At 57.5% G+C, this 56,707-nt stretch carries 54 protein-coding genes and 1 pseudogene (1 of these 55 cut by a window edge); 27 read left to right on the plus strand and 28 right to left on the minus strand.

Annotated elements, in window-relative coordinates:
- Positions 1-124: 124 nt before the first annotated feature.
- The gene (locus tag R0J87_RS12790) at positions 125-586 is read right to left on the minus strand and encodes a flavodoxin family protein (protein ID WP_498886569.1); all 462 of its coding nucleotides are present in this window, start codon (positions 584-586) and stop codon (positions 125-127) included.
- Positions 587-718: 132 nt separating this feature from the next.
- Here R0J87_RS12790 and R0J87_RS12795 point away from each other — a divergent pair, with 132 nt between their 5' ends.
- The 10 genes from R0J87_RS12795 to R0J87_RS12840 all read left to right on the plus strand — a co-directional run bounded on the left by R0J87_RS12795 (position 719) and on the right by R0J87_RS12840 (position 9,322).
- The gene (locus tag R0J87_RS12795; RefSeq protein WP_498886571.1) at positions 719-1,324 is read left to right on the plus strand and encodes a hypothetical protein; all 606 of its coding nucleotides are present in this window, start codon (positions 719-721) and stop codon (positions 1,322-1,324) included.
- Between the two features lie 52 nt (positions 1,325-1,376).
- Positions 1,377-1,853, plus strand: a complete 477-nt coding sequence (locus tag R0J87_RS12800; RefSeq protein WP_498886573.1) for a YbhB/YbcL family Raf kinase inhibitor-like protein — start codon at positions 1,377-1,379, stop codon at positions 1,851-1,853.
- Positions 1,854-1,945: 92 nt separating this feature from the next.
- Positions 1,946-2,287 (plus strand): zinc ribbon domain-containing protein YjdM, encoded by a 342-nt coding sequence (locus tag R0J87_RS12805; RefSeq protein WP_404465858.1) that lies wholly within the window; start codon positions 1,946-1,948, stop codon positions 2,285-2,287.
- 241 nt (positions 2,288-2,528) lie between these two features.
- On the plus strand, positions 2,529-2,993 hold the full coding sequence (locus tag R0J87_RS12810) for an SUF system Fe-S cluster assembly regulator (RefSeq protein ID WP_083026063.1): 465 nt from the start codon (positions 2,529-2,531) through the stop codon (positions 2,991-2,993).
- A 70-nt stretch (positions 2,994-3,063) separates the two neighbouring features.
- Positions 3,064-4,506 (plus strand): Fe-S cluster assembly protein SufB, encoded by a 1,443-nt coding sequence (gene sufB / locus R0J87_RS12815; RefSeq protein WP_311065716.1) that lies wholly within the window; start codon positions 3,064-3,066, stop codon positions 4,504-4,506.
- Between the two features lie 70 nt (positions 4,507-4,576).
- Positions 4,577-5,326, plus strand: a complete 750-nt coding sequence (gene sufC, locus R0J87_RS12820) for a Fe-S cluster assembly ATPase SufC (protein ID WP_498886576.1) — start codon at positions 4,577-4,579, stop codon at positions 5,324-5,326.
- Positions 5,323-6,663 carry a Fe-S cluster assembly protein SufD gene (sufD, locus tag R0J87_RS12825; RefSeq protein WP_498886578.1) on the plus strand — a complete coding sequence of 447 codons (1,341 nt, stop codon included), beginning with the start codon at positions 5,323-5,325 and terminating at the stop codon, positions 6,661-6,663. Before sufC ends, sufD begins: the two co-directional genes overlap by 4 nt.
- A gap of 14 nt (positions 6,664-6,677) precedes the next feature.
- The gene (locus tag R0J87_RS12830; protein WP_498886580.1) at positions 6,678-7,943 is read left to right on the plus strand and encodes a SufS family cysteine desulfurase; all 1,266 of its coding nucleotides are present in this window, start codon (positions 6,678-6,680) and stop codon (positions 7,941-7,943) included.
- A gap of 8 nt (positions 7,944-7,951) precedes the next feature.
- Positions 7,952-8,521 (plus strand): putative Fe-S cluster assembly protein SufT, encoded by a 570-nt coding sequence (gene sufT, locus R0J87_RS12835; protein ID WP_404345369.1) that lies wholly within the window; start codon positions 7,952-7,954, stop codon positions 8,519-8,521.
- Positions 8,522-8,539: 18 nt separating this feature from the next.
- Complete coding sequence (locus R0J87_RS12840; protein ID WP_498886582.1) at positions 8,540-9,322, plus strand: SanA/YdcF family protein; 783 nt, start codon at positions 8,540-8,542, stop codon at positions 9,320-9,322.
- A gap of 16 nt (positions 9,323-9,338) precedes the next feature.
- Here R0J87_RS12840 and R0J87_RS12845 read toward each other — a convergent pair whose 3' ends face one another.
- The 4 genes from R0J87_RS12845 to R0J87_RS12860 form a co-directional block, all read right to left on the minus strand.
- Positions 9,339-9,785: a hypothetical protein gene (locus tag R0J87_RS12845; RefSeq protein WP_188640455.1), complete on the minus strand. Its 447-nt coding sequence runs from the start codon at positions 9,783-9,785 to the stop codon at positions 9,339-9,341.
- 88 nt (positions 9,786-9,873) lie between these two features.
- Positions 9,874-10,782, minus strand: coding sequence for a 30S ribosomal protein S6--L-glutamate ligase (rimK, locus tag R0J87_RS12850; RefSeq protein WP_311065710.1), 909 nt, complete (start codon positions 10,780-10,782; stop codon positions 9,874-9,876).
- Between the two features lie 40 nt (positions 10,783-10,822).
- The gene (locus tag R0J87_RS12855) at positions 10,823-11,263 is read right to left on the minus strand and encodes an ATP-dependent zinc protease family protein (protein ID WP_404345371.1); all 441 of its coding nucleotides are present in this window, start codon (positions 11,261-11,263) and stop codon (positions 10,823-10,825) included.
- Between the two features lie 52 nt (positions 11,264-11,315).
- Positions 11,316-12,368, minus strand: coding sequence for a DUF3549 family protein (locus R0J87_RS12860; protein ID WP_498886585.1), 1,053 nt, complete (start codon positions 12,366-12,368; stop codon positions 11,316-11,318).
- Between the two features lie 285 nt (positions 12,369-12,653).
- On the opposite strand from R0J87_RS12860, the gene R0J87_RS12865 reads away from it, so the two are divergent.
- Complete coding sequence (locus R0J87_RS12865) at positions 12,654-12,986, plus strand: YqcC family protein (RefSeq protein ID WP_404345373.1); 333 nt, start codon at positions 12,654-12,656, stop codon at positions 12,984-12,986.
- Between the two features lie 79 nt (positions 12,987-13,065).
- Here the strand turns inward: R0J87_RS12865 and R0J87_RS12870 are convergent, their stop codons facing one another.
- The 6 genes from R0J87_RS12870 to R0J87_RS12895 form a co-directional block, all read right to left on the minus strand.
- On the minus strand, positions 13,066-13,692 hold the full coding sequence (locus R0J87_RS12870) for an OmpW/AlkL family protein (RefSeq protein WP_404345374.1): 627 nt from the start codon (positions 13,690-13,692) through the stop codon (positions 13,066-13,068).
- Between the two features lie 208 nt (positions 13,693-13,900).
- Complete coding sequence (gene putP, locus R0J87_RS12875; protein ID WP_404345375.1) at positions 13,901-15,400, minus strand: sodium/proline symporter PutP; 1,500 nt, start codon at positions 15,398-15,400, stop codon at positions 13,901-13,903.
- Between the two features lie 345 nt (positions 15,401-15,745).
- Positions 15,746-18,937 (minus strand): bifunctional proline dehydrogenase/L-glutamate gamma-semialdehyde dehydrogenase PutA, encoded by a 3,192-nt coding sequence (gene putA / locus R0J87_RS12880; protein ID WP_498886589.1) that lies wholly within the window; start codon positions 18,935-18,937, stop codon positions 15,746-15,748.
- A 259-nt stretch (positions 18,938-19,196) separates the two neighbouring features.
- Complete coding sequence (locus tag R0J87_RS12885; RefSeq protein ID WP_498886590.1) at positions 19,197-20,060, minus strand: helix-turn-helix domain-containing protein; 864 nt, start codon at positions 20,058-20,060, stop codon at positions 19,197-19,199.
- A 27-nt stretch (positions 20,061-20,087) separates the two neighbouring features.
- On the minus strand, positions 20,088-20,447 hold the full coding sequence (locus R0J87_RS12890; RefSeq protein ID WP_498886592.1) for a hypothetical protein: 360 nt from the start codon (positions 20,445-20,447) through the stop codon (positions 20,088-20,090).
- Positions 20,448-20,736: 289 nt separating this feature from the next.
- Entirely contained in the window at positions 20,737-21,144 is a 408-nt protein-coding gene (locus R0J87_RS12895; protein ID WP_404345379.1) for a CBS domain-containing protein, read from the minus strand.
- A 144-nt stretch (positions 21,145-21,288) separates the two neighbouring features.
- On the opposite strand from R0J87_RS12895, the gene R0J87_RS12900 reads away from it, so the two are divergent.
- The 8 genes from R0J87_RS12900 (at position 21,289) to R0J87_RS12935 (ending at position 27,584) form a co-directional block, all read left to right on the plus strand.
- Entirely contained in the window at positions 21,289-21,837 is a 549-nt protein-coding gene (locus R0J87_RS12900; RefSeq protein WP_498886594.1) for a YqaE/Pmp3 family membrane protein, read from the plus strand.
- A gap of 86 nt (positions 21,838-21,923) precedes the next feature.
- Positions 21,924-22,793, plus strand: a complete 870-nt coding sequence (locus tag R0J87_RS12905; protein ID WP_404465874.1) for a carboxylate/amino acid/amine transporter — start codon at positions 21,924-21,926, stop codon at positions 22,791-22,793.
- A 112-nt stretch (positions 22,794-22,905) separates the two neighbouring features.
- Complete coding sequence (locus tag R0J87_RS12910; RefSeq protein ID WP_498886596.1) at positions 22,906-23,838, plus strand: NAD(+) kinase; 933 nt, start codon at positions 22,906-22,908, stop codon at positions 23,836-23,838.
- 1 nt (position 23,839) lies between these two features.
- Positions 23,840-24,826: a metallophosphoesterase gene (locus R0J87_RS12915; RefSeq protein WP_498886598.1), complete on the plus strand. Its 987-nt coding sequence runs from the start codon at positions 23,840-23,842 to the stop codon at positions 24,824-24,826.
- 215 nt (positions 24,827-25,041) lie between these two features.
- The gene (locus R0J87_RS12920) at positions 25,042-25,893 is read left to right on the plus strand and encodes a rhomboid family intramembrane serine protease (protein WP_498886600.1); all 852 of its coding nucleotides are present in this window, start codon (positions 25,042-25,044) and stop codon (positions 25,891-25,893) included.
- A 41-nt stretch (positions 25,894-25,934) separates the two neighbouring features.
- The gene (locus R0J87_RS12925) at positions 25,935-26,219 is read left to right on the plus strand and encodes a YeaC family protein (protein WP_404465879.1); all 285 of its coding nucleotides are present in this window, start codon (positions 25,935-25,937) and stop codon (positions 26,217-26,219) included.
- A complete protein-coding gene (locus R0J87_RS12930; RefSeq protein ID WP_498886602.1) occupies positions 26,203-27,066 on the plus strand; it encodes a DUF2797 domain-containing protein in 864 nt (287 codons plus the stop codon). Before R0J87_RS12925 ends, R0J87_RS12930 begins: the two co-directional genes overlap by 17 nt.
- 92 nt (positions 27,067-27,158) lie before the next feature.
- On the plus strand, positions 27,159-27,584 hold the full coding sequence (locus R0J87_RS12935) for a HemJ family protein (RefSeq protein ID WP_062360239.1): 426 nt from the start codon (positions 27,159-27,161) through the stop codon (positions 27,582-27,584).
- Positions 27,585-27,633: 49 nt separating this feature from the next.
- Here R0J87_RS12935 and R0J87_RS12940 read toward each other — a convergent pair whose 3' ends face one another.
- Complete coding sequence (locus tag R0J87_RS12940) at positions 27,634-28,092, minus strand: DUF2231 domain-containing protein (protein WP_404345388.1); 459 nt, start codon at positions 28,090-28,092, stop codon at positions 27,634-27,636.
- A 68-nt stretch (positions 28,093-28,160) separates the two neighbouring features.
- Between R0J87_RS12940 and coxB the strand changes: the two genes are divergently transcribed.
- From coxB to R0J87_RS12960, 4 genes are read left to right on the plus strand one after another with little or no spacing between them, the layout of a single operon-like run.
- Complete coding sequence (gene coxB, locus R0J87_RS12945) at positions 28,161-29,225, plus strand: cytochrome c oxidase subunit II (protein ID WP_498886605.1); 1,065 nt, start codon at positions 28,161-28,163, stop codon at positions 29,223-29,225.
- Positions 29,222-31,747: a cytochrome c oxidase subunit I gene (gene ctaD, locus R0J87_RS12950; RefSeq protein ID WP_498886607.1), complete on the plus strand. Its 2,526-nt coding sequence runs from the start codon at positions 29,222-29,224 to the stop codon at positions 31,745-31,747. The genes coxB and ctaD overlap by 4 nt, the downstream gene beginning before the upstream one ends.
- Before the next feature lie 4 nt (positions 31,748-31,751).
- Complete coding sequence (locus tag R0J87_RS12955; protein ID WP_404345391.1) at positions 31,752-32,096, plus strand: hypothetical protein; 345 nt, start codon at positions 31,752-31,754, stop codon at positions 32,094-32,096.
- Complete coding sequence (locus tag R0J87_RS12960) at positions 32,087-34,405, plus strand: heavy metal translocating P-type ATPase (protein ID WP_498886609.1); 2,319 nt, start codon at positions 32,087-32,089, stop codon at positions 34,403-34,405. The genes R0J87_RS12955 and R0J87_RS12960 overlap by 10 nt, the downstream gene beginning before the upstream one ends.
- On the opposite strand, the gene R0J87_RS12965 is transcribed toward R0J87_RS12960, so the two are convergent.
- Together R0J87_RS12965 and R0J87_RS12970 are read right to left on the minus strand one after the other, a co-directional pair.
- On the minus strand, positions 34,326-34,619 hold the full coding sequence (locus tag R0J87_RS12965) for a winged helix-turn-helix domain-containing protein (protein ID WP_062360247.1): 294 nt from the start codon (positions 34,617-34,619) through the stop codon (positions 34,326-34,328). The genes R0J87_RS12960 and R0J87_RS12965 overlap by 80 nt on opposite strands.
- 38 nt (positions 34,620-34,657) lie before the next feature.
- Positions 34,658-35,737, minus strand: a complete 1,080-nt coding sequence (locus tag R0J87_RS12970) for a PA0069 family radical SAM protein (RefSeq protein ID WP_498886611.1) — start codon at positions 35,735-35,737, stop codon at positions 34,658-34,660.
- Between the two features lie 157 nt (positions 35,738-35,894).
- On the opposite strand from R0J87_RS12970, the gene R0J87_RS12975 reads away from it, so the two are divergent.
- The gene (locus tag R0J87_RS12975; protein ID WP_498886613.1) at positions 35,895-36,458 is read left to right on the plus strand and encodes a cysteine hydrolase family protein; all 564 of its coding nucleotides are present in this window, start codon (positions 35,895-35,897) and stop codon (positions 36,456-36,458) included.
- Positions 36,459-36,464: 6 nt separating this feature from the next.
- Here the strand turns inward: R0J87_RS12975 and R0J87_RS12980 are convergent.
- The 6 genes and pseudogenes from R0J87_RS12980 to ptsP all read right to left on the minus strand — a co-directional run.
- A pseudogene (locus R0J87_RS12980) lies at positions 36,465-36,686 on the minus strand (gamma-glutamylcyclotransferase family protein); the annotation flags it as partial.
- Positions 36,687-36,704: 18 nt separating this feature from the next.
- Positions 36,705-36,845: a hypothetical protein gene (locus tag R0J87_RS12985; protein ID WP_498886615.1), complete on the minus strand. Its 141-nt coding sequence runs from the start codon at positions 36,843-36,845 to the stop codon at positions 36,705-36,707.
- 135 nt (positions 36,846-36,980) lie between these two features.
- Complete coding sequence (pgi, locus tag R0J87_RS12990; protein ID WP_062374568.1) at positions 36,981-38,648, minus strand: glucose-6-phosphate isomerase; 1,668 nt, start codon at positions 38,646-38,648, stop codon at positions 36,981-36,983.
- Between the two features lie 236 nt (positions 38,649-38,884).
- Positions 38,885-40,624: a PTS fructose-like transporter subunit IIB gene (locus R0J87_RS12995; RefSeq protein ID WP_498886617.1), complete on the minus strand. Its 1,740-nt coding sequence runs from the start codon at positions 40,622-40,624 to the stop codon at positions 38,885-38,887.
- Positions 40,621-41,592 (minus strand): 1-phosphofructokinase, encoded by a 972-nt coding sequence (gene pfkB, locus R0J87_RS13000; RefSeq protein ID WP_498886619.1) that lies wholly within the window; start codon positions 41,590-41,592, stop codon positions 40,621-40,623. Before pfkB ends, R0J87_RS12995 begins: the two co-directional genes overlap by 4 nt.
- A complete protein-coding gene (gene ptsP, locus R0J87_RS13005; protein WP_498886621.1) occupies positions 41,592-44,462 on the minus strand; it encodes a phosphoenolpyruvate--protein phosphotransferase in 2,871 nt (956 codons plus the stop codon). The genes pfkB and ptsP overlap by 1 nt, the downstream gene beginning before the upstream one ends.
- 237 nt (positions 44,463-44,699) lie before the next feature.
- On the opposite strand from ptsP, the gene cra reads away from it, so the two are divergent.
- Positions 44,700-45,674 carry a catabolite repressor/activator gene (cra, locus tag R0J87_RS13010; protein ID WP_404465902.1) on the plus strand — a complete coding sequence of 325 codons (975 nt, stop codon included), beginning with the start codon at positions 44,700-44,702 and terminating at the stop codon, positions 45,672-45,674.
- Between the two features lie 18 nt (positions 45,675-45,692).
- Here the strand turns inward: cra and R0J87_RS13015 are convergent, their stop codons facing one another.
- Both R0J87_RS13015 and pyk read right to left on the minus strand, forming a co-directional pair.
- Entirely contained in the window at positions 45,693-46,169 is a 477-nt protein-coding gene (locus R0J87_RS13015) for a methylglyoxal synthase (RefSeq protein WP_044629387.1), read from the minus strand.
- A 54-nt stretch (positions 46,170-46,223) separates the two neighbouring features.
- Positions 46,224-47,690, minus strand: coding sequence for a pyruvate kinase (gene pyk, locus R0J87_RS13020; RefSeq protein WP_498886623.1), 1,467 nt, complete (start codon positions 47,688-47,690; stop codon positions 46,224-46,226).
- 242 nt (positions 47,691-47,932) lie between these two features.
- Here pyk and gap point away from each other — a divergent pair, with 242 nt between their 5' ends.
- Positions 47,933-48,934 carry a type I glyceraldehyde-3-phosphate dehydrogenase gene (gene gap / locus R0J87_RS13025; RefSeq protein ID WP_404345400.1) on the plus strand — a complete coding sequence of 334 codons (1,002 nt, stop codon included), beginning with the start codon at positions 47,933-47,935 and terminating at the stop codon, positions 48,932-48,934.
- A gap of 27 nt (positions 48,935-48,961) precedes the next feature.
- Here the strand turns inward: gap and R0J87_RS13030 are convergent, their stop codons facing one another.
- From R0J87_RS13030 to R0J87_RS13055, 6 genes are all read right to left on the minus strand, one after another.
- Complete coding sequence (locus R0J87_RS13030) at positions 48,962-49,993, minus strand: LacI family DNA-binding transcriptional regulator (RefSeq protein ID WP_404466397.1); 1,032 nt, start codon at positions 49,991-49,993, stop codon at positions 48,962-48,964.
- 197 nt (positions 49,994-50,190) lie between these two features.
- Positions 50,191-51,297: an ABC transporter ATP-binding protein gene (locus R0J87_RS13035; protein WP_498886625.1), complete on the minus strand. Its 1,107-nt coding sequence runs from the start codon at positions 51,295-51,297 to the stop codon at positions 50,191-50,193.
- Positions 51,298-51,364: 67 nt separating this feature from the next.
- Entirely contained in the window at positions 51,365-52,981 is a 1,617-nt protein-coding gene (locus R0J87_RS13040) for an alpha-glucosidase family protein (protein WP_404345402.1), read from the minus strand.
- A 66-nt stretch (positions 52,982-53,047) separates the two neighbouring features.
- Positions 53,048-53,890: a carbohydrate ABC transporter permease gene (locus R0J87_RS13045; RefSeq protein ID WP_404345403.1), complete on the minus strand. Its 843-nt coding sequence runs from the start codon at positions 53,888-53,890 to the stop codon at positions 53,048-53,050.
- A complete protein-coding gene (locus R0J87_RS13050) occupies positions 53,890-54,882 on the minus strand; it encodes a carbohydrate ABC transporter permease (RefSeq protein WP_498886628.1) in 993 nt (330 codons plus the stop codon). Before R0J87_RS13050 ends, R0J87_RS13045 begins: the two co-directional genes overlap by 1 nt.
- A gap of 14 nt (positions 54,883-54,896) precedes the next feature.
- Positions 54,897-56,168, minus strand: coding sequence for an ABC transporter substrate-binding protein (locus R0J87_RS13055; RefSeq protein WP_404345405.1), 1,272 nt, complete (start codon positions 56,166-56,168; stop codon positions 54,897-54,899).
- Positions 56,169-56,637: 469 nt separating this feature from the next.
- Here R0J87_RS13055 and R0J87_RS13060 point away from each other — a divergent pair, with 469 nt between their 5' ends.
- A protein-coding gene (locus tag R0J87_RS13060) for a carbohydrate porin (protein WP_498886630.1) crosses the window boundary here: on the plus strand, positions 56,638-56,707 show its start. Its footprint extends 1,466 nt past the window's final position; the window shows 70 of its 1,536 coding nt (coding positions 1-70); the start codon lies at positions 56,638-56,640; its stop codon lies off the right edge, out of view.

Below are 56,707 nucleotides of genomic sequence, written 5' to 3' on the forward strand. Positions count from 1 at the left end.
CCCGCGTGCTGTCCGGGCACGACCACAGAAATATGCGGTGAGTAAAAAGCCAGTCAGGCTTAACTGACTGGCATTACACCCTCGTGGTGCCGTTTTTCGTTTTAAAGCACTTTAAAAAAGACCTTTAAAATAGCCCGTTATCCAGCCCGGCGGCCATGGTCATGCCCAGCTCTTCGGCTTGGCGGGTGAAGTCCTCCTGCCACTCACCGCGAAAAATAAGCGGGTCCTGCACCCAGCGCCAACGTAGCCCGGTGATGATGCTTTCCACCGCGCGTTGGGTGCCCGTGCCGTCATGACCCGCGCGAATATAAAGCGCGCAGGGCAGGCCCTGCTTCTCTTCTAATACGCTGTAGTAGCTACGGTCGAAAAAGTCTTTTAGCGCGCCGCTCATGTACCCAAGGTTTTCGGTCGTGCCCAGCACAACGCCATCGCAGGCGAGAATGTCCGCTGGCCCCGCCTCGTAAGGCGTTTTGACAATGCACTCCACCGCCTCGATGTCCTCGTGTTCAGCGCCATGGTGTACGGCACGGCACAATGCCTGGGTATTGACGGAGGGCGAGTGAGCGACGATTAATAAGCGTTTCATGAGGATATCTTCAGGCAATTGGCGGTGTGTTCAAGAGGTGCCACACTGTCAGCACTTAATGACACAGCCTAGTGGCCTTAGTGCAAACCAATCAAACGCTTTCAAACTGGGTATGGAATAGGGTGTTCCGTGTTGAACGATCAAAAAGGGAATCGCGTCATGCGTCAGCAGGCCAAAACGATAGGGATCGCCAGTCTTTGTTCATTAACGCTGTTATTGGCAGCGTGTGCGGGTCAAACAAGCGCACCTGCCCGTAACGACAGCCGTTCAGCTCCTACCGCGAGCAGTGAAGAGATAGCGACTGCTCCTGCTGCGGCTGCATTGAACCATCAACCCGTCAGAACGGCGCAGGCGGAAGATTGGACACCGCCGCTGCTGGTAAGCCCGGAAGAGGAAGCCGCATACTATGTAAGCCGGTTATCCGACCGCCGGTTTGTTAGCCAGTATGGCGGGCCCGATAACCCAAGGCCCTGGTACATCGCAGCCGAGCGCCTGGGTGAAATAGGTATGCCTGCCGTTCCACTGCTGTTTGCAAGGCTTAATACCGAAGACCAGTACGAACTCATGCTGGTGCTCTACGCACTGCAGCTAGCCACACAAGACCCGCTTGTGACCTTCCAAACCGGCGGCGAAGCCGTTCAACTGCCAACGGTACTGGACCCGAGCGCTAATGCGGAAAATCGCCGCATTGCTCAGCATTGGAGGGAGCGCCATGCGGCACAGTTGGAGTTGCGCTAACACATTCGCTACATTGAGGCCTGCCACTTATTTCGTCGATTAGGAGAGCTCTATGGCATTTGCACTATCTACCATGCAAGTCACCAGCACGGCCTTTGGCAACCATCAAGCGATTCCTGCCAAGCATACGGGCGAAGGCGACGATGTTTCCCCTGCGCTCGCTTGGCAAGGGGCTCCGGAAGGCACCAAAGGGTTTGCGGTGATCTGTCACGACCCTGATGCCCCGCTGGTGAAAGAGGGCAGCTACGGGTTTGTGCACTGGGTGCTCTACAACCTGCCGGGGGATATCACCTCGCTGGATGAAAACACCACGCTAGGCACGTTGGGTATGGCTGATTTTGGTAGACCTGGCTACGGCGGGCCCATGCCCCCAGAAGGCCACGGCAGCCACCTTTACTATTTCTGGGTGCTGGCGCTAGATGAACAAACAACGCTGCCGGAAGGGCTAACGCTGGCTGAACTATTGAACGCGGTTGAGCCTCACTTGTTAGGCATGAACCGTCTCGTCGGCACCTACGAGCGCGCCTGATTTACCGCCCCAGGCTGGAGCATTCTGCTCAAGCCGTGTAGGCTCCATCGCTTTCTACGCCCTGCGTATTTGTCTGCTGCGATGGAGCCTTTATGAGTGACCTGCCTAATTGTCCTGCCTGTGCCTCTGAGTTTACCTACGATGATGGCATTCAATACGTCTGCCCAGAGTGCGGTAATGAGTGGTCGAAGAGCGGTGAGTCTGGTGATGCAGAGGCGGAGTCAGGCATTCGCGATGCCAACGGCAATATGCTCGCTGATGGCGACACAGTGACGGTGATCAAAGACCTAAAAGTTAAAGGTAGCTCATCGGTCGTGAAGGTAGGCACCAAAGTGAAGAACATCCGCTTGGTGGATGGTGATCATGATATCGACTGCAAAGTCGACGGCATTGGCCCTATGAAGTTGAAATCGATATTCGTCAAAAAAGCTTAATCCAAAGCGCCTGCGATTCGTTCGCGGGCGTTTTTTTGCCTAGCGGCTAGCGTCATAGCTTTCCTAAATGATAATGATTGGCTTTTTTGATGTTATCAGCTGCGAACGTGCTAGGAAATTGAGCTATTTGATAAGGATTTTGCAGAAGGGCTTCACATCAAATTTATACAGGACTAAAATGGTACCCAATTAACGGGTAAGCCAACGGCTCACCCTAACGTGATGGAAAACGGGAGTGACTATGCTCAAGCTTTCTCGGCTGACAGATTATGCCGCTGTGGTGATGGCGCAAATTGCCCGTCACCACCAGGCGTCGCATACAACGGCTGATTTAGCGGAAGCGGTTCAATTGCCACATCCCACGGTGAGCAAAACGCTTAAAATGTTGGTGAAGGCGGGGCTTTTGGAATCTCAGCGTGGTGTGCAAGGCGGTTACCGTTTGGCTCGGCCGGCCTCCCAGATTACCGCCGCCGACATTATCAGTGCGATTGAAGGACCGGTAGCTATGACCGAGTGCAGTCAAGCGGAGGGCGAGTGTGAACTTGCCGCCACCTGTGGGGTGGCCGATAACTGGCAGCGTGTTTCGCTGGCCATTCGCACGCTGCTTGAAAGCGTGACGCTTGCTCACTTGGCGGACACCGCGCCCATCAAGCTACCCGTACAGTTACCGATTCAAAGTATTAGCCTGTCAGCGGCATCAGCTTAAGCCGCTAGGCCACATTAATTCTATTGACGGCGAGCTGACCTCGCCACCCAACTGCCCGGAGGGTATCACCATGGCAAGCGAAGAAATGGAACAGTTGGTTCGTCGCGAGTACAAAGATGGCTTTGTAACCGATATTGAAAGCGACACACTGCCACCTGGCCTGGATGAAAACACCATTGCCTTTATCTCGAAAAAGAAAGGCGAGCCGGAGTGGATGCTGGAGTGGCGTCTAGACGCTTACCGTCAGTGGTTAAAGATGGAAGAGCCGTCCTGGGCACACCTGAACTATCCGCCGATCAACTACCAAGAGATCTCCTACTACAGCGCGCCCAAACGCCCAGAAGATCGCCCCCAGAGCCTGGATGAAGTCGACCCCAAGCTGCTGGAAACCTACGAAAAACTGGGTATTCCGCTGCATGAGCGTGCCGCGCTCGCCGGTGTCGCCGTTGATGCGGTATTCGACTCCGTATCGGTTGCCACCACGTTCAAAAAAGAGCTGGCGGAGGCGGGCGTTATCTTCTGCTCCATCTCTGAGGCTATCCGCGATTACCCGGATCTAATTAAGCAGTACCTGGGCACGGTGGTTCCCGTTGCAGATAACTACTTCGCTGCGCTGAACTCTGCCGTGTTCACCGATGGCTCGTTCGTCTTCGTACCGGAAGGCGTAAAGTGCCCGATGGAGCTGTCGACTTACTTCCGCATCAACGCGGCGAACACCGGCCAGTTTGAGCGTACGCTGGTGATCTGTGAAGACCGCGCCCAGGTCTCTTACCTGGAAGGCTGCACCGCGCCTATGCGCGATGAGAACCAGCTGCACGCGGCGGTTGTCGAGCTGGTAGCGCTGGATGATGCCTACATCAAATACTCCACCGTTCAGAACTGGTACCCGGGTGACGAAGAGGGTAAAGGCGGTATCTACAACTTCGTGACCAAACGTGGCGACTGCCGCGGTGAGCGTTCACGCATCAGCTGGACACAGGTAGAAACCGGCTCTGCAATTACCTGGAAATACCCCTCTTGCGTGCTGCGCGGTAAAGACAGCATCGGTGAGTTCTACTCTGTCGCAGTGACGAACGGTCGCCAGCAGGCGGACACCGGCACCAAGATGATTCACATTGGTGAAGGCACGCGCTCCTATATCGTTGCCAAAGGTATTTCAGCGGGTAAGAGCGACCAGTCTTACCGTGGCTTGGTTAAAATTGGGCCGCGTGCCAAGGGCGCGCGTAACTTTACCCAGTGCGATTCGCTGCTGATTGGCGACAAGTGTGGTGCCCACACGTTCCCCTATCAGGAAATTGGCAACAGCACCGCGACCATTGAGCACGAAGCCACCACCTCTAAAATCGGTGAAGATCAGCTCTTCTACTGCCAGAGCCGCGGTATCTCAGAAGAAGATGCGGTCAGCATGATTGTGAATGGCTTCTGTAAAGATGTTTTCCAAGAACTGCCGATGGAATTCGCGGTGGAAGCGGAAGCACTGCTGAACGTTACTCTGGAAGGCGCGGTGGGCTAACCGCTCCGGCACCCAACTTATTTTTAGGGCGTCGCGCTCGCGACCCGCAAGTATTTAAAAGGCGATCACTATGTTGCAAGTTAACGATTTACACGTCACCGTCGAAGGCAAAGAGATTCTGAAAGGCCTGACGCTCACCATTAATGCCGGTGAAGTGCACGCCATCATGGGCCCCAACGGCGCGGGTAAATCCACTTTGTCAGCGGTTATCGCTGGTAAAGATGGTTATGAAGTGACTCAAGGCAGCATCACGTTTGAAGGTCAGGACGTGCTGGAAATGGAAATCGAAGAGCGCGCCCAAGCAGGCCTGTTGCTAGGTTTCCAGTACCCGGTAGAAATCCCCGGGGTGAAAAACATTTACCTGCTGAAGTCTGCGCTTAACGCTCAGCGCGTTGCGCGTGGTGAAGGCGAAATGCCCGCGCCGGAATTCATGAAGCTGGTCAAAGAGAAACTCGGCTTTATGAAAATGGATGCCAGCTTCCTGCAGCGTGCGGTGAACGAAGGCTTCTCCGGCGGTGAGAAAAAGCGTAACGAAATTCTGCAGATGCTGGTGCTACAGCCGAAGCTGGCCATGCTGGATGAGATCGACTCTGGCCTCGATATCGACGCCATGAAAGTCGTTGCCGATGGCGTAAACAGCCTGCGTGCGGAAGAGCGCGCCATTCTGTTGGTTACCCACTACCAGCGTCTGCTGGACTACATCGTGCCGGACAAAGTCCACGTTCTGGTCGATGGACGTATTGTCAAAACCGGCGATGCCGAGCTTGCCAAAGAGCTTGAGACCAATGGTTATGAAGGCATTGAGGAGTCTGTGGCATGAGCGATACGCAAACGTTTTTGGACACGCTAGCCACGCGTAGCCAACAGCGCGCTGGCGAGCCCACCTGGATTGCTGCCCGCCGCCAGGCGGGGGCCGCTCGTTTTGATGCGATGGGCTTTCCCACCCGCCGCGACGAAGAGTGGAAGTACACCGACGTACGCGCCATCGCCAAGGGTAATTTTGCCCTGGCCGATAACGCGGAGTTTTCCCAAGCCCAGGCGGCTGCTATCACGCTGCCGCTGGATGCTTACCGGCTGACGTTCGTGGATGGCGTTTTTTCTGCGGCGCTGTCTGATGTAGATGCCCTGCCGGATAGCGTGCAGGTGATGCCGCTCTCTAAAGCGCTGGCGGAGAACCATGAAGCCGTGGGCGGCCCGCTGGGGCGTTTAACCGGCGTCGATTTCTCCACGTTCGCTGCGTTAAACACCGTCTTTATGGAAGAGGGCGCTGTGGTACGCATTGCGCCGGGTACGGTGGTCGAAAAGCCCATCTTGCTGCAGTTCCTGTCCCGTGCGGGTACGCCGGTGATGAGCCATCCGCGCATTTTGGTTGAAGCCGCTGGGCGAAGCGAAGCTACCCTCATTGAGCACTACGTGGGTGAGGCGGATGCCGCCAACTTTACCAACGTCGTGGCAGAGCTGATGCTGGATCGTGGGGCTATTTTGAACCACTACAAGCTCCAGGAAGCACCGATTGGCGACCTGCACGTAGCAAGCATTCACGTCGAGCAGAACCGCGACAGCCGCTACACCTCGTACAACCTGAACCTGGGCGGCGCACTGGTGCGTAACGACCTGATCAGTGACTTGAACGGTCAGGGCGCTGAGACGAACTTCTACGGCCTGTTCTTTGGTCAGGGTCGCCAGCACGTGGATAACCACACTAAGGTGAACCACAACGCGCCGCTGACGTTCTCCAACGAGAACTACAAAGGCATTCTGGATGACCGCGCTCACGGTGTCTTCAACGGCAAAGTGTACGTGAAACGCGACAGTCAGAAGATTGAAGGCTTCCAAAGCAACCAGAACCTGCTGCTGTCGGATCGCGCGCAAATCGACGCGAAGCCAGAGCTTGAAATCTATGCCGACGACGTGAAGTGCTCCCACGGCACCACCACTGGGCAGCTGGATGCAGACGCGATCTATGCGCTGCGTACCCGGGGTATCGACGAAGCCACTGCCCGTGGCCTGTTGACCCTCGCCTTCGCCGGTGAAGTGCTTGAAAAAGTGGCGCTGGATGCCATTGCCGAGCGCGTTGAGTTGGCGGTAGCCGGTAAGCTGCCTGAACGTTTCAATCTCGCCGGACTGGTTGAAGCGGCGGCTGCGCTCAACGATTAATCAAGGAGTCATCGATGCCCCATAGCGTGATTGAGAAGCCTACCGAGCGCAGCGTTGCGGCCTATGACGTTGAAGCGCTGCGCCGCGACTTTCCGATTTTGAATCGTGAGGTTCACGGCAAGCCGCTGGTGTATTTGGATAATGCCGCCACCAGCCAAACGCCACAGCAGGTGATTGAGGTGTTTAGCGATTACTACTCGCGCTACAACGCCAATATTCACCGCGGCTTGCATACGCTCGCCGATGAAGCGACGGCAGCTTTTGAGGCTACGCGTCATCGTGTTAAAGCGTTTCTCAATGCCGAAGATGCCCGCCAAATCATCTTCACGCGGGGCACCACTGAAGCGATCAATTTAGTGGCCCAAAGTTGGGGCCGTAGCCAGCTGAACGCCGGGGACGAAGTGCTGATCTCGATGTTGGAGCACCACTCCAATATCGTGCCCTGGCAACTGCTGGCGGCGGAGCGCGGCTTCACCATCAGGATCATCCCAGTGGATGCGCACGGGGCGCTCGATATGCAGGCGTATCGAGAGCTCTTGAGTGAGCGCACGAAGCTAGTGGCGGTGAATCACGTCTCTAACGCGCTGGGTACGATCAACCCCGTGAAAGAGATGGCGGCGCTGGCGCATCAGCACGGCGCGCTCATCTTGGTGGATGGCGCCCAAGCCACACCGCATCAGCAGGTGGATGTTCAATCCATCGATGCAGATTTCTACGCGTTTTCAGGCCATAAAGTGTACGGCCCAACGGGTGTTGGCGTGCTGTATGGCAAGCAGGCGTTGCTAGAGGCCATGCCGCCTTGGCAGGGTGGCGGCGAGATGATCAAAACCGTCTCTTTTGATGTGGGCACCACCTTCGCGGGTATTCCGCATAAGTTTGAAGCGGGCACCCCTGCCATTGCCGAAGTGATTGCGCTTGGCCGTGCGCTTGAGTGGATGGAAGGCGTTGGTGTCGAGGCGATTGGTGCGTGGGAAGCCGTGCTGTTAAACCATGCGACTCAGGCGGTGAGTGACATCGAGGGCCTGCGGATACTGGGCACTGCGCCGCATAAAGCGGGCGTGCTCTCCTTCGTTGTTGAAGGCGCTCACTCGCAGGATATTGGCCTGCTGATTGACCAGCTGGGCGTGGCAATTCGTACCGGGCACCACTGCGCCCAGCCGCTGCTACATCACTTTGGCGTTGAGGCAACCTGTCGTGCATCGTTTGCTGCTTACAATACCCTCGATGAAGTAGACACGTTTGTGGCAGCGCTCAACCGTGTGATTGGAATGGTACGCTAAGGACATCTATGGATATCGAGCAAATTGCGAGTCTTGAGCGCGGTCAAAAGCTTCCGCTCCAGCGGGATGTAGAGGCCATCGCGATTCCGTTTGGCAAAACGGACACGTTGACGGAAGACAGTATTGTCAGCGTGATGCAAGCCAAGGGCAGCTCGGTGAGTGTCGGTTTTGAGGGGCGCTTATACCTGATTGAAGGGCGCAACCTTGATGCATTGGGGCTTGAATCCTTGCCGCGTCCGACACTGTCAGAAAGTGCCACCGATGACGAGATTGAGCAGTTTGTCTGGGATCAGCTACGCACCTGCTTTGACCCAGAAATTCCGGTGAATATCGTCGATTTAGGGCTGGTGTACGGTTGTCGGATCGAGCGCTTGATTAGTGGCGAGCGGATGGTCACTATCCGTATGACGCTGACCGCGCCAGGCTGCGGTATGGGCGATGTGATTGCGGCCGATGCGCGCAATAAGATTTTGGGAGCACCGCAAATCAACAAGGTGCATACCGAAATTGTCTTTAGCCCACCTTGGAGTCGTGACATGATGAGCGACGAAGCCAAGCTTGAGCTCGGCATGTTCTAACCCCCGCTGGGGAGCTGGATGCACAGCCTGTTATTACGTTGGACAAAGCGTTTTCTAATGTCGCTAGGAGCTTTGCTGCTGCTGGCGACATTGCTGTTTATAGCCGGTAATTTATGGGTGCTTGCGAGCACTTCGCGGCATATCGACGGTCATTGGGCGCAGTGTCGGCCGACCGATGTGGCGATCGTCTTTGGAACCTCTCACTGGACGCGCAGTGGCCTGCGAAACCCCCATTTCCATGCCCGTATGCGAACGTCTGCACGCCTAGTCGCCGACCAGCGTGTGCAGCACCTGCTCATCTCAGGCGATAATCGCACTCAAGCCTATAACGAGCCGCGTGCCATGTGGCGTGATCTTTATCGCCGAGGGGTGCCTGCGGAGCAGCTGACAATGGATTTCGCTGGCTTCAGCACCTATGACACGATGGTGCGGGCGCGGGATGTGTTTCAGCTGGATGAGGCGTTACTGGTGACCCAAAGCTGGCACTTGCCTCGGGCGATTTTTATTGGTCGGGCGCTGGGCATGGACGTGACAGGCTGTATTGCAGAAGAGCAGCCCGCGGCGGACGAGTGGCGTCTGAGGATGCGTGAATGGGTCGCGCGTATTGCCACGCTTGGGGATCTCTACCTATGGGGGAGGGAGCCTTACTTTCTTGGCCCCGCTGAGCCTATCAGGCTACATCGTCAGGAGAGTAATCGTACGGAGAGTAACGGTGAGAGCAGCGAAAGTACACTTGATACAACGGTGGATATCGACGCTGCTCTTTTGCTGCTGCCAATGCCGCAGCCGGATGTGGAGTAACCCCTAACACCCGACGTTAACGTCGGGGTTTACGCTTTTGCAGGCTATACAGCTCGCGAATCAGCTTGCGGCAGCCTTGCATGCACTCATCCACGACCGGCTCGATGGGGTCGGGCAATGGATGGGTAAACAGCGTCGATAGGGCCTGCATCAGTACACGCTCTTGTTCCAACAGCTCATTGATTAAAACTTGGCTATCGTTGCCAACAAAACTTTTTAAACGGCTCCAGAGCCATAAAAAGTCATCCCGCTCAACGTCAGCATCCCGAGGCAGCATTTTTAAATGTGCGCGGGCAAGCTCCTGAAGCTGACGCATCTGCTTTAATCGCTCAGTATAATGCGGCTTCAGTGCATCACGCAGCGAGGGGCGCAGGCGTTCGATATTGTCCTGGAAATAATCAATGCTATCGGCCAGCGCTTCCAGCACGCTGTCCATCGCCACTTGGCGATTGTCGAGAAACATGAGCGTCTACCTCCTTCGGTGACGCAGATTGTGGGGGTGGCGGCGTTGATTTGCCACCCCTAATGCGGATTATTTTTGCATTTACCCGTTAACCTTTAGGCTTGGGTGGCGCTTTGCGTGCCGGCACCGCGTTTTTTTCAATATGCTCAATGATCATGCCAGCGATATCTTTGCCCGTGGCGTTCTCAATGCCCTGCAAACCGGGCGATGAGTTGACTTCCATAATCACCGGGCCGTGGTTGGAGCGCAGCAAATCAACGCCCGCCACGCGTAGCCCCATGGCTTTCGCCGCGCGGATGGCTGTGGAGCGCTCTTCCGGCGTAATGCGGATCACGCTGGCAGTGCCGCCACGGTGAAGGTTGGAGCGGAACTCGCCGTCAGCAGCCTGACGCTTCATGGAGGCCACGACTTTATCGCCAATCACGAAGCAGCGAATATCTGCACCGCGCGCTTCTTTGATGTACTCCTGAACCATGATGTTGGCCTTCATGCCCATAAAGGCTTGAATCACAGACTCAGCGGCTTGGTTGGTTTCAGCCAATACCACGCCAATGCCCTGGGTGCCTTCCAGCAGTTTAATCACCAGCGGCGCGCCTTTCACCATGGTGATCAGGTCGGGAATATCGTCCGGCGAGTGAGCAAAGCCGGTAATCGGCAGGCCTAATCCCTTGCGCGACAGCAGCTGCAGCGAGCGCAGCTTATCCCGAGAGCGGGTAATCGCGACCGAGTCGTTAATCACGTAGGTGCCCATCATTTCAAACTGGCGCAGTACCGCACAGCCGTAGAAAGTCACCGATGCGCCAATACGCGGAATCACCGCATCAAACGGCTCAATCTCTGCGCCTTTATAGTGAATAGAAGGGTGGTGCGAGGCGATGCTCATGTAGCAGCGTAGCGTGTCGACTACGCGAGCGGTATGACCACGCTGTTCGGCGGCTTCTACCAGTCGGCGCGTCGAATAGAGGTTACGATTACGAGAAAGCAGGGCAATATGCATGCAGGGCTCCGGGCCAAAAAGGGTCGTTGTTTAAAAGTGTTTAAGGCTCGCCGTGCAAAAATGCAGCGCCGGGGGCTACCAGTAGGCGGCGCATAGCGCGCCTACCCAGCAGCATCGCGTGGCGCATATTGCTACGGTCGGTCAGGGTTAATTCAACCGGAAAGTTCAGTTCGCCCAGTTGCATGGGAGTTCGAATGACATAACGCCACTCGCTATGGCCGTTCGAGCTGGTAACGCGGCGACGGTCATGCAGGTGCAAACGGTAGCGGTGGGCAGGAGATTCCGGCCCGCCGCTGTGTGTCAAAAAGCTTACCCACAATTGCCCTTCAGCATCTTCATGGGTTTCAATCTCTTCGGCGTGCAGCGCCGATGTCCGCGCGCCTGTATCGGCTTTGCAGCAAAGGTGAAGCCCTAGCTCAGGTAACGTCACCATTTCACGGCGGCCGATGACAGCTTTGGCCTGATAGGGTAATTCCTTCACAGCGCACTCCTGACATTATAAGAGAAACAAGACATAGTGATGACGGTGTCCGCTAGCCGCGTTGATTGGGCTGCATAGACGACAAACGTGCTTGAATAGCCGAGCCAGCGGGAGCATCACGCAACGTGAGCATCACCGGTAAGCGTAGCCGGGGAATCAGTGCGATATCGCGTACTATAGCCGCAAAATGGCTGCGTTCATCTTCTGCTAAACGCTGTAAGAATAGCGGTAAGCGCTCGGCATCTTCCAGTAATGGCCAACCGCGACCGGCGATGGCGGCCATCAGGTCGGGGCCGCTGGCGGCACTATCGCTTAATAGGCTGGTATACCAGCGGCCAGCGATATCCGATGGCGAACTGCCCACGCTACGCACGCAGGCACACAGCGTTTCTAGGTCGCCGCTGCTGGCGGCCTGCTCGCCTTGGGTGCGCAAAGCTTCTACCAATGTCTCTGGGAGCTCTTGGTGCTCAAGGCAGTAGCAGAGCGAGTGAAGAACGCTGGTCGGCAGATCGGCAATACGCAGTGCCAGCGCATCGGCGGTTGGTGTGTCCAAACGCACGACGTAATCCGCGATGCCCTGCAATCCTAATGCTTGCCAGTCAATTGTCTGCTGGCCGCTTAGGAAGGCCTCTACAGGCTCTAGGTGCTGGCTGGCGGGTAGGGCGCTGGCATAGGTGGCGCGGGCGTTTAGCATAGCCTGAAAGGTGATATCAGGCGTAAAGGCCAGCGGATTATCCTTCATTAAATGGTCCACGTCTGCTGTTTCTGCAGCGTCGAGCACATTTGGGTCTGTCGCGGCGGCATTGCGACCCAGGGTTTCCAGAAGGCGGTTAATAAAGCCATCGCGCTGTGCAGGCGATAGCATGCCTTGCTCATCCAGTGGCAGCGCTAAAAACCAGATAGCAGGCTCCTCCATCGCCCCTAGGCGAAAGACGATCCCCAGGCGCGCTTGCCCTTGCCACGGTTCTGGCCAGGCCTGTTCGGCATTTTCAAACGCGCGCAGGGTTTCCCTGGAGCAGGCAGTTACTCTGCGTCCCATATGGTAAAGCGACACTTCAGCGCCACTGCGTGTAAAAAACTCATCAAGGGTGTTAATTGGCTGCATGACATCCTTCCGCATTTCAAGCCTGCACTCTACCTTGCTGCCTTGCCACTGTCAGCCGCAACCGCTGAATAATCCGCGCTTTATTGTCTAAGTGGTTAAAAATTGAGCAACTTTGCGTAAGCCACGTGAGACTAGCGGTGGCGACACCTTTCCATAGTTTATCCACAGCCTCTTGCAGGTTTTCTGTGAATCGGTGAATAACTCCGTTGAGCACGCCTGCGAGTGGCAAGTTACCCACAGAGTTGGGATAATGGTGGCTAAATATGACCAACCCATAAGGTGTTTATGAGCGTCCATCAACAGCTTCAAACCGCGCTTCTTGAGCTTGAAGCCGCCATGAAGGCCGCCGATCTGTGGCGTACGCCCACCCCGGATGCGGCTGCCTTTGCCAGCCAGCAGCCTTTTTGTATCGATACGATGTCGTTGCCCCAGTGGGTGCGCTACGTTTTTGTTGCCCGTATGAATGCGCTTATTGATGCGGACGCTGCTCTGCCCGCCAAATGTGACGTCGCCCCCGCGATGGCGGCATATTTGATGCAGCAGAAAGTGCGAGCAAGCGATCAGCTGCTGGTAGTGAGAGCAGTAGAGCGCGTGGACAAGCTGGTTACCGAGAACTAATCAGCAACGTTGAGGTAGGGCCATATAACAATGCCCAGGGCGCGAGCGCTGGGCATTGTTGCATGAGCGAGAGTAGAGGCTAGAAGCGGTAGCTCAAGCCTGCCATGACCACCATGGGGTCAATCGCTACGGTACCCGCACCTGCGCCATTAATAGAGGCGTCGGTGTCGATATCTAAGTACCAAGCAGCAGCGTTGAGTGCCCAGTGGTCATCAATGAGCAGATCGACGCCCACTTGAGCGGCCGCGCCCCAAGAATCATCTAGCTCAAGCTCGCCAATGGCGAGGCTCTCATCGGAAAAGCGCGTGTAATTAATACCGGCACCCAGGTAAGGCTGTACTTGAGAATCACTGCCGCCCAAGGGGTAATACTGTAGCGTCAGAGTGGGTGGTAGGTGTTTTGTTGATGCTAGGTTGTCACCGTTGAGTTCAATGTCGTGCTCGAAAGGGAGTGCAGCCAGCAGCTCTACCCCTACTTTGTCATGAAAGCGGTAGCCTAAGGTGAAAGCGAAGTCGGTTTTATCCTGAACGTCGACCGCGAAGGCACCGCCAGCTAGCGAGCCGTTGTCGCTTTTAGGTGCCACTTTGGCCACGCCCACGCGAGTAAAGAAATCGCCAGCGCCATAGGCAACGGCTTGGCTACTGGCTACCAAGGTGGCGGCGGCAACTCCAGTAATAAGTAGAGAAGGTAATGATAAAAGGCGCATAGCGTCGCTCCTGACCGATAAGTGATGGGGAAGGGTTGAGGTGAACAACCATGCGGTCAGTGTATCGAGCCCTAGAGCAGCCAGTATTGACCTGGGGCAAAAGGCGGTAACCTCTTGTTTAGGCGGTTAGCAATATGCATCTAGCCTCAGGCACAAAAAAGGGCTCAGCGGGTTTCCCCGCTGAGCCCTTCTTGGTCATGCCGCCGTATTACGCTTCTTTGCGGTCAATATGCTGATATTCACCGGCATCGGCAGTCATGTTGCTGACCACCAAAATAGCGATGAAGGACGCGAGGAACCCAGGAATGATCTCGTAAATGCCGGGACCACCCATGAACGAGCCGTTCCAACCCAGAGTGATCCACAGCATGACGGTCACAGCACCGACAATCATGCCCGCTAGTGCGCCAGCACCGTTGGTGCGCGGCCACATCAGCGCCAAGATAATCAGCGGGCCGAAGGCCGCACCAAAGCCTGCCCATGCGTTACTGACCAGCCCCAGGACTTGGGAGTTTTCGTCAGAGGCAATAATCGCAGCCACCACGCCGACCAGCACCACGCAAACACGACCAACCGCTACACACTGTTGCTCAGTGGCGTTTTTGTGCAGGAACAGACGATAGAAGTCTTCGGTAAGTGAGGAAGACGACACCAGCAGCTGGCTAGAAATGGTACTCATGATCGCCGCCAGCAGCGCCGCGTAGAGGAAGCCAGTAATCAGCGGGTGGAAAAGAAGGTTGGCTAGAATGATAAAGATCGTTTCCGGGTCTTGAACGTCCAGACCATTACGAACGGCGTAGGCACGACCTGCCAAGCCCAGCGAAACAGCGCCAATCAGTGAGATCAGCATCCAACCCATACCAATGTTACGGGCGGTAGGCACGTCTTTCTGAGAGCGAATCGCCATGAAGCGCACAATGATGTGCGGTTGGCCAAAGTAACCCAAGCCCCAGGTCACCGCAGAGAGCCAGCCGATGAAGGTTAACCCTTCGGTCCAAGACAGCAGCGTGGGGTCGACCTCATTGAGCGTCTGTGACGCCTGAGAGAAGCCACCGCCGCCTTCGCCAAACAGCACCACCGCGGGCATGATGATCAGTGCCAGCATCATAATGCAGCCCTGAACAAAGTCCGTCATGCTCACGGCCAGGAAGCCACCTACCACGGTGTAGATAAGCACCACGCCGAGGGTGATCATCACGCCCATGGCGTAGTTGCTCATATCGCCGAAGTTATAAACACCGGTGAAGGCGCTTTCAAACAGCTTGCCGCCTGCCACTAAGCCGGAGGCGGTATAGACGGCAAAGAAGATAACGATAACGATCGCGGATACCGTGCGCAGAGACAGTGCCCGGGTCGGAAAGCGGTTCGCCAGAAACGCAGGGATCGTGATTGCATTGCCATAGTGAATGGTTTGTTCACGCAGGCGCGGCGCAACTAAAATCCAGTTGAAGAGAGCGCCTACTAGCAGGCCAATCCCGATCCAGGCGGAGCCCAGGCCAGAGACAAACATCGCCCCCGGTAAGCCGAGCAGCAGCCAGCCGCTCATATCAGACGCACCCGCTGAAAGGGCGGCCACTTGTGGGCTGAGTGTACGGCCACCCAGCATGTAGTCTTCAGAGGAAGACGTTGATTTGCGCATAGCATAAACGCCAATGGCGATCATGAGCGCAAAGTAACCGAATAAGCTAATCCAAACACCTGTAGCCATGAAACTTCTCCAGTTTGTGAGTACGAGGCTACGCTGGGTACAAAAGTGTCTGCGGATGCTGACTCTTTTGTACACGGCGAGCGTCGACAGGTGCTGCGTTGGCCGAGCAGCAGCGGCCATAGTGCAGCCTTGTTGTTGTTAACCCTGAGTTTTCATTCCACTGCCTGTCATCGCGAATCCGCTAGACAAGGCATGAGAGAGTTGATGGGTACGTGTGTGCGCAATGTTCCCCGTGCCCGACAGGCGGCCCATACAGGCCGCGCACGTCAAGGCAATTGCTCTATTATTGTCAACCATGAGACGGTTCCTTTTCAGGAGTTCAGGTTAGTTGTGTTGATGAGCCGTTCACTCATCCCCTAGCGCCAGAAGCGACGCGTTGCCACCCAGAGCGGCGGTGTTGTTAGTAATCGTTTTTTCGGTCACAAAACGCTGCAGGTAGTGCGGCCCGCCTGCTTTAGGGCCGGTGCCTGATAAGCCTTGGCCACCAAACGGTTGAACACCAACAACAGCACCGATGATATTACGGTTGATATACACATTGCCTACCCGAATTTTCTGCGCTATTTCAGCGGCAAAGGATTCGTTACGGCTATGCACCCCAAAGGTCAGTCCATAACCCCGGCCGTTAATGTCATTGATGACCTTATCAAGCTCGCGTGCTTTGAAGCGCACAATGTGTAGTACCGGGCCAAACTGCTCGCGCGTCAGGGCGTCAATACTGTCAATGGTAAAGGCGACCGGCGGTACAAAAGTGCCGTGCTGGGTATGCTCGGCAGACATCGGTGTTTCAGCCACTAAGCGGTTCTCGCCCTTCAGCTTCTCGATGTGGGCCATCAACCCCTTGCGGGCATCTTCATCAATGACCGGGCCCACATCGGTACCCAGGTCGCGGGGGTCGCCAATACGCAGTTCGCTCATCGCACCCTTGAGGATTTCGATGACGCGGTCAGCAACGTCTTCCTGAAGGTAGAGCACCCGCAGGGCAGAGCAGCGCTGGCCAGCACTCTGAAAAGCAGATTGAATGACATCCACCACGACCTGCTCGGGCAGGGCAGTGGAGTCAACGATCATCGCGTTCATGCCGCCGGTTTCTGCGATCAGCGTGGGTAGCGGCGCGTTGTCACGGGCGGCGAGAGCGCGGTTAATAATTTGCGCTGTGTCGGTACCGCCGGTAAACACTACGCCGGTAATGCGCGGGTCAGAGGTCAGCACGCTGCCTACGGTAGGGCCGTCACCCGGCAGCAGCTGCACTACATCACGGGGCATGCCTGCTTCGTATAGCAGCTCGATAACGCGGTGGGCGACAATCGAGGTTTGCTCAGCGGGTTTCGCTAGTACCGTGTTACCTGCGACGGCGGCGGCAACAATTTGACCGCAGAAGATGGCGACCGGGAAGTTCCAGGGGCTAATGGCGGCAAAAACACCTTTACCACCCATCATCAAGCGGTTGGATTCACCGGTGGGACCAGGCAGCTCAATGGGCTCGCCAAACGACTCTTCAGCACGCATGGCGTAATAGCGGCAGAAGTCGACCGCTTCTTTGATTTCATCGACGCCATCGGTCAGCAGCTTGCCGCCTTCGCGGGAGCAGAGTGTCATCAGCTCCGCCATGTGCTCTTCCATCAGGTCGCCCAAGCGACGCAAAATTGCTGCGCGCTCGGCAACCGGGGTGGCGTCCCAGCGGGGGAAGGCTTCCCAGGCGGCGTCAAGGGCTTTAGCGGCCTGCTCTTTGCTCGTCCACTGCACGCTACCAACCGTTTGGCGGCGATCAAAAGGCGACGTCACGCTATGCGTGTTAGCGCTGTCGTCTGCCACATCAAAGGCCAGTAGCGGCTTGGTGGGGTACTGCTTGTCCATAAACCCGCCCATCTTTTCCATTAGCGGGTCGTAGTGGCTACGGATGTTTAAGTTAACCCCACGGGAGTTACGACGCTTCGCGCCATAAATGTCTTTAGGCAGAGGAATACGCTTGTTGTAGAACGTTTTCTGCTGGCGCAGGGTGTCGATAGGATGCTGACACAGCGACTCCACCGGCACATCTGGGTCGACAATCTGGTGAACAAACGACGAGTTAGCGCCGTTTTCCAGCAGGCGACGTACTAAGTAGGGCAGTAGGTCTTTATGCGCACCGACCGGTGCGTAAATACGGCAGTAGGTGCCTTTGGGGGCACGCTCAAGGGCCGCATCATATAGCGCTTCGCCCATGCCATGCAGGCGCTGGAATTCAAACGGGCGGCTGTCGTGGTTCGCTAGTTCCAAAATCGTCGTGACGGTATGGGCGTTGTGCGTCGCAAACTGAGGGAAAATGCGGCCACGGGTGTCGTCAGACAGCAGGAACTGCGCGCAGGCCAGGTAAGCCACATCGGTACACGCCTTGCGGGTATAAACCGGATAGCCATCGATACCCAGCTGCTGAGACTCTTTGATTTCGCTATCCCAATACGCACCTTTCACTAGGCGTAGCGGGATTTCATCGCCTTGTTCATCGGCCAAACGGTTGAGGTAGTGCAGTACTGGCAGCGCGCGCTTGGAGTAAGCCTGAACCACCAAGCCAAAGTGGCCCCAGCCCTTGACGGCGTCGCTTTGGTAAATCGCACGGAAGACTTCTAGAGAAAGCTCCAGGCGGTCAACTTCTTCCGCGTCGATGGTGACAGCCACATCCAGTGCGCGCGCTTTGGTGACCAGTTGAATAACGGTATCTACCAGTTCTGTCAGAACTTGTTCGCGGCGTCCAAACTCATAGCGGGGGTGCAGGGCAGAGAGCTTGATAGAGACTGACGGCGCAGGGGTTTTGTCGCCCAGCGATTTGCACGCTTTGCCCACTTGCTCAATGGCACGAGCGTAGTCGTCAAAGTAGCGTTTGGCATCGTCGCGGGTGCGTGCGGCTTCACCCAGCATATCGTAGGAGTAGGTGTAGCCTTTATTGAATAGCGGCTTAGAGCGTTTCAGGGCTTCGTTGATATCGCGGCCAAGCACGAACTGCTTGCCCATGATTTTCATCGCTTCCATCATCGCCCGGCGAATCACCGGCTCGCCCATGCGATTAACCATGCGGTTAATAAAGTGGGCGGGCTGGCCCTCTTTCGGGTGGTCCAGCTTCAGCACGCGGCCGGTCATTAACAGGCCCCAAGTAGAGGCGTTAACCATCCACGATTCGCTCTTGCCCACATGGGACTGCCAGTCGGCGGGGCCAAGCTTATCTTCGATCAGCGCATCTGCGGTGGCTTTATCCGGAATACGCAGCATCGCTTCTGCCAGGCACATCAGCATCAGGCCTTCATGGGTATCCAGGCTGTACTGTTGCAGCAGCTCGTCGATGGTATCAACCGCGGTATCCATGTTGCGTACGTCGCGCACCAGTGCTGCCGTGTTGGCCTCAATGCGAGAAAAATCGTCCTGGTCAGCGCCCAGTAGTTTGATCAGTTCGCTGACATAAGTGTCTTCATCGACGATGTAGTGTTCGCTAACACGCTTTAGCAGCGTATCAAGGTCGGTTTGCCAGGTGGCAGAGTCACGCATTTGTTTAGCATTGAGCATTGAGGCCCCCGTAAGACAGGTCTGAAACGAGCAACTTGAACGAATAGCTGGGTCAGCTACCGTTAAAAAAGTGATGGCAGGGCAAGTGCCCAGGCTGACGTTTGAATGTAGAGCTAGCTGTCGTTAGGTGTATGTCGTTTTCATGGCAAAACGTGTCAATTTCGCGGCAAGAAGTTGCTAATTACGACTTTAGTAGAGTTGAGAGAGCGCCGCTAGCAGCAAACAGGATGACATTTTGAGCGTCTTCGCGAGCAATGCATTAACGAGACGCGAGTACGCCTGCTCCCACGGGGGATGCCGCCGGGGAGAGCGCCGTTGAATGAGGCGTTGAACGATTGTTGGCATCGAGTGAGGGCGCGGCAAAGCCTTGGCGTAACTGACGTGGCGATGCGCCATAGCTGCGGCGAAACGCATGAGAGAGCGCGCTCTGGTTGGCAAACCCAGTTTGAATGGCGATATCGGTTAGCGGTAGGCGGCTCTGCATCACTAGTTGGCGCGCTGCGTGCAACCGCTGCCTGCGCACATACTGCCAGGGTGAGAGCCCGGTTTGCGCTCTAAAACGTTCAGAAAAGTGCGCTTCACTCAGGCATGCCAGTTTGGCTAGGTCTGCCACGCGCAGCTCATCGGCCAAATGTCGGCGGATGAAGCGGTCGATCTGATCAAGGTCGATGCGTCGTTGGGCAGCACATCCAGGCGCACCTAGGCGCGCTTTTAGTGAGCCGAGGAGGGTGGCTGCCAAACGGTCTTGTTGAAAAGAGGTCGTCGAGTTGTCAAATCCGCGGGCCAGTTCGCTTTCGACAAACGTTAAGTAGTGGCGTAACGGGCTGTCTAAAGCAAAGAAACGCGGCGCATCAAATAGCGCGACCAGCTCTCGGTGTTCGCCAGTGAGGGCGGGAGCATCCTCAGGAAGGTCTAAAATCAGCTGGCGATTATGGCCATTTCCAGAGTAGTAGTGCTCATGGTTGGCGGGCACAATACAGCCGGAAAACGCATTGACCCGGCCTCCAAGCCCCTCAATTTCAAACTCGGAAGAGCCACAGAGCGTAATCACGATTTGGTGAAAATCATGGGAGTGATGCTTGGTAGCGCTTTCCAGGGGAATTTGACGGATAGTGCTCGGCATTGAGGTCTCCTCGTCGCTGCTGCTCTATTAGCGCTGACGAAGCGCTGTGTGGGCCGCTAAATGATCACGTAATGCTTTTAGCTCTGCGTAACCCTCTTGGTTAAGTAGCGGCTTGCCCTGCGCAATCTGCCATCGCCGCCCGTGAGTATCCATAAGATGCGCGGCACGGCGGCGGACGTTGTCTAAATACTCATCATGACGAATAGGGTAGCCAATCAACGCGTTCCACTCGGTTTCACTGACCTTACTCTCTAGCGCTTTATCAAATAGCGAAATCAGATCTTTCGGCTCAGTGCGGTAGCGCGGCGTTCCTGCGCTCATTAGCACCAGCAGCACGGCTCCTATTACCAGCACACAGACGCCAAACACCAGTAGGTAAAGTGCCATGTCAAGCTCCCAGCCGCATCAGGTTAGGCGCCCGCTTCTGCGCCCATTGGAGAGTGGCTGTCTAGTATACGCTCGCGCCTGCCCAGACGAAAATTTTAACCTTTTGCGAACTTTTTCTCTGCAGAGTGTCTGAGTGTGTACAGGCAACATCGCGATGGCAGTCGCTAATAGTGTTGTTCTGGCTATTGTTTTCGATCCCTTGCTTCCGCTGCTTTTTCAAGCAGCGGTTTTTTTTGCCTGCTTGTTGAGGACTAGCGCAGTGTATAATGATAGTGGCTAATGGCAGTGGCTAATGTCGGCGAATCGTAAGGAGTGCCATCAGAATATCGCGCCGGGTGACGATGCCCACCAGACGCTGCTGCTCAACCACCGGATAAATTTTCGGTTTAGCGCCCAGCATTTCCTGTGCTAAATCGGTAATGCTTTTATTGGGCGAGGTAGTGAGTACATCCTGGCGCATTAACTCTCTGACGAGTGGCGCTTCATCGTCATGATAGATACTGTCCAGCACACGCCCCAAAACGTCCTGCTCGGAAATAAAGCCGATTAAGCGGTCAGCCATATCCACCACAGGCGCGCCCGGCAGGCGGTGGAGGGCGAGCCCTTGCGCCAGGGTAGTAATGGATGTTTCTCCTGAAACACGGTAGCAGTCGCGGGACATAATATCGCGTACGGTATCCGGGATTTTTTTATTCATTGGAGCACTCCTTTACGTGATCGACAGGCCACAGCCGATTCTCTTACTGTAGGTGATTTAACTCACCCTGCGCTGCCCCCATACTGACGTTATTCAACGCTTTGCCGCTTTTTAAATTGGCCTCAACCGCGAAGAGGAACCGTAATGGATGCTCGAGAATATTTAAATCGTAAAGGCGTAGGCCTGGATCGAGACCCTGAAAGGCCCAACACGCTGGAAGAGAAAGCCTGGGAGCGCGCCCGTGGTGCTGGCAGCCATCGTCCTAAGTCGGGCACGCCACACGATTGGGAGGATTGGGAGCGCCATCACGACGACCTGGCAGAAGGCGCAGAAACCCTGGAGCAAAAAATCGACAAAGAGGCTCACCGTAAGGCGCTTGAGCGCGAAAAAGCCCAGTCGGCCCAGGCGAATGCTGCTGTGGGGCACTATACGCCACCGCCCATAAAGGCTGACACAGCTGCGAAAGCGGACGATGAGAAGGCGCCGCCTTCCTCTTCAGGGGCAGCCCCCGATCTCCCGCCAGAGCCTGAGACGTTGACGCTGGCTTATCGCGCGTTGGCCGTGCTGCTGCCACCTTTAGCGGTGGGCTTGACCGAAGGCGGTGCCCAACGGGTACTCATCAGTGCTGTGTTAACGCTACTAGGCTGGCTACCCGGCGTTATTTACGCGTTCATTTGGCTGAAAAAACGCTAAAGGCCACCGGAGACGTTTGGCCCATTGGCAGAGGGTATGAAAGGCGTATAATCCCCGTCAACTATCTTCTTTTCTGAGGTTTACTGATGGGCTACTTGGTCGGTGTGACGGCGCTCTGGGCGTTCTCCTTCTCTTTGATTGGCGTCTATTTGGCGGGGCAGGTGGACAGTTACTTTGCCGTGCTGGTGCGCGTGACGTTAGCGATGCTGGTGTTTCTGCCTTTTCTACGCCCAAGCTTGCTGCGCGGAAAACAGCGCCTTGCGTTGATGGCGCTGGGGGCCATTCAGCTTGGCGTCATGTACACCTTCTTTTATCACTCGTTTTTGCTGCTCTCCGTGCCCGAAGTGCTGCTGTTCACCATCTTTACACCCGTGTATATCGCGCTGCTCGATGACCTAATGTTCAAGCGCTTCACTCCTATTTACCTCATTACCGCGATACTGGCCGTTATTGGTGCGGGCGTGATTCGCTATGACGGGATCGATAGCGGCTTCTGGCTGGGCTTTTTAGTCGTGCAGGGTGCGAACCTCTGCTTCGCTATTGGGCAAGTTGGCTATCGTCGTCTCGCGGCGGATCTGCCACCCACCCTGGCTTGGCATAATGTGTTTGGCTGGTTCTTTATTGGCGCGATGCTGGTGGCGCTGCCCGCCTTCTTGCTGTTTGGTAACAGCGCTGCGTTACCATCGACGTCGCTACAGTGGGGAGTTCTTGCGTGGCTGGGGCTGGTGGCTTCGGGCGTCGGCTATTTTGCCTGGAACCAAGGAGCGACCAAAGTAGACGCAGGCACCCTGGCGATTATGAACAATGCGCTTGTCCCTGCCGGGCTCATTGTTAACCTCGTGATTTGGAATCGCGATGCGGATATGGGCAAGTTGCTTTTGGGGGCGGCCATCATGGGCGCCTCACTGTGGCTCAACCACTGGTGGCTTCAGCGCCGCAAGGTTGCGGTTGCTTAAGCTAAGCCGCTGATTTTTCCCGGCGCGGTAGGCTCACCGCTACCGTGCCGAGTGATTTGCTCGATACCGCCTTCCTCTCCATAATGTGGGCTGATGCTAGCGAGAGCCGCCCATGTCTAACACCCCATCGTCAGATTCTACCTCCGGTGGCCTTCGTCACCCAGCGAAGCCGTTCAAGACGATTGGCTTGATTGGCCGCTTAGGCAGCGACAAGGTTGTCGACTCGCTTCAACGCTTGGTCCGTTACTTAACGGAACAGGACTATAAGGTACTCATCGAGGATCGCACCGCCACGGCGCTGCCCCAACACGGCTTACCTGAAGCCAGCCGCCGTATGCTGGGTGAGCTGTGTGACCTAGTGATAGTAGTGGGCGGAGACGGCAGCTTACTGGGAGCGGCACGTACACTGTGTCGCAGCGGTACGCTGATTTTGGGAGTTAACCGTGGGCGGCTGGGTTTTCTAACGGATATCTCTCCAGATGAATTAGAAACTCGGGTAGGCGAAGTGCTGGAAGGGGAGTTTGAGGTTGAAGAACGCTTCCTGCTGGATGCGGTGCTTTACCGCAATGGCGTCGCGGTGGGCAGTGGCGATGCGCTGAACGAAGTCGTTGTGCATCCTGGTAAAGCGGTGCGCATGATTGAGTTTGAACTGTTTATTGATGGGCAGTTTGTGTACAGCCAGCGCAGCGACGGACTTATCGTGGCCACACCGACCGGCTCTACCGCCTATGCGCTCTCAGGTGGCGGGCCGATTATGCATCCGAAGCTGGATGTGGTGACCCTGGTGCCCATGTTTCCCCATACGCTCTCCAGTCGGCCCATTGTGATTGATGCGGCCAGTGAAATTCGTATTCATATCGGCGAAACCAATCAGACCTACCCCCATATTAGCTGTGATGGGCAAACTCGGGCGGTGGCCAAGCCAGATGATGTGTTGGTTATCACCCGTAAGCCGGAGCGCGTTCAGCTCGTGCACCCTATTGGGCACAATTTCTACGATGTGCTGCGCAGTAAACTCGGCTGGAGCCATCGGCTAGGGGATTGATATGGAGGGTTACGATTTAATCGGTGATATCCACGGCTGCGGCGCTACGCTAGCGGCTTTGTTGGAGAAGCTGGGTTACCACCAGCGCGGCGGCGTGTACCGCCACCCTCGGCGTAAAGTGATTTTTTTGGGCGACCTGATTGATCGCGGGCCGCGTATTCGCCTAGCGGTCACGATTGCACGGCGCATGGTAGAGGCGGGTGAAGCACATATTGTGATGGGCAATCACGAGTATAATGCGCTGGCCTATACTCAGCCTGCGCCCGCTGGCAGCGGTAAGCGTTGGCTGCGAGAGCATACCCCGCGCCACAACCGCATCATTCAAGATACTCTCGACCAGTACCGCGACCACACCAACGAGTGGGAAGATACGCTGGCTTGGTTTAAGACTATCCCGCTCTTTTTAGAGCTGGACGGCATTCGCGTGGTACACGCCTGCTGGGATGATGCGCTGATTGAAGAGCTAAAACAGCGTGCACCCAAGGCGCAGATGGATAACCAGTTCCTGGTGGAATCCACCGACCCCACCTCTCAAGCGTATCGAATTCTAGATCGGCTCACTCGCGGCCCCCATATACCGTTACCTCAAGGCGTTGCCATCCACTCAGGCGATGGCTTTACTCGGCAAAGCTTCCGCGCCCATTTTTGGGCAGCAAACCCTCAGCAGTGGGGTGATGTGGTCTTTCAGCCGGATAACTTACCTGGCGATTTAGAAACCCGTGCGCTTACCGAGACTGAGCGACAGCGGCTCAGTTATTACGGCCCAGAACAGCCGCCGCTGTTTATCGGCCACTACTGGTGCGAAGGAATTCCTGCGTTGCCAGCGGTCAATATTGCTTGTTTAGATTACAGCGCCGTTAAGTTTGGCCGCTTAGTGGCTTATCGCTGGAGTGGTGAAACTCAGCTAAACGCCGATCATTTCGTTTGGATTCAAGTGCCTAAAGAGGAACGCGCGCTGCCAAAGCCGTGGGAAATTGATTTTGATTAAGCGCGTTTCATCGTCATTACATATGGTTACATAATTTTTGCAAAACTGCTGAACTAACCCCGTTGCCGGTTATCAGAGTAAGTGTTCCCTTGAATGATCCCTTGCTTTTATCCGGCGGCCCCCTCCGCCGGATTTTTTTTGTTTATCCGTTGGCAAAAGAACGCTAAGGCGCATTTAAACTTGATGCACCACAACCAGGATAAAAGGGAGATGCCATGCATCCAGTCATGCTCTTGCCCTCGGGCGCAGATACACAGGCACTGCGCAAAGCATTATGGCATTACCGCATTGGCCATCGGATTACTGACGAAACAGACGGCCAGTTGCTCTGGGTTGCCGACCCCCGCCAGCATGATGAACTGCGCGCATTAGTTGGCCGCTGGGAGCGCGGCGAGGCTCTCATTTTGGACGACGCGCGGCCACAACGGCCACGCGCTGCTCTCAGTATGGCTGCCAACCTCCGCCAAGTGCCCGTTACCGCGCTGATGATAGTGGTGAGCTTGGCGGTGTTCGCGTTAACCGGCGTTTTCGGTGATCTGTTAATCGTGGCTCTCACCATCGTGCCGGTAGGTATTTCTGGCGGGCAGTTGGTGTATGGGTCGCTGGCAGACACCGTGATGGGGGGGCAGGTATGGCGGCTTTTATCGCCGGCATTTCTGCATTTTGGCTGGATGCATCTGATCTTTAATCTGATGTGGGTGTGGTACTTCGGTCGGCAAATTGAGCTGCGCCAAGGCAGTAAAATGATGCTGCTGCTGCTCATTGTGGCAGGCATTGGCGCCAACGTTGCTCAGTATGTCACCGGGACAGTTCTGTTTGGGGGAATGTCAGGCGTGGTGTATGCGCTCCTTGCTCACGTATGGCTAATGTCCCGCCGTGCTCCGAAAAGTGGCTTCTTTGTGCCGCAAATGCTGGTGGTATTTATGCTCGGCTGGATGGTGTTCACCATGACCGATATTGCAGGCACCGTCGGCTTTGGTAACGTCGCCAACGAAGCCCACTTAGGCGGGCTCCTCGTGGGGCTCGCCACAGGCTGGTATTATTCCTCCAAATGCAGCAAAGCTTAACGCCGCCAATTTAAAAGCAGCCAACACGTGAGGTGCTGACCGTGAGCGATATGACCTTCGATAAAATGATCAACCAGATGACGCCTGCGATTTATGAGAGCTTGAAGCAGGCGGTCTCACTGCGAAAATGGCCCGATGGCCGCCGGTTGACGCCGGAGCAGACCGAGCTGTGTTTAGAGGCGGTTATGCGCTTTGAAGCCGAAAACAACGTGCCGGAAGAGAGCCGCGTAGGATATCTAGAGCGGCGTACCTGTGGTGCCGGTGCTACCGGCGCAGGCGTTAGCCCCGAAATGGCGGGCCTTGGCCGGGATGCCACGCGTGACTGATTTTTTAATCCCAGAGGTTTCTCCCGTTAAAGGGTGTCTGCAAAAAATGGCGGCGGCGCTGCCTAGCCGCCAAGACGAACAGGTGGTTTACCAACTGCGCGCAGGTGAGCATCGGGTGGCGTTGAATGAGCGTATCGGTTCACCGATGCGCCTTTCATGGAGCGGGGCTATTGCCTGCACCCACTGCGGCCGGGCAACCAAAAAAAGTTTTGCACAAGGCTACTGCTACCCATGCTTTAAGCGATTGGCACAGTGCGATACCTGCATCATGAAGCCAGAAACCTGCCACTACTACCAAGGCACCTGCCGCGAGCCGGAGTGGGGTGAGGCGCACTGCTTTCAGCCCCACATCGTCTATCTGGCTAACTCTTCCGGTTTGAAGGTGGGGATTACCCGCAAAACCCAAATGCCCACCCGCTGGTTGGATCAAGGCGCTATTCAGGCACTGCCGATTCTTGAAGTGAATACCCGCCAGCAGTCCGGGTTTGTCGAGATGCTGTTTAAAGAGCAGGTGGCCGACCGCACTAACTGGCGTGCCATGTTAAAAGGTGAGGTAGAACCACTCGATCTGCGCGCTGAGCGTGACCGATTGTTGAACACACTGGCAGACGGCTTAAGCCAGCTACGCAGTGTTCACGGCGAGGACGCCATCCGCACGTTGGATGAGGCTCCTCTGCAGTTCGACTATCCCGTTGCTGCCTTTCCTCGCAAGGTGGTCTCTCATAATTTTGATAAGCAGCCGCTGGTTGAAGGCATTCTTCAGGGCGTGAAAGGGCAGTACCTCATGTTCGACACGGGTGTGATAAATCTACGTAAATTCACAGGTTATGAAATTTCGGTGGAGTAAAACTTGGCGTTTTGCCTAGCCAGCATGGTATCGGTTGACTAAGGTTATCAGGGACACAATAGACTCTGCTCTCGTCACGCAAGGAAGCCCTGATGCCATGGCTAAAACTGCTGCACATCGCCGCGCTGGTTATTTGGTGCGGCGCTCTTCTTTATTTGCCAGCGCTGCTACTGCAAGCGCTGCAGCTACGTAAAGACGCTGGCTTTGCCCAGGGTACGCCGCCTATGCCGCGGTTTTTCTATAATTCCATCGCCACGCCAGCGGCCCTTGCGGCGATTGCATCAGGCACGCTGCTATTTCTGTTGCATGGCCTGTTAGGGGGCTGGCTAATACTCAAGCTAGGGGCCGTGGTGTTAATGGTGGCCGCTCATGGCTGCTTTGGCTGGCTTATCCTGCGCTTGGAAATGGGCATTTTTAAAGGGGTGAAGACAGCCAGCCTGTGTGCGCTGCTGCTGGCGCTGGTGGGCATATTTGGCGTGCTAGGGTTTGTGCTCTCTAAACCGCTGGAGTGGAGCTAGCTCAATGGCCAATGTCCTATTACGGGCTGCCACTGAGCCGCTCGGGTTACTATTCTACTTCAACGCCCACCGCGTGCTCGTACACCAGCTGGCCACCGAGCCAGCCAGCCAAAGCAATCAAACCGGCCGTTACCAGCGAAATTGCCAACCCCCATGGCAGCACCGCATCGGGCTCAGTGAAACGCAGCAGCCAGTTCAGCGACGCCAGAGAGAGCATGACGACAGCGACTATCGCGTGACTCCAGCCCGTGATCAAACGGCGAATCCGTGCTACCGACACCAAGTCAATGATGCCTGCCACCGACGCAATCCAGCCGCCAAACGCGCCGACACCTGCCAGCCAAAGCCCGCCGCGCAACCAAAACGTATCTTGGGTATACCAGTAGGCGATATCGCAGGCGACCAGTGCCATCAGGGCCGCCACCGGGAAGTGAATCATCACCGGGTGGAGCGGGTGCCCCGCCAGCGACGCGCGGCTTTTGATCGAGCGTTGGGGAGTAGGTGTCATCGTCACTTCCTGTGGTTAGACAAAGCGAAAAAATGGGACAGATCAACTGCATTTCAGGGAAAACGCTAATGAGGGAACGCGATAGCGCTACGTCCGCCATCATGTCGTGTTTAACATCGCGGCGAGCCCGTCAAGCTGCCTGCTGGCTTGGGCTCAGCCTGCTGCTCAGTGTCGCGGGCTGTACTGGCGACAGATCTATCTTAGACCCTGCAGGGCCCGCCGCGCGAGACGTTCGGTTAATTTGGTGGGTAATGCTGGGCTTTGCCACTATCGTGCTGGTCGGTGTCACCGTGGTTTGGCTGTATGCCTTCAAACCGCGCAACGTAGAGCGCACGCCTGCCCAAGAACGACGCATTGCCCGCCGCTGGATTATTGGTGGAGGCCTTGTGTTGCCGATCACCAGTGTGACTGCACTGCTGATGTTCGGGGTGCCCGCTGGGCAACGCATGCTGCCGCTCCCGCTAGGCGAGCCGCCTGAAGTGATTGAAGTGATCGGCCATCAGTGGTGGTGGGAAGTGCGCTACCCAGGCGCCGAAGGCGGCGAAGTCGTCACCGCTAACCAGCTCGTCATGCCCGCAGGGGAGCCGGTGGATTTTCATGTGAGCGGCGCGGATGTCATTCACGCGTTTTGGGTGCCGCGCCTGGGCGGCAAAATCGACATGCTGCCAGGAAGGGTGAATAAAATCCGTTTGGAAGCTGATGAGCCCGCCGTATTTGGTGCCCAGTGTGCCGAGCTGTGCGGGGTGGGCCATGCGCATATGCATTTGTACGTCGAAGCCGTGCCTCGTGAAGCATTCGATGCATGGCTAGCGGCTCGACAGGACGCTGAGCTAAGCGAATTAGCGACCCAAGATTCAGCCCACGATAGCGCAAGAGAGGCCTTTGCGATCCACTGCGCGAGCTGCCATCAAGTGGCTGGCGTCAGCCAGGGCGATGTAGGGCCGAACCTCTCGGATGTAGGTAGCCGTTCGATGCTGGGTGCCGGTGTGATGGCCATGGAAGAGGGCGCGGTGAGCCAGTGGCTGCAGCAGCACCAAACGCTGAAGCCGGGCAATAAAATGCCTGCCCACGATGATATTGATACGGACACCTTGGATGCCCTGGGTGCTTGGCTGGAGACCTTGACCCCATGAAGAGCGTGAATCAAGAGGCGGTAGAGCAAGACCCGCAGCAGTTACACGAAGACCTACATGACATTTGGGGTAACCCGAAAGGGCTAAAGGCCCTCACCATCGTGAACCATACAACGCTAGGTCTGCGTTTTATGATCACCGGGATGGTGTTTTTCCTGATTGGCGGCATTCTCGCCATGCTGGTGCGTACCCAGCTAGCGATGCCCGACCAGGACTTTATGTCGCCGGAGATCTATAACCAGGTCACCACCATGCACGGCACGGTGATGATGTTTCTGTTCGCCATCCCTATGCTGGAGGGGCTGGCGATTTACCTGATCCCTAAAATGATTGGTGCCCGTGACTTGGTGTGCCCACGGCTAACGTCGCTGGGTTATTTCTGCTACCTGTTTGGCGGGATTATCCTCACTTCCAGCCTAATTATTGAGATGGCGCCTTCAAGCGGCTGGTTTATGTACACGCCGCTGAGCAGTAAAGAGTTTGCCCCGGATTTGGGCTCCGATTTTTGGCTGCTGGGCATCACCTTTGTGGAGATATCAGCGCTCTCGGCGGGGGTGGAGCTGGTGGTGTCTATCTTACGCACCCGCACCCAGGGCATGGCGCTGCATAAGATGCCGCTGTTTGCGTGGTATATCCTCGCCATGGCGCTAATGATCGTGGTGGGCTTCCCCCCGCTGATACTCGGCAGCGTGCTGCTGGAGCTTGAGCGGGCGGTAGGCATGCCGTTTTTCCAAATTGCGGGCGGCGGCGACCCGGTACTCTGGCAGCACCTGTTCTGGCTGTTTGGCCATCCGGAGGTGTACATCATCTTCCTGCCTGCCGCTGGTATTGTCTCCACCTTGATTCCGGTGTTTGCCGGGCGGCCCATTGTGGGGTACGGCTGGGTAGTGGCAGCGATCACCATCATGGGCTTTATCAGCTTTGGGCTGTGGGTTCACCACATGTTCACCATTGGCATTCCGCAGCTGGCTCAGGCGTTTTTCTCGGCGGCCAGTATGCTGGTGGCCGTGCCCACGGCGATTCAGGTGTTTGTCTGGATAGCCACGCTCTGGCTTGGCAAACCCAAAATGAAGCTGCCCATGCTGTGGGTGATGGGCTTTTTAATTATCTTTGTGTGCGGCGGGTTAACCGGCGTCATGCTGGCGCTGGTGCCGTTTAACTGGCAGGTGCACGACACCCACTTTGTGGTGGCGCACATGCACTATGTGCTGGTGGGCGGCATGTTCTTCCCGCTGATCGCCGGGCTTTATTACTGGCTGCCGCTCTTTTCTGGACGAATGCCCTCCGAAAACCTGGGGCGCTGGGGGTTTTGGCTTACCTTCCTGGGCTTTAACGGCACCTTCTTAATCATGCACTGGACCGGGCTGCTTGGCATGCCCCGGCGGATTTACACCTATGAAGCGGGGTCGGGCTGGGAGATTTTTAACCTGCTCTCGTCGATCAGTAGCTTTGTGCTCTCGGCAGGGATTGCCATGGTGCTGCTGGATATCGCGCTGCACTTCCGGTTTGGCAAGCCCGCCAAGCATAACCCCTGGAATGCCGATACGCTGGAGTGGGCCAACACCATGCCGCCCAGCGCCTATAACTTTGTGAGCCTCCCCAGTGTGGAAACTCGGCACCCGCTGTGGGATGACCCGAACCTGCCGCATACCATGGCCGAGGGTAAGCACTCGCTGGCGGTGGCCTCCCACGGCAGGCGAGAGATGTGGGGCACCGATCCAATTTCAGGCAAGGTGCGCGAGATTATACACCTGCCCGGTAACTCCTGGTGGCCGCTGTTTGCCGCTGCCGCGCTGGCGGTGGTGTGCCTGAGCCTGCTGACCAAGGTGTACCCGTTGGCAGGCGTGTTCGTGATAATTGCCGGTATCTTCCTGCTGCGCTGGTCCTGGGAGAACGGGGCGCATCCTAAAGCGGCACCGGATGCGGGCGTAAAACCAGGCGACCCACCGCTCCATTCGCGCACGATGGACGGCCCGGGCCTTTGGGCGATGGGTGTTTTTCTTATCGCCAACGGATCGTTTTATCTCTCTTATCTATTTGGCTGGTTCTATCTCTGGACCGTTTCACCGCAATGGCAGATGCCGGAGACGCCGCCGCTATCGCTCATGCTTATGTTGGCAGCGGGCGTGGCGGTGTTGGCCGGATGTGTGGTGATGGAGCGGCTGGTGCGCGGGCTGCGCCAGCAGCGTGATGCCGGGCTAGGCGTAGGCTTCTATTTAGCCGCTGTGTTAGGTGCACTGCAAGTGGGGCTAACGGGCTGGGCGCTGTGGCAAGCCGAACTTGCTCCCACACAAACCTCCCACGATGCGGTGATGCTGGTCGGCCTTGTCTACGCCCTGTTCCACGGCGGTTTAGCGGTCGTCTTGACCGTGCTTCAAGGGCTTCGTGTGGGCTATGGCTATGTGGGCGCTCATGCTCCCTTCGAGCCGGGCGTAGTAGCCTTGCTTTGGCGCTATAACGTGGTCACCTTTGGGCTGCTCATAGGGGCGCTGGCGGTGTTGCCCCGCGTGTTAGGAGGGTAGGGCGATGGAACGACTTAACTTTACCCACCCTATCCATTTGATAGTGGGGCTAACGCTCTGGAGCGTTTGGTTTGTGGCAGTGTATAGCGGCCTATCGGTGGCCTGTGCGGTGTCTCCACCGCCGCCGGAGGCCAGATCACTCACTCTGCTCAACGCAGGCTTGGGCGGTTTTACCCTTCTCTGTGCTGCTGGGCTTGTGCTGTTGGCCTGGGGGTGCTGCCGCACAGCCAAGCAGCATCAGGGGCGTCAGCGCTTTCATGCCGTGGTATCCGGTTGGCTCTACTTGTTTTCTGCCTTTGGCGTGGCGTTTGCGGGGCTACCCATCATTGGCGTGCCGCCTTGTCTGTAACCGTGAACAGTGACTCGCCTGCTAATGACGACGCACCGCTCTATACGCTTCATGGCATGTGGTGCACCAGCTGTGCGCTGGCGGTAGAGGGCGCGCTAGCCCGCTTGCCGGGGGTCGCTCAGGCCAGCGTTCATTACCCTACCGCAACGGTGTGGGTAAACGGCGCTCCCGCAGCAACCCAGTTGGCGGTGCTAGCCCCCGTGGTGAAGCGGCTGGGCTATCGGCTGAGCGAGCTAGAGCCAGTGCAAGATGCCCAGCAGCGCTTAGCCCAAGAGAGCCGATACCTCACGCTGCGCCTGATTGTAGGCGCAGTGTTGGGTATGTGGACCATGCTGGCGTCGCTGCTGATCTACGTGGGCGCGCTGCCCAATGCCACCATAGAGCTGGTCGTTGCGTGGGTGGCCGGTGCCTTTTCACTGCCCGTCGTGCTCTATTCCGGCTTTCCGTTTTACCGAGCGGGGTGGCGCACGCTATTGGCCCGACGCCCCGGCATGGATGTATTGGTAAGCCTGGGTGTGCTTGGCGCCATGGCGGTATCGGTAGGGCTGCTGCTGCGCGGCTCTTCAGAGGTCTATTTTGATACTGCGGTGATGCTGATTGTGCTACTTCTGGTGGGCCGGCTGGTCGAAACCCTGTGCAGGCAGCGGGGGCTTAAGGCCTTTGATGCACTGCGGCTGCCGGAGGCTGATGTCGTAGTTTGCCAAGGCGGGCAGCGCGACACGCAGCCCGTTGGGGAAGTCTCCATGGGAGCCGTGATTGAAGTGCCCCCCGGTGAGCAGGTGCCCTTGGATGGCCTGCTGGAAACGCCCGGCTGGCTGGATACCGCCACGCTCACTGGGGAAAGCGTGCCCCGTTACCTGCATGCTGGGCAGCGTGTATACGCGGGCTGCCGCTATGCGGCGGGGCTAAACGCAGCGCCTTTGAAGGTGACTGTGACGGCCACCGTCGGCCAGCGGCGGGTGGATAAACTGTGCGAGCAAATGCGCCGCGCCCAGGCAAAAAAGGGCGAGTTGCACAAGCTGGCCGACCGCTTTGCCTCATGGCTAAGCCCCGTAGCGCTGCTGCTGGCTGTGCTGACACTCCCACTCGGGCTGCTATTGGGCCTTGGGCTGGAAGACGCTGCTGTGCGTGCGCTGTCTGTTTTGGTGGTAGCTTGCCCCTGCGCGGCGGGGCTGGCGGTTCCGCTGGCAAGCCTTGCCGGTAGCAGCCAAGCGTTACAGCAGGGCATTGCGCTTCGCGACCCTGCCGCTTTTGAAACCCTGGCGAAAGTACGCGGCATTGCCTTCGATAAAACCGGTACGCTCACCCGTGGGCAGCATCAGGTAGTGCACGCCGCGCTGCGCCAGGGCGAAGACCTCGCGATGTTTCAGGCGATGCTGCACAGCGCCGTCAGCCAAAGCGAACACCCGCTAGCCAGCGGTTTGCTGGACTGGGCGAACAAGGCTGAAACAGCAGCGCCGCCCAAGGCACTTCATAAAGTACTTCATAACGTACTTCATCTTGAGGAGCATCCCGGCAAAGGCCAGCAAGTAACGTTTCAAAACGGAGAGCAGTGGTGGTTAGGTAGCGCTGCATGGATAGAGCAGCAGCTTGGCGCGCCCTTGCCAGATAACGCCCAACACCCTGACTACGCCTTTGCTTCACAGGTGGTAGTGGCCAACAGCCGCGGTTGGCTCGCCACGCTCTACTGTGCCGACCAGCCGGTAAGCGATGCGAAAGCGAGCCTTGCTGAACTACAGCGCTCAGGGTACATCGTGGCGCTGATCAGCGGCGACCGCCAGGGGCCGGTGGGCTGGCTTGGCCAGCAGGTGGGGTTAGCAAAAAACGCGTGCTACGCCCAGCGTTCGCCGGAAGCCAAAGCGGCACTTCTCAAAGGGTTGCCGTCGCCCACGCTCTATGTGGGCGACGGGGTGAACGATACCTTGAGCCTTGCCGAAGCCGGGGTAGGTGTCGCCCCCATGCAAGCCAGCGAAGCCGCCCGCGACGGAGCCGCCGCACAGCTGCTTTGGCCTGGGGTGAGCGGTATCGTGAGGCTATTGGCACTGGCTAAGCGCACCCGCCGAGTGATGGTGCAAAACCTAGTGTTTTCGGCACTCTATAACACGCTGGCGCTTGGGCTGGTGATCATGATGGCGGTACCGCCCTTGGCCGCCGTGCTGGCGATGGCAGCAAGCTCGCTCAGCGTGATGTTAAACACAGCGCGCCTTGCGTGGGAAGAGCCTGACGAGGCTAGCGATAGCCCAATGCCTGCCCCAGCCGCTCAGCGTTCGATGCCACCCACTGAGGGTCAATCGCGCCCCACTGCTTAATGGTGTAGTGGCCAATGTTGTGGCGCTCGCCGTCGCCTTTTTCAAACACGCACTCAATATCCAATTCCCCCAGGGACGTAATGGTGTCTTGGGCGGTGCGCCTCGGCATGCCGGTGGCTTCCATCAGCGCGGGTACGCTGGCCACGCCTTGCTCAATCAAGTGGGCCACGTAAAGGCGGCGGTAAAAGCTGGATTTTGTTTTGCTGAGCGACATGGAGAGGGCGTCTTCTTAGTGATGGGTATTCCTGCAGTCTAATCAAATAAATCCCCCTGTGCCCGGGGCGGGCGAAAATCACGGGTATTCAGCCCCTGCTCGGTGCGTGGCTGCATGTTCCACTGGCGGCTAGCACGCTGAAACCGCTGGGCGATTAAGTCAGCGAATACCCCCTCGCCGCGAAAGCGCTTACCAAAGGCCGCATCGTAGGTTTTACCGCCCCGACACTGACGCATCAAGCTCATCACCTTGGCAGCGCGCTCGGGGTAGTGAGCCTCTAGCCACGCTTCAAACAGCGGCGCGACCTCGTGGGGCAGCCGCAGCAGCATCCAGGTGGCGGTGCGCGCCCCGGCGCGGCTGGCGGCTTCCAGAATGCGCTCAATTTCGTGGTCGGTCAGGCCTGGAATAATCGGCGATACCAGCGTGCCCACCGGTATTCCCGCCGTGTTTAGCTCGCGGATCACTTTCAGGCGTGCCTGCGGCGATGCCGCACGGGGTTCCAGCGTGCGCTTTAGGTTAGCGTCTAGGCTGGTCAAGCTCACGAACACCCGCACCAAGCGATGCTCCGCCATTTCTGCTAGTAGATCGATATCCCGCAAAATCAGCGTGCTTTTCGTCACTAGCGTCACCGGGTGGCGGCAAGCCAACAGCAATTCCAGTAAGCGGCGAGTGGTTTGGTAGGTGGCCTCTAGCGGCTGGTAACAGTCGGTATTACCGGAGAGGTTAATGGGGCGGCAAACATAGTGGGGGTGGCAAAGCTCCTCTTTTAAATGCTCCACCAGCCCGTGGCGGGCGATCAGCTTGGTTTCAAAATCCAGCCCCGGTGATAAATCCCAATAGGCGTGGGAGGGACGCGCATAGCAGTAGACACAGCCATGCTCACAGCCGCGATACGGGTTAAGCGAACGATCAAAAGGTAAATCTGGCGAGTTGTTCCAAGAAAGTGCGCTTTTACTGGCTTCCTCGCGCACTTCTGTTGCCAGTGAGATAGAGGCTTCTTCCTGCCACCATCCGTCATCCTCTGCCACGCTGCGGGTAGGGGCAAAGCGGTTATGTGGGTCGTAGGTTGCACCGCGCCCTTTATGCACGGTAGCGCGAGAGAGATCCAGTGATGTCATCTGCCACCTCATACGTAGTATCAATATATATGTTTATAAATACAGTGTATGGGGTTTGCCCAGCACCGCAACCAAGCGGGCAGTACAGCCACGACAGCGCTAATGGTATTTTGGGGAAAGAGGGACGTCTTACTTGGATGATTGCAGGAGGGAAAGCATGTACGCGACGAAGAATCAGCGCGTAGCGCTGATCATTATCGACATGCAGCAAGGCATGGCGACTGAAAAAGCGGGAGAGCGCAATAACCCGCAAGCCGAAGCCAACATTCAGCGTCTACTGACCGATTGGCGGTGCCAAGGCGGGCCTATCGTGCATGTACGCCATCTTTCCCGCACGCCCAGCTCACCGTTTTGGCCTGGGCAGAGCGGCGTGCTGTTCCAGCCTGCGTTTGAGCCACTCGCTACCGAGCATATCGTCGATAAAAACGTGCCCGATGCGTTCACGCACTCTGGGTTAGAGCGCTGGCTACGTGCCTGCGGCATCCATAAGTTGGTCATTGTAGGCGTCAGTACCAGTAATTCGGTCGAAGCCACGGTACGTTCGGCGGGGAATTTAGGCTTCGATGCTTACGTGGTGAGCGATGCCACCTTCACGTTCGCAAAGCAAGATTACGCCGGCACCTATCGCACTGCCGAAGAGGTGCATGCGATGTCGCTGGCGAATTTAGACGGGGAGTATGCGGAGATTGTGAGTACGGAAGAGGCGTTGGCCTTACTGTAAATCGTTTTACCACTCTCCGCTCTTGATCTGCGACGTTGCCTCAACCGGTGGATTGTAGATATAGCACCAGGCATCGCCATGTTGGGTTGCCAACATCCTTCGGTCGTACATCCCCTTGTCGGGAGAGTTATGCAGGTAATCTTCTAGCTCATCCAGCCGCGCTAGCTGTTCAGCGTTAATGGCATACACCTCCACCGCAACGCCTGTGGATGGCGTGAGCTTAGCGCTTGGGTAGGGGCCAAGGTCCTAAAGCGTAATCTCTGTTAAACGGTCTTGGCCCAGCATGTCAGCGCCGTTTAACCAGTGATGATTGCGATGGCCGTGCTTTAACGTGCCGTATACCGCTACTCGTGGGCAGTGCTGGATGGCTTGGTGAAGATGCCGCATGACGTTCACCTTTTCACAATGTTCAATAAGCCACGGCTACACGCCGATTTACGACGGTTGAGAGCCACTCAATAGGCGTTGACCCAAAAGCGCCCTGGCAGTCTGCCAAGGCGCTGTGCTTACCTACCTTTTAACCTAACGCTTCTTCCGCACCGGTTTTTTATCACTGCTTGCTGGCTCGGCGCTATCGGCTTTGCGTGCGCTGCTCGGAAAGTGGGCGCGCACCAGCTCAAGCAGCCCCTGCGTAGAAGCGTCGAAGTCGGCGGCGTTGGCGTCGATGCGCTCGCTGATTTCACCCGCAATGCGCTTGCCTAGCTGTACGCCCCACTGGTCGAACGAGTTGATGTTCCAAATCACGCCCTGCACGAACACCTTGTGTTCGTAGAGCGCAATCAGCGCGCCCAGGTTTTTCGGCGTTAGCTCGTCGAGCAGCAGAGTGCTGGAGGGGCGGTTGCCGGGGCAGCTGTAGGGGTCGAGCTGGCTAAGCTCTTTGCTGTCGCCTTGGCTGCCTTCCATAAAGGCGTTGGCTTGGGCCAGCATGTTGGTCAGCAGGGCGAAGTGGTGGTCTTCCACGCCCGGTTCCGGCTTGAGCGAAGCGATAAAGTCGATGGGCACATAGCGCGTGCCCTGGTGCAGCAGCTGGAAGAAGGCGTGCTGGCCGTTGGAGCCGGTTTGGCCCCATACAATCGGGCCGGTTTTGTAGTTCACCGGGTGGCCGAAAATATCTACCGACTTACCGTTAGACTCCATATCCAACTGCTGCAGGAAGGAGGGCAGTTGGTTCAGCGCTTGGTCGTAGGGCACGATGGCCTGAGTTTCCGCGCCGATAAAGTTGATGTACCAGATGCCGATCAGCGCCATCAGTACCGGCATGTTCTGAGCGAAAGGCGCTTCGATAAAGTGCCGGTCCATCTCATGGGCGCCTTCCAGCAGCTCGATAAAGCCTTCAAAGCCAATCGAGAGCGCAATGGGCAAGCCGATGGAAGACCACATGGAGTAGCGGCCGCCCACCCAGGCCCAAAACTCAAACACGTTCTCTTCGCGAATACCGAACTCCATCGCCGCTTTGCGGTTGGTGGAAGCGGCAATAAAGTGCGCGCCCACATCGGCGTCTTCGCCAGCGTTTTCCAGGAACCAGCGTCGTGCCGTCTTGGCGTTGAGCAGGGTTTCCTGGGTGGAGAAGGTTTTGGTAGAGACGATAAACAGCGTGGTGGCGGGGTCTAGCCGCGACAGCACTTTCTGAATATGGGTGCCGTCCACGTTGGAAACGAAGTGGAAGTGCAGTTCCGGATGGCGATACTTCAACAGCGCACGCACCGCCATGTTGGGGCCGAGGTCCGAGCCGCCAATACCGATATTGACCACGTCTTTAATGCGCTGGCCGTTATAGCCTTTCCACTCGCCGCTACGCACCGCTTCCGAGAACAGCTTGATCTGCTCGCGGGTGCGGGTGATTTCTGGCATCACGTCTTCGCCGTCCACATACACCGGCTCATCGCCCAAATGGCGTAGGGCGGTGTGGAGTACCGGACGGTTCTCGGTCACGTTGATAATGTCGCCAGAGAACATCTGGGCGCGGCGCTGTACCAGGGCGGAGTGGTCGGCTAGCTCAATCAGTTTAGCCAGCACTTCATCCGATACCTGATGCTTGGAGTAATCTAGAAAGAGGCCGCCGACGCGCAGGCTCATTTTTTCAAAGCGCTGCGGATCATTCGTAAAGTAGTCACGAATGCGGTCATTGGCGGTTTTATCGCGCAGGCGCTCTAGGGCCTGCCAAGTAACGCTGCGAGTGAGTTGAAACATAACGGGCGGTCCTGTTGTTTTTGCATCTGTTTTACATCGTTATCGCTAACGGGGCGTGTCCGACGCCCTGGCGTCGCTGTTATTTATGTAAAAATACTACATATTGCGCGTTTGAGAACAACAGTTAGCGATAAATGGTAAGAAAAATGGTTAATAAAACAGCGGGGTGGTGGACGTCTTGAACGGCTGACTAAACAGCAAAAGGGCGAGGTTGCCTCGCCCTTAGTGTGCCGCCTTTAGCTGGCAACGGCGACTTGGGCAGCATCACGCTTGATAAACGCGTAGCCCAGGCCGGTAATCAAAGAGCCTACCACAATGGCTCCCAGGTAAAGCAGAGCGGGAGTAATGGCGTTAGGAATCAGCAGCACGAAGATACCGCCATGGGGGGCCATCAGCTTGGCACCCACCAGCATGGAGAGTGCACCCGTGACCGCGCCACCGGCGATACAGGCTGGAATCACGCGCAGCGGGTCTTTCGCCGCAAACGGAATCGCGCCTTCACTGATAAAGCACAGGCCCAGCACGAACGAGGCTTTACCCGCTTCGCGCTCGGGGGCAGAGAACTTGTTACGCGCCACGAAGCTGGCAATACCCATACCAATTGCGGGCACCATGCCGGCGGCCATGATCGCGGCCATTGGGCCGTAGGTTTCAGAGGCCAGCAGGCCGACGCCAAAGGTGTAGGCCGCTTTGTTGACCGGGCCGCCTAGGTCAAAGCACATCATGGCTCCGAGCAGAATGCCCAGTAGCACGGCATTGGTCGAGCCCATGGATTCCAGGAAGTTGGTGAGCGCGCTCAGCACGGCAGCCACCGGCTCGCCAATCACGTAGATCATTGTGAGGCCGGTGACCAAGCTTGCAATCAGCGGGATGATCAGAATCGGTTTGAGCGACTCAACGCTGGAGGGCAGTTTCACGTAGCGCGTGACGGCGAGGGCCACGTAGCCCGCCAGGAAACCGGCCAGAATACCGCCGATAAACCCTGAACCAATCTCAGCGGCCAACATGCCGCCAATCATGCCGGGGGCAATACCAGGGCGGTCGGCGATGGAGTAGGCGATGTAACCTGCCAGAACGGGAATCATCAGCGCGAAGGCCGTGCCGCCACCAATCTGCATCAGCGCGGCGGCCAGGGTGCCTTCTTCCTGGAACGCTTCGATACCGAACACGAACGAGAGGGCTATTAACAAGCCACCCGCCACCACCATGGGCAGCATAAAGGAAACACCGGTCAGCAGGTGTTTATAGACGCCTTTCTCTTTCATGCCTTTTTTGGCGGTGGCGCTGCTGCTGGCGGCGCTGGTGCCGTCCTCAACGGCGGCATCGGTGAAAGCGGCTTCAAGGGTCGGGCGCGGCTTTTTCAGCGCGTTACTGGTAGACGTGCGATAAATACGCTTACCTGCAAAGCGTGAAGGATCCACTTCGATATCGCAGGCCAATACGACCACGTCAGCGTCGGCGATTTCCGCTTCCGTGAGTTTGTTTTGCGCGCCCACTGAGCCTTGGGTTTCCACGCGAATCTGGTGGCCCATGACCTTACCCGCTTCGGCCAGCGCTTCGGCGGCCATAAAGGTGTGAGCAACGCCGGTGGGGCAGGCGGTGACGGCAACGATTTTTTTGCCATTCCCGCTGCTGGCCGGGGCCGCAGCAGTGGCTGCCGGGGCACTGTAAATCGGTGCTTCCCGCTTGGCCTGGCTTAAAAAGGCGCTGGGGTCGGGCAGGGCGCTGGCAATAGGAGCCTGGAATAGCCGCTTGCCTTCAAAACGTTCCGGAGCGGGTACATGGTCGGCGGCCACGACGATCAAATCGGCGTTAGCAATCTGCTCGGCGCTGGCGGCTTGCAGTGGCGCAATCTCGCCGTGCATCTCTACATGAACGTTCCAGCCCAGCCGCGTGGCGGCTTGCTCTAGGCGCTTGGCGGCCAGGAAAGTGGTCGCCATGCCGCTGGGGCAGGCGGTAATCAGGATTAGGTTCATCGCGTGGCTCCCTCGGTGTGGGTGTCGTCAAGACGCCGTACCCGGGTCTGTTGTTGGAGTGAGTCAAAATCATCGGCGTGGGAAGTGCCCACACCGACATGGCGTACCGCTTCGGCAGAAAGCGCCGTGGCGAAACGAAGCGTATCGTTGGGCGAGTGCTGGCTCAGCAGCCCGTGGAGCATGCCGGCCACAAAGGTGTCGCCCGCGCAAACGGTATTGGTGGCGGTGACGGTCGGCGGCGTGGATTGCCAGGTGCCGTGCTGGCTCACCCATAGAACGCCTTCGGCACCTGCTGAAATCAGCGCGTGCTCGATTCCACTGGCGTGCAGCCGCTCGGCGGCGGCTTGGCGCTGTTGGTCGCTATCAAGGGCGCTACCGGCCCAGTCGGCCAGCTCGGTTTCGTTAGGCTTTACTGCGGCAGGCTGCGCGGCAATCGCCGTGAGCAGCGCCGGACCGCTGGTATCCACCCACAGCGGCACCCCGAAACCTTTCAGGAAGGCAAGCAGCTCGCCAAACGCGGGCTGGTCGATGCCGGGGGGCAGGCTGCCCGCGACCACCACGGCCTCAGGCGGCGCGCTACTTTCAAACAGGCCGCTTAGCGTGGTGCGTAAAGCCTCCAGATGGGCGGCTTCGATGGGCATGCCGGGGCCGTTGATGTCGGTCACACGGCCGCTCTGCTCGGCGAGTTTTGCGTTGATGCGCGTGTTGCCCGGCACCCGCACGAAGGCATCTTCGACGCCGTAACGGGGGAAGGCGAGGCTGAAAGGGGCGTCGTTCTCTTCGCCCAAGAAGCCACTGACAATCACTTCGTGGCCCAGGCTTGCCAATACCCGCGCGACGTTCACCCCTTTACCTGCGGCTTCCAGCTGCGCGCCGGTGGGGCGGTTGACATGCCCCAGCGTCAGCGCATCCAGGTTGAAGGCGAGATCCAGCGCCGGGTTCAGCGTAATACAGACAACTCGTGCCATTAGCTGGCCTCCAAGGCGTCGCGGACTTCGTCGCTGGTGGCTTTGCTCAGCGCTAACTGGGCGCTGGCCTGGGCTTGGGCAAGGTCAAACTCGCGCAGGCGGGCTTTGACCAGCGGGATTTGGCGTGCGCTCACCGAGAGTTCATCGACACCTAAGCCCACCAGAACCGGCACGGCCATGGCATCAGAAGCCAGTTCACCACACACGCCGACCCATTTGCCTTGTGCATGGGCGGCCTCAACGGTCATTTGAATCAATCGCAGTACCGCCGGGTGCAGGCCATCGGCTTGGGCAGAAAGCTCTGGGTGGCCACGGTCAATCGCGAGGGTGTACTGCGTTAAGTCGTTGGTACCCACTGAGAAGAAGTCGACTTCGGCGGCCAACGTGGGTGCTAACAAGGCGCTGGAGGGCACCTCAATCATCACGCCAAGCTGTACGTCGGTGGCGCGCTGCTGGGGTGCGATCTCTTTGAGAAGTCGGTCATAAATCGCCTTCGCCGCGCGGAACTCGGCTACGTCTTTAACCATCGGCAGCATGATGCGTAGCGGTTTGCCGACGGCGGCCATCAGCAGTGCGCGAATCTGAGTTTCCAGCACGTCTGGTTGGGTCAGCGCTAAGCGAATACCGCGCAGGCCGAGGAAGGGGTTGTCTTCCTGAGGCACTGGCCAGTAGGGCAGCGGCTTGTCACCGCCGACGTCCAGGGTGCGGGCGACGAGCGGGCGGCCATTAAGCGCATCGGTGGCTTCACGGTATTCGGCGATTTGCGTAGCGAGATCCGGAGCGCTGGAGTAGGCCATGAACAAGAACTCGGTGCGCAGCAGGCCGACCCCTTCCGCACCGCGCTCTACCGCATCGGCGGCGTGGGCGGTGTTGCCGAGGTTGGCAGCCACTTCCACCTTGTGGCCGTCGCGGGTTTGCGCTTGCTCAAAGCGCAGCTCCCAGGCGTCCGCTTCTCGCTGCTGCTGGTCGAGCAACTGCTGCTCGGCGCGGCGCAGGCGCTCTTCAGACGGCTGCGAAGTTACGCGACCGCGCTCGCCATCCAGAATCATCATGCCGCCGTTGTGTAGCGCCATGACCGCTTCACCGGCACCGACTACCGCAGGAATGCCAAGGGCGCGAGCCAGAATAGCGCTGTGCGCCGTGGCGCCGCCGCGAACGGTCAGCAGGCCACGCACGCGGGATGTATCTAAGCGGGCTACATCGGAGGGGCCGATATCGTCCATCACCAAAATATAGGGGTGGTCGGGTGGCTCGGGCAGGGTAACGTCGCAAAGCACGCCGAGCACGCGGCGGCCTACATCGCGCAGGTCGGCGGCGCGTTCGGCCAGCAGCCGGTCTGCCAGCATCTCTTGGGCGTGGGCGGCGGTGTCGATAGCTTCCCACCAGCCCGCTTCCGCCGAGCGGCCTTCGCGGATGGCGTCAATCGCCGCCTGGTGCAATTCGGGGTCGTCGAGCATCTCTTCGTGCATAGAGAGAATGTCGGCCACTTCGCCGCCAGGGGCGTTGTGTACCAGCGCCTGCAGCTGGGCAGCGCCCTCTTTGAGAGCGGCCTCTAAGCGTGCGATCTCTTGGGTGGGGTCGCTGGCATGCTCAGGGTAATCAAACTGCATCGGGCGAATAACAAATACCGGGGCAATCGCTAACCCTGGGGAGGCTGCCACGCCGGTGTGCGGCTTGTCGGCGGCCAGCGGCTCCACGGCAGGCTTGCTGGCGTTGGCAGCCGGCGTGGCATCGCGGCCCCCGTCGAACGGCGTGACTTTTTCACCCAAGCCCTCTTCGACAGCGGCGGCAATGGCATCTAACGCGGCGCTTGCCTGTTCGCCCTCGGCAGAGAAGATTAGCCATTGGCCACGGCGCGCACCCAAACCAATCACTTTGGTCAAGCTGGAAGCAGATACCGTGGTGGCGCTGCCCTCTTCCAGGCGCACGTTGATGGGCATGGGCTGGGCGCGGGCGATTTGTACCAGCTGTTTAGCCGGGCGAGCGTGCAGGCCGTGGGGGTTCAGAACTCGCACGCGGCGGGTTTGGGTGCTGGCGGTTTCACCGGCCAGCGCTGCCAGCAGTTGGGCGCTATTTTTGCCCACAAAGCTGTCGCTTTCGCCGTTCTCTAGTACCGCCATCAGCTGCTCGAGCAGCGGCCGGTGGGCATCGCCGCTGGCGGCCAGGCAGAACAGCGCATGAACCGGATGACCGCCGTGCTCGATGGTGCTATCGGCGGGGGTCGCCACGCCTAGGGCGGGCTGGTTCACTCCTTGAGCGTGGCTTGAAAGCCATAAGCCTTTGCCCAGCCACTGGGGTTGGGCGCTCGCCACGGCACTAATAAAGCCGTTATCCACGCAGCCGCTTTGACGCAGCCGCGCTGCCGCCGCCAGGGCCAGTTCCTGCGGGTCGCGGGCGGGGAAGTTGATGCACAGCGTATCGGCATCCAGGCGCGGTGCTAATGACGGCTTCGAGAGCAGGCGCGCAACATCGGCGGCGGAGCTGGCGCGGGCCAACTCGGTTGCTACACCGTCGCGGTCGAGTACGTGGGTAAGCTGGCGCAGAATATCTAGGTGCTCGTCGTTTTGTGCCGCAATGGTGACCAGCACATGTACGGTGTTGCCGTCGTGCCACTGTACACCCTGAGGGAACTGCAGCACCCGCACGCCGGTACGTTTGACGTGATGGCGGCTTTCCGGAGTGCCGTGGGGAATGGCAATTGCGTTGCCTAGGTACGTTGAGGACTGCGCTTCGCGGGCGTGGAGGCCATCGCGGTACTCGGCCGCAACCAAGCCAGCCTCTGCCAGGGCGTTGGCGGCGCTGTCGAGCGCAGCTTGCCAGTTGTCCGCGTGGCGGTCGAGCAAGATGTCATCGGGGCCGAGTGTCAACATAGGGGTCTCCTGTAAACGCGGTCAGGCAACGGCAACGTCTGCGATTGGCGGCGAAAGTGCGCGCATAAAACGTTAGTCGTAGATCGTTGTGGTTAGCTGGATGAATCGTGTCACCTGTGTATAGTTGGCTATGCTGAATCGATTCACTTTTGGACACAAGGGTTGTCTTTTTAGACTTTGGTCTGAAGAGGGTAAAACGGCTGCTAAACTGCCGTCTTCATTTAGGGGGAAACCAGCATGACACTTGCCGATATTGCCCGGCTTGCCGGGGTTTCGCGCACCACGGCAAGCTATGTAATCAACGGCCAGGCCGAGCAGCGGCGCATCAGCCCGGCCACTATCGATAAAGTGATGGCCATCGTGCGTCAGCACCGCTATCACATTGACCCTCAGGCCGCCGCGCTGCGTCGTGGCGCTAGCCGGTTGATCGGTTTGATCGTGCCGGATTTAGAAAATATCAGCTACGCGCGCCTTGCCAAACGTCTTGAACGCGGTGCTCGAGAGCGTGGCTACCAGCTGCTGGTGGTGAGTTCCGATGACTGCGCGGATAGTGAGCGCACGCTGGCCTTGGCGCTGCGCGCACAGCGCTGTGAAGTGCTGATTACCGCCAGCTGCCTGCCGGAAAACGACACCTTTTATGCTGATTTGACCGATGAAGGGTGGTGCGTGGTGGGTATGGACCGTGGCCTGACGCCCGAGCGCTTTGCCAGCGTGGTGAGCAATGACCAAGAGGCAGCCTACGCGCTGACGTGCTCGGTGATGGGCAGCGCAACGCGGCGAATCGCGTGGCTGGATGCAATGCCTGAACTTTCGGTAAGCCGGGAGCGCCGTGCAGGATTTTTTGCTGCACTGGAAGGGAAGGGCGTTGAAGCAGTTACCTTTAGCGGTGGGCGCTACGAGCGGGATGTGGGCGTTGAACTGGCGCAACAGCTCTTTGCTGCAGGCGAGGTAGATGCGCTGGTCACGGCCTCCTACGCGCTGATGGAAGGTGTGTTTGATGAGCTGCTTGCCCAGGGCGGGCTGCCGGAGACGCTGCGGTTAGCCACTTTTGGTGACCACCGCCTGTTAGATTTTCTGCCTCAGCCGGTTAATTCGGCGTTGCAGGATTATGACCGCATCGCCGAGCTGACGCTTCAGTGCGCGCTGGGCGCGATGAATGGAAGCTACCAATGCGGGCAGCAGGTGGTCGCGCGCCGCCTGCGTACCCGCTGAGCGCAGGGTGCGCGCGGTTTATACCGTGCGGGCCTGTGCCCAGGCGTTTGCGTCTGGAATCGACATATCATAGCGTTCGCTAAGATAAGGTGAGGAGAGCAGAAAGTCGGCGCTGGCCGCATTACACGCTACCGGCACGTTCCATAGCGCCGCTAAACGCAGCAGTGCTTTCACATCCGGGTCGTGGGGCTGCGGTGCAAAGGGGTCCCAAAAGAAGATCAGCACGTCGAGCTGCTGCTCGGCGATGCGCGCCCCAATCTGCTGGTCGCCGCCTAGCGGCCCGCTCATTAAGCCTTCCACTTCTAGCCCCAGGGCGGTTTTCAGCCGCCCTGCGGTAGTGCCTGTGCCAATCAGCGTGTGCTGGCTGAGTGTGTCTTGCCAGCGCGTCGCCCACTCCAGCATCTCGGTTTTTTTGCCATCGTGGGCAATCAGCGCAATACGCTTGCGCGGTTGCAGCGTGCGCACGGCTTGGCGGGGTGGGCGGGCATCGTTCATGGCATGGCTCTCCTGGACATTCGCTTATTATTGATAGTGCGGCGAGGCGGTTATTTACTCGGCGTCAACGGCCAGTACTTTCATGGTGTTGGTGCCGCCGTGGGCGTTCATATGGTCGCCGCGAGTAAGAATGACATGCTCACCTGGGCGTGCCAATCCATGGGCCTTCAGCAGTTTGATGGCTTCATGGTTCACCTCGGTGGCCTCCATGTGCGTGGTATCGAATGGAATCGAGACCACGCCGCGATAGAGCGCCATGCGCCGCTGGGCGATGGGGCTGTGGGCCAAGCCAACAATCGGTAAGCCTGAACGAATGCGTGAGGCAATCAGCGGCGTGTAGCCGGTGGAGGTCATGCAGGCAATCGCGCGTACGCCGGTCAGATGGTTGGCGGCGTACATGGCGGAAAGCGCGATGGTTTCATCGATCCGCTCGAAGCCTTCATGAATACGGTGGCCGGAGGCTTGGGCGATGCGCTCGCGCTCAGCACCCAGGCAGACGCGGTTCATAGCCTCAACGGTTTCTACCGGGTAGTCGCCCGCTGCGGTTTCGGCAGAGAGCATGACTGCATCGGTGGCGTCGAGTACGGCGTTAGCCACGTCGAATACTTCCGCACGGGTGGGGAGCGGCGACTCAATCATCGACTCCATCATCTGCGTAGCCGTAATCACAGCACGATTCAGTGAGCGAGCATGCTTGATAATGCGCTTTTGCGTGCCAATCAGCGCTTCATCGCCAATCTCTACGCCCAGGTCGCCACGGGCGACCATCACCGCTTCTGACGCTTCAATGATGGCGTCTAAGGTTTCATCGTTGGCTACGGCTTCTGCGCGTTCCAGTTTAGCGACCAAGCCAATCTCTTTGCCTTCCTCGCCCAGCAGTGCGCGGGCTTCTTGCATATCGGCGGCATGGCGCGGGAAGGAGACAGCTAAATAGTCCACGCCAATCTCAATGGCTGTTTTCAGGTCCTGCTTATCTTTGTCGGTTAGGGCCGGTGCCGACAGGCCACCGCCCTGTTTGTTAATGCCCTTGTTGTTAGACAGCTTGCCACCCACGTGAACTCGGGTATGCACTTCCTGCCCAACAATGGAGGTGACATCCAGCACTACGCGGCCGTCATCCAGCAGCAGACGGTCGCCGGGTGAAACGTCATCTACTAGCGCTTTGTAGTCGCAGCCAACCCGTTCGGTGGTGCCGCTATTGGCATCCATGGCCATATCGAGCACAAACGCTTGGCCGATGTCTAAGTGGATAGCGCCTTCTTTGAAGCGGGAAATACGAATTTTAGGGCCTTGCAAGTCGCCGAGTGCGGCGACACTGCGGCCTAAGCGCTGAGCGATCTCGCGCACCTCGGTGAGGCGGCGGCGGTGATCATCAGCAGAGCCGTGGGAGAAATTCAGCCGCACCACGTCAACGCCCGCTTTTAGCATGGCTTCCAACACCCCGGGGCGGTCACTGGCTGGGCCAAGCGTGGCGACGATTTTGGTACGGCGAAGGGGAGTCGGGGACGTTGCGCGTGTCATATGGTACTCCTGATGAGCAGCGTGGGCTGAACAAGGCCCGAAAAAAGGGCAGGTGAATCGTTGATTAAGTATTGGACTACGATAGCCTTTATATAGTAATTTTACTACATATTGGATAGTTATTAGCCTTTAGGGGCGGTTATGGCAGGTTAAAATCGGCCTATAGGTGCTTAAATACGTATTTTTAGTAATTTTTTTACTGGATACGCCATCTACGACCACTGCTTGATTGAGGTGCTACCATGACAATAAGAGTTGCCATTAACGGATTTGGACGGATTGGCCGTAACGTACTGCGTGCGCTGTACGAAAACGGCTACCGTGATCGCGTTCAGGTAGTTGCGATTAACGATCTGGGCGACCCTTCCCTAAACTCCCACCTGCTGCGCCACGATACCGTTCACGGCCATTTCCCGTTTGCGGTTGAGCACGATGCAGAGAGCATCAGCGTGGATGGGGATCGTATTGCGATCTCTTCTGAGCGCGACCCGGCCAACCTGCCTTGGGCCTCTATGAACATTGATTTAGTCATGGAGTGTACCGGCCTGTTTACCAAGCGCGAGGCGGCGGCCAAGCATATTGCTGCAGGCGCAAAGCGCGTGCTGATTTCTGCGCCTAGCCCAGATGCGGATGCCACCATTGTTTACGGTGTGAATGACGACATTCTGACCGCTGAGCACACCGTGGTATCAAATGCTTCTTGCACCACCAACTGCTTAGCCCCGGTTGCTAAAGCGCTGAACGATGCAGTAGGCATTGAGAATGGCCTGATGACCACCGTTCACGCCTACACCAACGACCAGAACCTGTCGGACGTTTATCACACCGACCCCTACCGTGCGCGTAGTGCCACCCACTCCATGATTCCGACCAAAACCGGCGCGGCAGCAGCCGTAGGTTTGGTACTGCCGGAGCTGGCAGGCAAGTTCGATGGCCTGGCTGTGCGCGTGCCGGTGATCAACGTTTCTCTGGTGGATCTAACCTTCACCGCTGGCCGCGATACCACCAAAGAAGAGATCAACGCGATTGTTGAGAAAGCCGCCGCGAACTCGCCGGTCTTGGCCGTCAACGCCCAGCCGCTGGTGTCTATCGACTTCAATCACGATGCACACTCGTCCATCTTTGACGCTAACCACACCCGTGTGAACGGTCGCCTGGTGAAAATCATGGCGTGGTACGACAACGAGTGGGGCTTCTCCAACCGTATGTTGGATACCGCTATCGCGATGCAGAAAACCGCGTAATAATCCCGCCGTTTTAGGGGCTGTCCTTTAAGGGCAGGTGTCACCCAGCAGCAGCTCGGTTTTGAGCAGCTGCTGGGTTTTTGGTATTCGGCCTAAAATCATTTTGGCCGCCACACGCCCTTTACCTGCGCTGTCCTGGCGTACGGTGGTTAAGCGTGGTGCTCGGTACTGCCCTTCGGCAATGCCGTCAAAACCTGTGATTCGTAACTCCCCTGGGACGTGAATGCCTCGCTGCTCTGCTAGCGTTAGCGCGGTGAGCGCAATTCGGTCTGACATGCATAGCAAAAGGTCAGGGCGCTGCTCGGCAGGCAGGTCGATGATCTCGGTAATCACCGGCGAGCACACGTCAAACACGTTCTCTTCAATATTCCATAGCGGAACCTGTTGGGTATCAAAGCCATGCTCGGTGAGCGCTGCGTGAAACCCGGCTAGGCGAGCGCGACTAATGGTGCTGCTGTCCGGCAGCATCGTGTGCTCTTTGGTCACCCGGCCATTGCAGTGCTCTTTGGTTAAACGCAGGTTGATAATGGCAGGACGAAGAGGGCGCTGCTTAAGCGCATGGGTTGCCATCGCGTAGCTGGCGTCGCGGTCATCGATATGTACCGTGGGGCAGCCGTCAATATCAAAATCCACCGACACCAGCGGGCGCTGTGAAGGAAGCTCATTCAACAGCTTATTGTTGGGCATCAGTCCATAAACGATAAATCCATCGGCGATATTAGCCGAGCCGGGCGGCTGTGATGCGTGGCCTCGGCCCGGTAATAGCAGCATGGTATGGCCGTGGGCATCCAGCACTTCAGCCACGCCAGAGAGAAACTCGCTGGCGACGGCATCGTTCAAGCTGTAAGTCAGGCTTTCGGCCAGAATCACCGCAACGATACTGGAGCGCCCGGTGCGCAGGCTGCGAGCTTTGGCATCGGGGCCGCTATATCCCAGCCGTTTGGCTTCTTTGAGAATGCGGTCGCGCAGCAGCGGTGAGAGCTGGTCGGGGCGGTTAAAGGCGTTGGAAATCGTCGCGGTAGAGACGCCGAGTTCGAGCGCAAGATCCTTTAGGGTCATTCGGCGAGGGGCGGTCACGGTACTTCCTAAACAGGTGAAGAACGTTGGTGGAGAGAGTGCGTGCCTGACGCATTTACAGCGCAGGCTAATTATTTAATTGTCGCGCACAAGAATAACGGCCTTGGTGGTGTGACGACTACCCTCATTTGCAAGGTTGTCTCACCCACCAAGGCCGTGATAAGCCCTTCTATGACTCGTTATGCTGCTGAGCGAGCGCCGGAAAGCTTGAGCGCAGCACCGCTTTCATCAAATAAATGCACGTGCTCGGTATCCGGTACCAGTGATACCTGCTGGCCCTCTTTCCACTGGCTGGGCGCTTCGCTGCGGTGAATCAGCAGCGTTTTGCCCTCTTTCGGCTCTAGGTATACGTATACTTCATTACCCAGGTACTCAACGTTGACGATATCAAAGCAGTTGTCACCTTGAGGTGCTTCCAAGCGCAGGTGCTCTGGGCGCACGCCAAGCGTCAATGCGCTGCCTTGCGAGTAGCCATCGCCCGCTTGTGGCAGGGTAACGTCACCTAATCCTGCAACGCTAACTCGGCAGCCGTCAGTGGCACCGCTAAGCAGTTTGGCGGGCAAGAAGTTCATGGTGGGAGAGCCAATAAAGCCAGCGACAAACCTAGTGGCCGGGCGTTGGTACAGTTCGTGAGGGCTGCCCACCTGCTCGACATGACCACGGTTAAGCACCACGATTTTATCTGCCAGGGTCATGGCTTCGACCTGATCGTGTGTCACGTAAATCATGGTAGAACCCAGACGATTATGCAGTCTGGCGATTTCGTTGCGCATCTGCACGCGCAGCGAGGCATCCAGGTTAGAGAGAGGCTCATCAAATAGCAGAATACGCGGCTCGCGCGCCATGGCGCGGCCCATCGCCACCCGCTGGCGCTGGCCACCGGAGAGTGCTTTGGGCTTACGGTGCAGAAGCTCTTCCAGCTGCAGTATCTTCGCTGTACTCATCACCCGCTCGTGCACGGTTTCTTTGTCGGTTTTGGCCAGCTTAAGACCAAACGCCATATTGTCGTAAACGGTCATGTGCGGGTAGAGCGCGTAGGACTGAAACACCATCCCCACGCCGCGTTCACGAGGCGGTAGATCGTTGACCACGGTGCCGCCAATGTTCAAATCGCCTTCGCTGATGGACTCCAGCCCGGCAATCAGACGTAGCAGAGTCGATTTACCGCAGCCAGAGGGGCCGACAAATACGACAAACTCGCCGTCGCCAATGGAGAGATCGACGTCTTTAATAATGTGATCTCGGCCAAATACTTTGTTGACCTTTTCAAGCGTAACACTTGCCATGGTAACTCCTTGCCGGCCTCAAGAGCGTCGCGGGCCGGCTATCGTTATTAACTGTTATAGGCGGCGTTTAGGCAACCTGCATAAAGGCGGCTTGATACGCAGGCAGCGTGAGCGTGCTGCCATCTCGCGTGGCGGTGAAGTTGGCAACCGTTAGGTCGCTGGCAACGTTAACGGGCAGAGTAGTGTGCTGCTCTTCTCCGGTCAGGTTGAAAACGCACAGAAGCGTTTCGTCGCCTTTTTGCCGCGTAAAGCCAAGCAGGTCCTCGCCCACGTCTACCAGTGCCAAGTCGCCATCGAACATGGCCGGATGGCTGCGGCGGAAGGCTAGCAGGGCGCGCACGCTATTGAGTGTGGCGTTGGGGTCGTCTTGCTGGCGGCTAACGGCTAAATCCAAGTGACGAGCTTCCATGGGCAGCCACGGTTCCACCGGAGAGAAGCCGCCTTGCTCACCGTCAGTCCACGGCATGGGGGTGCGGCAGCCGTCGCGGCCTTTGAATTCGGGCCACAGCACTTTGCCGTAGGGGTCTTGAATGCGCTCGAAAGGTACGTCGGCTTCCGGCAGGCCCAGCTCTTCACCTTGATACAGGCACACGCTGCCGCGCAGTGAGAACAGCATCGCCAGCATCACTTTCGGGTAGGCATGGGGGTCTTCGTCAGCGCCCCAGCGAGTCGCGCTACGCACCACATCGTGGTTGGAGGTTGCCCAGCAGGGCCAGGCGTCACCTGCCAAGCGTTGGAAACGCTCGATCACTTCGCGCAGGTAGCTGGCGGAGTGGGGCATGTTGAGCAGGTCGAAGGTGTACGCCATGTGCAGCTTATCGCCACCGGCGGTGTACTCAGCCATGCGCTCCAGCGGGTTGTCGTCGCCAATCTCACCCACGGTGGTGGTGCCGGGGTACTCATCCATCAGCGCGCGCAGGTCTTTGAGGAAGTCCAGGTTTTCCGGGCGGCTGAGGTCGTAGACGTGGCGCTGCCAGGTATAGGGGTTCGCTTCCGGTGCGCCCAGGGTTTTGGCTTCGCCTTTCGGTACCGGCGGGTTGTCCCGCAGCTCGGCATCGTGGAAGTAGAAGTTGACCGTATCCAAGCGGAAACCGTCGACACCCAAATCCAGCCAGAAACGCATGTTGTCGAGCTGTGCCTGACGCGCTTCCGGGTTGTGGAAGTTCACGTCCGGCTGGCTGGTCAGGAAGTTGTGCAGATAGTACTGCTGGCGGCGGGAGTCGAAGGTCCACGCCGAGCCGCCAAAAATCGACAGCCAGTTGTTGGGAGGTGTGCCATCGGGTTTCGGGTCGGCCCACACAAACCAGTCGGCTTTTGGATTGGTGCGATCCTGGCGGCTCTCTTGAAACCACGAGTGCTGGTCAGAGGTGTGACTGATCACCTGATCGATCATCACTTTCAAGCCCAGCGAATGGGCTTTTTCCAGCAGCGCCTTGAAGTCTTCCAGCGTGCCAAACATCGGGTCCACGTCGCGGTAGTCGCTCACGTCGTAGCCAAAGTCGAGCATCGGCGAGGTAAAGAAGGGCGATAGCCAAATACCATCGACGTTGAGCGACGCGACGTAATCCAGTTTCTCGGTGATGCCGTTCAGGTCACCCACACCGTCGCCGCGGCTGTCTAAGAAGCTGCGCGGATAAATTTGATAAATAACGCCGCCGCGCCACCACATCATAGTGTCTTGCATGACTCATTCCTTAAAAAAAGTGGCTGACGGATAAACATCAGCCCATCAATATATTCGTTGCGTGGGTTAGCCTTTGACGGCACCCGCGGTCAGGCCCGACACAATGCGGCGCTGGAAAATAATCACCAAAATCACCAGCGGTACGGTCACCACCACAGAAGCCGCCATAATCGGCCCCCAGGGCAGCTCGTAGGCACTACCGCCAGACAGCAGCGCAATCGCAACCGGCACCGTGCGTTGGGCATCGGTGAGCGTGAAGGTCAGGGCAAACAGAAACTCGTTCCAGGCAGCGATAAACGCCAGCAGCCCGGTGGTCGCCATGGCCGGCCACATCAGCGGCAGGAATACTTTGGTGATGGTGACCCAGGGCGTGGCGCCATCCATGATGGCGGCCTCTTCCAGCTCCATGGGCAGCTGCTTCATAAAGGTGGTGAGTACCCACACCGTGAAGGGCAGGGTAAAGATGGTGTAGCTGAGAATCAGGCCGGCGGGGTTGTTGTAAAGATTTAGCGCGCGAATCACCTCGAACAGCCCAGAAAGTACTGCCACCTGAGGGAACATCGAAACACCCAGAATGACCAGCAGTACGGTAGAGCGGCCGCGAAAGCGTACCCGCCCAAGCGCATAAGAGGCGGTAATGCCTAACAGCAAAGCGATAAACACCACGCTGAACGCGACGATGATCGAGTTAAAAATCGCCCGCACAAAGCTCGATTGGCTGAAGATTTGCGCGTAGTTATCCAGGTTCCAGGTCGAGGGCCACAGCTCCACGCGGAATAGTTCACTGGAGGGTTTTACCGAGGTGATCACTGCGTAGTAAAACGGGAACACCGCATACACCATGATGACCGCGATAAGGGCCCAAAAACCAACGCGTTTAGCGATTTTGGCTAACTGACGGCTGTTCATCAGTCACCTCCCAATTGAATCTGTTTGCGGCCAAGATAGAGGTAGGCAATGGTGGCCAGCGCGATGATCAGGAACAGCAGCGTAGAGGCTGCGCTGCCGTAGCCGACATCCTGGAATTCCACCAGCTGTTGACGGGCGTAGACCGACATCGACATCGTGCTGGTGGAGTTGGAGGTCAATACATAGATCACGTCGAACACCCGCAGGGCATCCAGTAGGCGGAAGATCACCGCCACCATCAGGGCAGGGGTGATGAGCGGGAGTGTCACTTTGAAGAACACATGGACTGGGTGAATGCCATCTACCTCGGCGGCTTCATAGCAATCTTTAGGCAGCATTTGCAGCGCGGCTAACACCAGCAGCGCGACGAAAGGAATGGTCTTCCAAACGTCAACCATAATGACCGCCCACATGGAGTAGGTGGCGCTGGCCGTCCAGGCGATAGGATTATCAATAATGCCAACCACCATCAGCAGGTGGTTGATGATGCCGAACTGATCATTCAGCATCCACGCCCACATCTGGGCAGAGACAATGGTTGGGATCGCCCAAGGGATGAGGACCGCCGCACGAACGATCACACGGCCTTTAAATTCTGCGTTTAGAATCAGCGCCACGATGACGCCAAACACCACTTCCAGCGAAACGGAAACGACCGAGAAGTAGACCGTATTCCACACGGACTGCCACCACACCGAGTCGGCTAACACGCCAAACCAGCGGCCATTGTCGTAAACCAGATAGTTTTCAAAGCCGATCAGGTTCGCTGAGCCCAAATCGGAGAGCGACGCATCGGTAAAACTAAGAAAGAAGGTACGCAGTAAGGGCCAGCCCGCCACCAGCGTTAACGCAATCAGCATGGGGGCTAAAAATAGCCACGCCGCCTTAACCCGTTGGCGGCGTACCTTGGTGCCACGGTGCCGACGCGCAGGCGTGGCGGAACGCGCCCCGAGGGGCGCGTCTTGGTGAGAGTGGTGAGAAGAGCTCGACATAGGTGTCTCCGCGATTACCAGTTACGACGCTTCAGGCGCAGCAGTTCGCCTTCAAGGTCCGCGACGGCTTGAGCGCCATCTTTGGTGCCAGACAGCACGTCATGAGAGGTGCTGAAGAAAGCGTTGCTGACGCGGCCATAGGCATCGCCGGTGGGGGCGGAAGGGCGCGCAACTGCGTTCGTGAAGGTGTCGTAAAGCGTACCGAAGAAGGGCACGGCATCCAGCACTTCCTGGTCTTGGTAAAGCGAGTCGATGGTCGGGTTGTAAGAAGCCTGAATGGCGCGGCGCTTCTGCTCTTCTTCACCGGTCAGGTAGGCAACCAGGTCAGCGGCGATCTCGGGGTGTTCGCTATAGCGAGAGACCGCGAGGTTCCAGCCGCCTAGACCCGCAGCGCTTTGGCCCTCTTCACCGCCGGCAGGCAGTTGAACAACGCCTACTTTGTCACGCACATCGCTGTCATCGCTTTGCGCCAGCGACCATGCGTAGGGCCAGTTACGCATAAAGACCGCGTTGCCGCCCTGGAACACACCACGTGCTTCCTCTTCGGTATAGTTCAGTACGCCTTCAGGAGAGATGTCGCCAATCCAAGAGGCAGCGAGATCCAGCGCTTGCGCGGCGCGTTCGTTGTTGATGGTCACTTCACCTTCGTTATCCACCACGGTGCCGCCGCCAAAGCTTGCGACCCACTCCAGGGCGTTAACGGTTAAGCCTTCATAAGCACGGCCCTGAAACACAAAGCCCTGCATGCGGTCATTGCCCGCTTCGCGTTCGGCGTTTTGAATTTCGCGGGCAATCTCGGTGAGTTCTTGCCAGGTGGTGGGGGCTTCGTGGCCGTACTTCTCAAGCAGGTCTTCGCGGTAGTAGAGCACGCCCGCATCGGTAAACCAGGGCATCGCCACTAGGCGGTCATCAATGGTGTTGTTGGTCACGATGGTGTCGAAGTGGCCAGCAGCGGCGTCTTCACCCAGTACTTCACGTAGGTCAAGCAGGTGGTTGGCAAGCAGGCCCGGCCATACCACGTCAATTTGCATGACATCGATATCGCTGGAATTGGCAGACAAAATTTGTTGATAGAGCGACAGCCGCTCAGTAGACGAGTTCGGCGTTGAAACCACATCGACGCTGTGGCCGGTTTTCTCTTCCCAAGCGCGTACGCCTTCTTGGCAAAGGGTCAACTCTGCACCTACCGCTCCACAGGAAATAGTGAGCTCAGCCGCTTGGGCAGATCCAGCGGCGCTGGCAATACTGGCCAAAGCAATAGCAGACGTGAGTAGTGTCTTTTTCATAACGGCGTTCCTCGGCGTTTTTTTGTTGTGAGTGATGGGGTATCAAAGCGCTAACAGCGCCTACTTAAACGATTAAGTACGCTGTCAGTTAGCCGTCTGTTGGCGTGAAGTTCAATAGCGACTTTTGTCTAACGTATTTGAATGCATTTTTTCTAAGTTAAAGAAGGCTTTAGACATTGGTCGATAATTAGCAAAAGCTTGTTGGTTTACTAGCTCTTAATCGATTAAGTTTCACCTGTCACTCAATCTTCACACAACACGAAAGTTACTTTGCAACACGTTGGGTAAACCACCTTATCGCGTTGTTTGGCACATGGTTCGGCGAGTCGAAGTAACGACATGGGTGGCAGCACTGAAACGCTGGCTTTTTACACTGGTTTTGGGGCCGGTGATCAAAAAGTAGGGAGCCAAACGGGTTCGGGCGTTCGGAATAAAAAACAATAGGATTTAACATTAGGGTTGAAAAACAATGCATAAAACAACGTTCAAAACACCTTTAGCCATTGCCGTCGCCGCTGCCAGCCTCGGTCTTTGCGGTG

It is taken from the genome of Halomonas sp. SIMBA_159, from assembly GCF_046536035.1.
Lineage (GTDB): Bacteria > Pseudomonadota > Gammaproteobacteria > Pseudomonadales > Halomonadaceae > Vreelandella > Vreelandella venusta_A.

Bases quoted from the DNA above. Each gene is read 5' to 3' on its own strand.
- R0J87_RS12975 (WP_498886613.1), top strand. From the start codon at position 35,895: ATGTACGCGACGAAGAATCAGCGCGTAGCGCTGATCATTATCGACATG.
- ptsP (WP_498886621.1), bottom strand. From the start codon at position 44,462: ATGTTGACACTCGGCCCCGATGACATCTTGCTCGACCGCCACGCGGAC.
- sufB (WP_311065716.1), top strand. From the start codon at position 3,064: ATGGCAAGCGAAGAAATGGAACAGTTGGTTCGTCGCGAGTACAAAGAT.
- R0J87_RS13040 (WP_404345402.1), bottom strand. From the start codon at position 52,981: ATGCAAGACACTATGATGTGGTGGCGCGGCGGCGTTATTTATCAAATT.
- sufC (WP_498886576.1), top strand. From the start codon at position 4,577: ATGTTGCAAGTTAACGATTTACACGTCACCGTCGAAGGCAAAGAGATT.
- R0J87_RS12860 (WP_498886585.1), bottom strand. From the start codon at position 12,368: ATGCAGCCAATTAACACCCTTGATGAGTTTTTTACACGCAGTGGCGCT.
- R0J87_RS13030 (WP_404466397.1), bottom strand. From the start codon at position 49,993: ATGACCCTAAAGGATCTTGCGCTCGAACTCGGCGTCTCTACCGCGACG.
- gap (WP_404345400.1), top strand. From the start codon at position 47,933: ATGACAATAAGAGTTGCCATTAACGGATTTGGACGGATTGGCCGTAAC.
- R0J87_RS12885 (WP_498886590.1), bottom strand. From the start codon at position 20,060: ATGCCGAGCACTATCCGTCAAATTCCCCTGGAAAGCGCTACCAAGCAT.
- R0J87_RS12895 (WP_404345379.1), bottom strand. From the start codon at position 21,144: ATGAATAAAAAAATCCCGGATACCGTACGCGATATTATGTCCCGCGAC.
- R0J87_RS12865 (WP_404345373.1), top strand. From the start codon at position 12,654: ATGAGCGTCCATCAACAGCTTCAAACCGCGCTTCTTGAGCTTGAAGCC.
- R0J87_RS12900 (WP_498886594.1), top strand. From the start codon at position 21,289: ATGGATGCTCGAGAATATTTAAATCGTAAAGGCGTAGGCCTGGATCGA.
- putA (WP_498886589.1), bottom strand. From the start codon at position 18,937: ATGCTCAATGCTAAACAAATGCGTGACTCTGCCACCTGGCAAACCGAC.
- cra (WP_404465902.1), top strand. From the start codon at position 44,700: ATGACACTTGCCGATATTGCCCGGCTTGCCGGGGTTTCGCGCACCACG.
- R0J87_RS12935 (WP_062360239.1), top strand. From the start codon at position 27,159: ATGCCATGGCTAAAACTGCTGCACATCGCCGCGCTGGTTATTTGGTGC.
- R0J87_RS13035 (WP_498886625.1), bottom strand. From the start codon at position 51,297: ATGGCAAGTGTTACGCTTGAAAAGGTCAACAAAGTATTTGGCCGAGAT.
- pgi (WP_062374568.1), bottom strand. From the start codon at position 38,648: ATGTTTCAACTCACTCGCAGCGTTACTTGGCAGGCCCTAGAGCGCCTG.
- pfkB (WP_498886619.1), bottom strand. From the start codon at position 41,592: ATGGCACGAGTTGTCTGTATTACGCTGAACCCGGCGCTGGATCTCGCC.
- R0J87_RS12985 (WP_498886615.1), bottom strand. From the start codon at position 36,845: ATGCGGCATCTTCACCAAGCCATCCAGCACTGCCCACGAGTAGCGGTA.
- R0J87_RS12810 (WP_083026063.1), top strand. From the start codon at position 2,529: ATGCTCAAGCTTTCTCGGCTGACAGATTATGCCGCTGTGGTGATGGCG.
- rimK (WP_311065710.1), bottom strand. From the start codon at position 10,782: ATGCATATTGCCCTGCTTTCTCGTAATCGTAACCTCTATTCGACGCGC.
- R0J87_RS12805 (WP_404465858.1), top strand. From the start codon at position 1,946: ATGAGTGACCTGCCTAATTGTCCTGCCTGTGCCTCTGAGTTTACCTAC.
- R0J87_RS12845 (WP_188640455.1), bottom strand. From the start codon at position 9,785: ATGTTTCTCGACAATCGCCAAGTGGCGATGGACAGCGTGCTGGAAGCG.
- R0J87_RS12970 (WP_498886611.1), bottom strand. From the start codon at position 35,737: ATGACATCACTGGATCTCTCTCGCGCTACCGTGCATAAAGGGCGCGGT.
- R0J87_RS12965 (WP_062360247.1), bottom strand. From the start codon at position 34,619: ATGTCGCTCAGCAAAACAAAATCCAGCTTTTACCGCCGCCTTTACGTG.
- R0J87_RS13045 (WP_404345403.1), bottom strand. From the start codon at position 53,890: ATGAACAGCCGTCAGTTAGCCAAAATCGCTAAACGCGTTGGTTTTTGG.
- R0J87_RS13055 (WP_404345405.1), bottom strand. From the start codon at position 56,168: ATGAAAAAGACACTACTCACGTCTGCTATTGCTTTGGCCAGTATTGCC.
- R0J87_RS12930 (WP_498886602.1), top strand. From the start codon at position 26,203: ATGCCACGCGTGACTGATTTTTTAATCCCAGAGGTTTCTCCCGTTAAA.
- R0J87_RS12915 (WP_498886598.1), top strand. From the start codon at position 23,840: ATGGAGGGTTACGATTTAATCGGTGATATCCACGGCTGCGGCGCTACG.
- R0J87_RS12995 (WP_498886617.1), bottom strand. From the start codon at position 40,624: ATGAACCTAATCCTGATTACCGCCTGCCCCAGCGGCATGGCGACCACT.
- coxB (WP_498886605.1), top strand. From the start codon at position 28,161: ATGAGGGAACGCGATAGCGCTACGTCCGCCATCATGTCGTGTTTAACA.
- ctaD (WP_498886607.1), top strand. From the start codon at position 29,222: ATGAAGAGCGTGAATCAAGAGGCGGTAGAGCAAGACCCGCAGCAGTTA.
- R0J87_RS13050 (WP_498886628.1), bottom strand. From the start codon at position 54,882: ATGTCGAGCTCTTCTCACCACTCTCACCAAGACGCGCCCCTCGGGGCG.
- sufT (WP_404345369.1), top strand. From the start codon at position 7,952: ATGGATATCGAGCAAATTGCGAGTCTTGAGCGCGGTCAAAAGCTTCCG.
- R0J87_RS12790 (WP_498886569.1), bottom strand. From the start codon at position 586: ATGAAACGCTTATTAATCGTCGCTCACTCGCCCTCCGTCAATACCCAG.
- R0J87_RS12910 (WP_498886596.1), top strand. From the start codon at position 22,906: ATGTCTAACACCCCATCGTCAGATTCTACCTCCGGTGGCCTTCGTCAC.
- R0J87_RS12840 (WP_498886582.1), top strand. From the start codon at position 8,540: ATGCACAGCCTGTTATTACGTTGGACAAAGCGTTTTCTAATGTCGCTA.
- R0J87_RS12890 (WP_498886592.1), bottom strand. From the start codon at position 20,447: ATGGCACTTTACCTACTGGTGTTTGGCGTCTGTGTGCTGGTAATAGGA.
- R0J87_RS13015 (WP_044629387.1), bottom strand. From the start codon at position 46,169: ATGAACGATGCCCGCCCACCCCGCCAAGCCGTGCGCACGCTGCAACCG.
- pyk (WP_498886623.1), bottom strand. From the start codon at position 47,690: ATGACACGCGCAACGTCCCCGACTCCCCTTCGCCGTACCAAAATCGTC.
- sufD (WP_498886578.1), top strand. From the start codon at position 5,323: ATGAGCGATACGCAAACGTTTTTGGACACGCTAGCCACGCGTAGCCAA.
- R0J87_RS12870 (WP_404345374.1), bottom strand. From the start codon at position 13,692: ATGCGCCTTTTATCATTACCTTCTCTACTTATTACTGGAGTTGCCGCC.
- R0J87_RS12800 (WP_498886573.1), top strand. From the start codon at position 1,377: ATGGCATTTGCACTATCTACCATGCAAGTCACCAGCACGGCCTTTGGC.
- R0J87_RS12955 (WP_404345391.1), top strand. From the start codon at position 31,752: ATGGAACGACTTAACTTTACCCACCCTATCCATTTGATAGTGGGGCTA.
- R0J87_RS12830 (WP_498886580.1), top strand. From the start codon at position 6,678: ATGCCCCATAGCGTGATTGAGAAGCCTACCGAGCGCAGCGTTGCGGCC.
- R0J87_RS12905 (WP_404465874.1), top strand. From the start codon at position 21,924: ATGGGCTACTTGGTCGGTGTGACGGCGCTCTGGGCGTTCTCCTTCTCT.
- R0J87_RS12940 (WP_404345388.1), bottom strand. From the start codon at position 28,092: ATGACACCTACTCCCCAACGCTCGATCAAAAGCCGCGCGTCGCTGGCG.
- putP (WP_404345375.1), bottom strand. From the start codon at position 15,400: ATGGCTACAGGTGTTTGGATTAGCTTATTCGGTTACTTTGCGCTCATG.
- R0J87_RS12920 (WP_498886600.1), top strand. From the start codon at position 25,042: ATGCATCCAGTCATGCTCTTGCCCTCGGGCGCAGATACACAGGCACTG.